The 49,196-nt window shown below is 63.4% G+C and carries 47 protein-coding genes and 1 tRNA gene; 18 read left to right on the top strand and 30 right to left on the bottom strand.

Translation table 11 applies throughout. From position 1 onward, the window contains the following. Nucleotides 1-613, bottom strand: a 613-nt coding sequence (locus IVB47_RS10770; RefSeq protein ID WP_247461489.1) for an ATP-binding cassette domain-containing protein, incomplete at its 3' end; no start/stop codon positions are given. 202 nt (nucleotides 614-815) lie between these two features. Here IVB47_RS10770 and IVB47_RS10765 point away from each other — a divergent pair. From IVB47_RS10765 to IVB47_RS10735, 7 genes are all read left to right on the top strand, one after another. After that, complete coding sequence (locus IVB47_RS10765) at nucleotides 816-1,916, top strand: LacI family DNA-binding transcriptional regulator (protein WP_247461487.1); 1,101 nt, start codon at nucleotides 816-818, stop codon at nucleotides 1,914-1,916. Nucleotides 1,917-2,038: 122 nt separating this feature from the next. Further along, the gene (locus IVB47_RS10760) at nucleotides 2,039-3,868 is read left to right on the top strand and encodes an IlvD/Edd family dehydratase (RefSeq protein WP_247461485.1); all 1,830 of its coding nucleotides are present in this window, start codon (nucleotides 2,039-2,041) and stop codon (nucleotides 3,866-3,868) included. A 159-nt stretch (nucleotides 3,869-4,027) separates the two neighbouring features. Continuing rightward, complete coding sequence (locus tag IVB47_RS10755; RefSeq protein ID WP_247461484.1) at nucleotides 4,028-4,759, top strand: SDR family oxidoreductase; 732 nt, start codon at nucleotides 4,028-4,030, stop codon at nucleotides 4,757-4,759. A gap of 27 nt (nucleotides 4,760-4,786) precedes the next feature. After that, the gene (locus IVB47_RS10750) at nucleotides 4,787-5,533 is read left to right on the top strand and encodes an SDR family NAD(P)-dependent oxidoreductase (RefSeq protein WP_027569533.1); all 747 of its coding nucleotides are present in this window, start codon (nucleotides 4,787-4,789) and stop codon (nucleotides 5,531-5,533) included. A 7-nt stretch (nucleotides 5,534-5,540) separates the two neighbouring features. After that, entirely contained in the window at nucleotides 5,541-5,933 is a 393-nt protein-coding gene (locus IVB47_RS10745; RefSeq protein WP_027569532.1) for a GFA family protein, read from the top strand. Between the two features lie 148 nt (nucleotides 5,934-6,081). Next, nucleotides 6,082-6,762 (top strand): site-2 protease family protein, encoded by a 681-nt coding sequence (locus IVB47_RS10740; protein WP_247463122.1) that lies wholly within the window; start codon nucleotides 6,082-6,084, stop codon nucleotides 6,760-6,762. A 63-nt stretch (nucleotides 6,763-6,825) separates the two neighbouring features. Then, nucleotides 6,826-7,248, top strand: coding sequence for a hypothetical protein (locus IVB47_RS10735; RefSeq protein WP_247463120.1), 423 nt, complete (start codon nucleotides 6,826-6,828; stop codon nucleotides 7,246-7,248). Here IVB47_RS10735 and IVB47_RS10730 read toward each other — a convergent pair. The 6 genes from IVB47_RS10730 to IVB47_RS10705 all read right to left on the bottom strand — a co-directional run bounded on the left by IVB47_RS10730 (nucleotide 7,236) and on the right by IVB47_RS10705 (nucleotide 12,984). After that, nucleotides 7,236-8,054 (bottom strand): TonB family protein, encoded by an 819-nt coding sequence (locus IVB47_RS10730; protein WP_247461482.1) that lies wholly within the window; start codon nucleotides 8,052-8,054, stop codon nucleotides 7,236-7,238. The genes IVB47_RS10735 and IVB47_RS10730 overlap by 13 nt on opposite strands. Before the next feature lie 9 nt (nucleotides 8,055-8,063). After that, nucleotides 8,064-8,519 (bottom strand): TonB system transport protein ExbD, encoded by a 456-nt coding sequence (exbD, locus tag IVB47_RS10725; protein WP_018459254.1) that lies wholly within the window; start codon nucleotides 8,517-8,519, stop codon nucleotides 8,064-8,066. Between the two features lie 3 nt (nucleotides 8,520-8,522). After that, complete coding sequence (exbB, locus tag IVB47_RS10720) at nucleotides 8,523-9,443, bottom strand: tonB-system energizer ExbB (RefSeq protein WP_247461480.1); 921 nt, start codon at nucleotides 9,441-9,443, stop codon at nucleotides 8,523-8,525. Then, nucleotides 9,440-10,129 carry a Fe2+-dependent dioxygenase gene (locus tag IVB47_RS10715; RefSeq protein ID WP_247461478.1) on the bottom strand — a complete coding sequence of 230 codons (690 nt, stop codon included), beginning with the start codon at nucleotides 10,127-10,129 and terminating at the stop codon, nucleotides 9,440-9,442. The genes exbB and IVB47_RS10715 overlap by 4 nt, the downstream gene beginning before the upstream one ends. A 2-nt stretch (nucleotides 10,130-10,131) precedes the next feature. Continuing rightward, complete coding sequence (locus IVB47_RS10710) at nucleotides 10,132-12,528, bottom strand: TonB-dependent receptor (protein WP_247463118.1); 2,397 nt, start codon at nucleotides 12,526-12,528, stop codon at nucleotides 10,132-10,134. 216 nt (nucleotides 12,529-12,744) lie between these two features. Further along, nucleotides 12,745-12,984, bottom strand: coding sequence for a hypothetical protein (locus tag IVB47_RS10705; protein WP_247360469.1), 240 nt, complete (start codon nucleotides 12,982-12,984; stop codon nucleotides 12,745-12,747). Between the two features lie 364 nt (nucleotides 12,985-13,348). On the opposite strand from IVB47_RS10705, the gene IVB47_RS10700 reads away from it, so the two are divergent. The 3 genes from IVB47_RS10700 (at nucleotide 13,349) to IVB47_RS10690 (ending at nucleotide 18,303) form a co-directional block, all read left to right on the top strand. Continuing rightward, complete coding sequence (locus IVB47_RS10700) at nucleotides 13,349-14,521, top strand: efflux RND transporter periplasmic adaptor subunit (RefSeq protein ID WP_027569524.1); 1,173 nt, start codon at nucleotides 13,349-13,351, stop codon at nucleotides 14,519-14,521. After that, the gene (locus IVB47_RS10695; protein ID WP_027569523.1) at nucleotides 14,518-17,664 is read left to right on the top strand and encodes a multidrug efflux RND transporter permease subunit; all 3,147 of its coding nucleotides are present in this window, start codon (nucleotides 14,518-14,520) and stop codon (nucleotides 17,662-17,664) included. Before IVB47_RS10700 ends, IVB47_RS10695 begins: the two co-directional genes overlap by 4 nt. Nucleotides 17,665-17,730: 66 nt before the next feature. After that, the gene (locus tag IVB47_RS10690) at nucleotides 17,731-18,303 is read left to right on the top strand and encodes an invasion associated locus B family protein (protein WP_247461476.1); all 573 of its coding nucleotides are present in this window, start codon (nucleotides 17,731-17,733) and stop codon (nucleotides 18,301-18,303) included. Nucleotides 18,304-18,316: 13 nt separating this feature from the next. On the opposite strand, the gene IVB47_RS10685 is transcribed toward IVB47_RS10690, so the two are convergent. Beyond that, nucleotides 18,317-18,637 carry a hypothetical protein gene (locus IVB47_RS10685; RefSeq protein WP_247461474.1) on the bottom strand — a complete coding sequence of 107 codons (321 nt, stop codon included), beginning with the start codon at nucleotides 18,635-18,637 and terminating at the stop codon, nucleotides 18,317-18,319. Nucleotides 18,638-18,794: 157 nt separating this feature from the next. Continuing rightward, nucleotides 18,795-19,157 (bottom strand): DUF1428 family protein, encoded by a 363-nt coding sequence (locus IVB47_RS10680; protein WP_247461472.1) that lies wholly within the window; start codon nucleotides 19,155-19,157, stop codon nucleotides 18,795-18,797. A gap of 203 nt (nucleotides 19,158-19,360) precedes the next feature. On the opposite strand from IVB47_RS10680, the gene IVB47_RS10675 reads away from it, so the two are divergent. Together IVB47_RS10675 and IVB47_RS10670 are read left to right on the top strand one after the other, a co-directional pair. Continuing rightward, a complete protein-coding gene (locus tag IVB47_RS10675) occupies nucleotides 19,361-21,223 on the top strand; it encodes a caspase family protein (RefSeq protein ID WP_247461470.1) in 1,863 nt (620 codons plus the stop codon). 35 nt (nucleotides 21,224-21,258) lie between these two features. Continuing rightward, nucleotides 21,259-22,158: a caspase family protein gene (locus tag IVB47_RS10670; protein ID WP_247461468.1), complete on the top strand. Its 900-nt coding sequence runs from the start codon at nucleotides 21,259-21,261 to the stop codon at nucleotides 22,156-22,158. Between the two features lie 42 nt (nucleotides 22,159-22,200). On the opposite strand, the gene IVB47_RS10665 is transcribed toward IVB47_RS10670, so the two are convergent. Both IVB47_RS10665 and IVB47_RS10660 read right to left on the bottom strand, forming a co-directional pair. After that, nucleotides 22,201-22,274: transfer RNA gene (locus IVB47_RS10665), tRNA-Gln, on the bottom strand. Between the two features lie 170 nt (nucleotides 22,275-22,444). Continuing rightward, nucleotides 22,445-22,882 (bottom strand): tripartite tricarboxylate transporter substrate-binding protein, encoded by a 438-nt coding sequence (locus tag IVB47_RS10660; protein WP_245287856.1) that lies wholly within the window; start codon nucleotides 22,880-22,882, stop codon nucleotides 22,445-22,447. Between IVB47_RS10660 and IVB47_RS10655 the strand changes: the two genes are divergently transcribed. After that, on the top strand, nucleotides 22,871-23,422 hold the full coding sequence (locus tag IVB47_RS10655; RefSeq protein WP_245287855.1) for an IclR family transcriptional regulator C-terminal domain-containing protein: 552 nt from the start codon (nucleotides 22,871-22,873) through the stop codon (nucleotides 23,420-23,422). The genes IVB47_RS10660 and IVB47_RS10655 overlap by 12 nt on opposite strands. Nucleotides 23,423-23,431: 9 nt before the next feature. On the opposite strand, the gene rnz is transcribed toward IVB47_RS10655, so the two are convergent. After that, complete coding sequence (gene rnz / locus IVB47_RS10650; protein WP_247461466.1) at nucleotides 23,432-24,334, bottom strand: ribonuclease Z; 903 nt, start codon at nucleotides 24,332-24,334, stop codon at nucleotides 23,432-23,434. Between the two features lie 383 nt (nucleotides 24,335-24,717). Between rnz and IVB47_RS10645 the strand changes: the two genes are divergently transcribed. Further along, nucleotides 24,718-26,214: an amidase gene (locus IVB47_RS10645; RefSeq protein ID WP_247461464.1), complete on the top strand. Its 1,497-nt coding sequence runs from the start codon at nucleotides 24,718-24,720 to the stop codon at nucleotides 26,212-26,214. Between the two features lie 21 nt (nucleotides 26,215-26,235). On the opposite strand, the gene IVB47_RS10640 is transcribed toward IVB47_RS10645, so the two are convergent. Further along, nucleotides 26,236-26,841 (bottom strand): TetR/AcrR family transcriptional regulator, encoded by a 606-nt coding sequence (locus tag IVB47_RS10640; RefSeq protein ID WP_247461462.1) that lies wholly within the window; start codon nucleotides 26,839-26,841, stop codon nucleotides 26,236-26,238. 201 nt (nucleotides 26,842-27,042) lie between these two features. Here IVB47_RS10640 and IVB47_RS10635 point away from each other — a divergent pair, with 201 nt between their 5' ends. Beyond that, entirely contained in the window at nucleotides 27,043-28,284 is a 1,242-nt protein-coding gene (locus tag IVB47_RS10635) for an efflux RND transporter periplasmic adaptor subunit (protein WP_247461460.1), read from the top strand. A 148-nt stretch (nucleotides 28,285-28,432) separates the two neighbouring features. Then, complete coding sequence (locus tag IVB47_RS10630; RefSeq protein ID WP_247461458.1) at nucleotides 28,433-31,621, top strand: multidrug efflux RND transporter permease subunit; 3,189 nt, start codon at nucleotides 28,433-28,435, stop codon at nucleotides 31,619-31,621. Here IVB47_RS10630 and IVB47_RS10625 read toward each other — a convergent pair. The 14 genes from IVB47_RS10625 to IVB47_RS10560 form a co-directional block, all read right to left on the bottom strand. Next, a complete protein-coding gene (locus tag IVB47_RS10625; RefSeq protein WP_247461456.1) occupies nucleotides 31,618-32,346 on the bottom strand; it encodes a sulfite exporter TauE/SafE family protein in 729 nt (242 codons plus the stop codon). The two genes, IVB47_RS10630 and IVB47_RS10625, sit on opposite strands and share 4 nt — an antisense overlap. A gap of 14 nt (nucleotides 32,347-32,360) precedes the next feature. After that, nucleotides 32,361-32,540 (bottom strand): hypothetical protein, encoded by a 180-nt coding sequence (locus IVB47_RS10620; protein WP_247461454.1) that lies wholly within the window; start codon nucleotides 32,538-32,540, stop codon nucleotides 32,361-32,363. Next, the gene (locus IVB47_RS10615; protein WP_247461452.1) at nucleotides 32,533-32,790 is read right to left on the bottom strand and encodes a hypothetical protein; all 258 of its coding nucleotides are present in this window, start codon (nucleotides 32,788-32,790) and stop codon (nucleotides 32,533-32,535) included. Before IVB47_RS10615 ends, IVB47_RS10620 begins: the two co-directional genes overlap by 8 nt. Before the next feature lie 230 nt (nucleotides 32,791-33,020). Further along, nucleotides 33,021-34,139, bottom strand: coding sequence for a helix-turn-helix transcriptional regulator (locus tag IVB47_RS10610; RefSeq protein WP_247461450.1), 1,119 nt, complete (start codon nucleotides 34,137-34,139; stop codon nucleotides 33,021-33,023). A 112-nt stretch (nucleotides 34,140-34,251) separates the two neighbouring features. Next, entirely contained in the window at nucleotides 34,252-35,370 is a 1,119-nt protein-coding gene (locus tag IVB47_RS10605) for a helix-turn-helix transcriptional regulator (RefSeq protein WP_247461448.1), read from the bottom strand. Nucleotides 35,371-35,537: 167 nt separating this feature from the next. Further along, on the bottom strand, nucleotides 35,538-35,786 hold the full coding sequence (locus IVB47_RS10600) for a hypothetical protein (RefSeq protein ID WP_027569497.1): 249 nt from the start codon (nucleotides 35,784-35,786) through the stop codon (nucleotides 35,538-35,540). A gap of 82 nt (nucleotides 35,787-35,868) precedes the next feature. Further along, the gene (locus tag IVB47_RS10595) at nucleotides 35,869-36,840 is read right to left on the bottom strand and encodes an AraC family transcriptional regulator (protein ID WP_247461447.1); all 972 of its coding nucleotides are present in this window, start codon (nucleotides 36,838-36,840) and stop codon (nucleotides 35,869-35,871) included. A 229-nt stretch (nucleotides 36,841-37,069) separates the two neighbouring features. Beyond that, nucleotides 37,070-38,227 carry a LuxR C-terminal-related transcriptional regulator gene (locus IVB47_RS10590; RefSeq protein ID WP_247461445.1) on the bottom strand — a complete coding sequence of 386 codons (1,158 nt, stop codon included), beginning with the start codon at nucleotides 38,225-38,227 and terminating at the stop codon, nucleotides 37,070-37,072. A gap of 318 nt (nucleotides 38,228-38,545) precedes the next feature. After that, a complete protein-coding gene (locus tag IVB47_RS10585) occupies nucleotides 38,546-39,058 on the bottom strand; it encodes a hypothetical protein (protein WP_247461443.1) in 513 nt (170 codons plus the stop codon). Between the two features lie 93 nt (nucleotides 39,059-39,151). Beyond that, nucleotides 39,152-39,598: a MaoC family dehydratase gene (locus IVB47_RS10580; RefSeq protein ID WP_247461441.1), complete on the bottom strand. Its 447-nt coding sequence runs from the start codon at nucleotides 39,596-39,598 to the stop codon at nucleotides 39,152-39,154. Nucleotides 39,599-39,982: 384 nt separating this feature from the next. Next, nucleotides 39,983-40,405 carry a hypothetical protein gene (locus IVB47_RS10575; protein WP_247286611.1) on the bottom strand — a complete coding sequence of 141 codons (423 nt, stop codon included), beginning with the start codon at nucleotides 40,403-40,405 and terminating at the stop codon, nucleotides 39,983-39,985. A 12-nt stretch (nucleotides 40,406-40,417) separates the two neighbouring features. Continuing rightward, nucleotides 40,418-40,639 (bottom strand): hypothetical protein, encoded by a 222-nt coding sequence (locus IVB47_RS10570; protein WP_247461440.1) that lies wholly within the window; start codon nucleotides 40,637-40,639, stop codon nucleotides 40,418-40,420. A gap of 197 nt (nucleotides 40,640-40,836) precedes the next feature. Then, entirely contained in the window at nucleotides 40,837-41,655 is an 819-nt protein-coding gene (locus IVB47_RS10565) for a lytic murein transglycosylase (protein ID WP_247360439.1), read from the bottom strand. A 39-nt stretch (nucleotides 41,656-41,694) separates the two neighbouring features. Further along, nucleotides 41,695-43,548: an NAD(P)/FAD-dependent oxidoreductase gene (locus tag IVB47_RS10560; protein WP_247461438.1), complete on the bottom strand. Its 1,854-nt coding sequence runs from the start codon at nucleotides 43,546-43,548 to the stop codon at nucleotides 41,695-41,697. Between the two features lie 178 nt (nucleotides 43,549-43,726). Between IVB47_RS10560 and IVB47_RS10555 the strand changes: the two genes are divergently transcribed. Next, nucleotides 43,727-45,352, top strand: coding sequence for a long-chain fatty acid--CoA ligase (locus tag IVB47_RS10555; protein WP_247461436.1), 1,626 nt, complete (start codon nucleotides 43,727-43,729; stop codon nucleotides 45,350-45,352). A 37-nt stretch (nucleotides 45,353-45,389) separates the two neighbouring features. Continuing rightward, nucleotides 45,390-46,601 (top strand): acyl-CoA dehydrogenase family protein, encoded by a 1,212-nt coding sequence (locus tag IVB47_RS10550; protein ID WP_247461434.1) that lies wholly within the window; start codon nucleotides 45,390-45,392, stop codon nucleotides 46,599-46,601. A 21-nt stretch (nucleotides 46,602-46,622) separates the two neighbouring features. On the opposite strand, the gene IVB47_RS10545 is transcribed toward IVB47_RS10550, so the two are convergent. From IVB47_RS10545 to IVB47_RS10535, 3 genes are all read right to left on the bottom strand, one after another. After that, nucleotides 46,623-47,489 carry an HlyD family secretion protein gene (locus IVB47_RS10545; protein WP_027569487.1) on the bottom strand — a complete coding sequence of 289 codons (867 nt, stop codon included), beginning with the start codon at nucleotides 47,487-47,489 and terminating at the stop codon, nucleotides 46,623-46,625. Further along, a complete protein-coding gene (locus tag IVB47_RS10540) occupies nucleotides 47,486-47,692 on the bottom strand; it encodes a DUF1656 domain-containing protein (RefSeq protein ID WP_027569486.1) in 207 nt (68 codons plus the stop codon). The genes IVB47_RS10545 and IVB47_RS10540 overlap by 4 nt, the downstream gene beginning before the upstream one ends. Further along, nucleotides 47,689-49,196: FUSC family protein (locus tag IVB47_RS10535; RefSeq protein WP_247461432.1), on the bottom strand; the 1,508-nt coding region annotated here is incomplete at its 5' end. The genes IVB47_RS10535 and IVB47_RS10540, both read right to left, overlap by 4 nt.

Below are 49,196 nucleotides of genomic sequence, written 5' to 3'. Positions count from 1 at the left end.
CGATCTTGTCGGCCATGGTCATGGCCTCGATCTGATCGTGGGTGACGTAGACCGTCGTGGTCTTCAGCCGCTGGTGCAGCTCCTTGATCTCGGTGCGCATCGCGACGCGCAGCTTGGCGTCGAGGTTCGACAAGGGCTCGTCGAACAGGAACACCTGCGGATCGCGCACGATGGCGCGGCCCATGGCGACGCGCTGGCGCTGCCCGCCGGAGAGCTGGCGGGGATAGCGTTCGAGCAGCGGCGACAGCGCAAGGATCTCGGCGGCGCGCTTGACGCGTTTGTTGATCTCTTCGGTGCTCTCGCCCCGCAGCTTCATCGAGAAGCCCATGTTCTCGCCAACCGTCATATGCGGATAGAGCGCGTAGTTCTGGAACACCATCGCAATGTCCCGCTCCTTGGGCTGGACATTGTTGACGACGCGGTCGCCGATCGAAATCGTGCCTGAGGTGATGTTCTCGAGACCGGCGAGCATGCGCAGAAGCGTCGACTTGCCGCAGCCGGAGGGGCCAACCAGGACCACGAACTGGCCGTCCTCGATCGGAATCGAAACGCCGTGCAGGACTTCAAAATTGCCGAACGATTTCCGCACGTCGCGGATTTGCACAGACGACATCTAGCTCCCTCCTCGAAAGTCCACGACGCATCTCGCGCCGCGACCGTCTTGTTTTTTCAGACTTCACCGAACGAAGCCCAACCTTAGCGGGCGCCATTGTCGGCAGTTTGTGCGGTTTTGGCAATTTGTCTTTGGTTAGTCTGTGCTGGTAGCGCTGTCAACGTTCCTTTGTTTGCGAGAGTGAGTGTGTTAAGAGCAGCAAATGGGTCGAAACCGCACCAAGTCAGGCAAAATCCGGCTGGCGGAAGTCGCCGAGCTCGCCGGCGTTAGCCCGATCACAGCGTCCCGCTTCTTCCGCAATCCCGAGGCGCTGTCGGTCGCCAAGCGGACCCGGGTCGAGAGCGCGGCCAGGGAGCTCGGCTATGTGCCGAACCTGGCGGCGCGTGCGTTGGCCTCGCAACGCACCGAGGTGATCGGTGTCCTGATTCCGTCACTAACCAATAATGTGTTCTCCGACGTGCTGCGCGGCATCTACGACGCCTCCGAAAACAGCCGTTACTCGATCCAGCTGTCCAACACACGCTACAGTATTCTCCAGGAGGAGAAGCTGCTGCGGCTGTTTCTTGCGCAGAAGCCGGCCGGGCTGATCGTCACCGGCATCGACCAGACCACGGAATCGCGCGCGATGCTTGATGCCGCCGACTGCCCGATCGTGCAAATCATGGAGATCGGGCCCAATCCGGTCGACATGATGATCGGCTTTTCGCACTATGACGCAGCCCGTGCGGCGATTGCGCATCTGTTCGCGCAAGGTCACCGCAAGATCGGCTTCGTCGGCGCGCGGATGGATCCGCGGGTGCAGCGGCGGCTCGACGGATATGTCTCGGCCATGAAGGACGCCGGACTGTTCGAGCAACGCCTCGTCGTGACGACGGCGACACCGACGTCGGTGACGCTCGGAGGCGCCCTGTTCACCGATCTGCTGGCGCGGGAGCCCGGCATGGACGCGGTGTTCTGCGCCAACGACGACCTCGCGCTGGGTGTGCTGTTCGAATGCAGGCGCCGCGAGATCGCCATTCCCGAACAGATCGCGATTGTCGGCTTCAACGATCTCGAATTCATGGCCTCCGCCGTCCCGACTTTGACGAGCGTGCGCACCAACCGCTACGAGATGGGCAATACGGCCGCCAGCATGCTGATCGACGCGATCGACGGACGGCGCCCGGACCATCCGGTGCTCGATCTCGGCTTCAAGGTGATCGAGCGGCAAAGCTCGTTGGCCCGGCGGTCGGACAACCGGCCAGCCGCTTCAGGCACGGGCGCTGCGAACAAAATGGTAGCGTTACCAAGTGGCCATGACTAGTATCGGATTTGTGAGGAAACGACCCGCCAGCGGGCAGGCAAATCGTCGCTCGCGCCGTTGGGCATCGCACAAGCCGATACCATAGAACGGACGCCGGTGCGTTTGCATTGCAGGAGAAACCAATGACAAAAAAACCAACCAATGGGCATGCCCCCGCCGGCAACGGCGCTCGTCGCCACCTCCGCTCGCAGGAATGGTTCAACAATCCGCATAATCCGGGCATGACCGCGCTCTATATGGAGCGCTATCTGAACTACGGTCTCACCCGCGCCGAGCTCCAGTCCGGCAAGCCGATCATCGGCATCGCACAGACCGGCAACGACCTCTCCCCCTGCAACCGCCACCATATCGAGCTTGCCCATCGCGTCCGCGAAGGCATCCGCGAGGCCGGCGGCATTGCGATGGAATTCCCGACCCATCCGATCCAAGAGACCGGCAAGCGCCCGACCGCGGCGCTCGACCGCAACCTCGCTTATCTCGGCCTCGTCGAGATCCTCTACGGCTACCCGCTCGACGGCGTGGTGCTGACCACCGGCTGTGACAAGACTACGCCTGCCTGCATGATGGCGGCGGCGACCGTCAACCTGCCCGCGATCGTGCTGTCAGGCGGGCCGATGCTGAACGGCTGGCACAATGGCGAGCGCACAGGCTCCGGCACCATCGTCTGGAAATCGCGCGAGCGGCTCGCCGCCGGCGAGATCGACTATGAAGAGTTCATGGAGATCGTGGCGTCCTCGGCGCCTTCGGTCGGCCATTGCAACACCATGGGCACCGCCTCGACCATGAACGGGCTTGCAGAAGCGCTCGGTTTCTCGCTGCCGGGCTGTGCGGCGATCCCCGCACCCTATCGCGAGCGCGGCCAGATCGCCTACGAAACGGGAAAGCGTATCGTCGACATGGTCTGGGAGGACCTCAAGCCTTCGGACATCCTGACCCGCGAGGCGTTCGAGAACTGCATCGTGATCAACTCGGCAATCGGCGGCTCGACCAACGCGCCGATCCACATCAACGCGCTGGCGCGCCACATCGGCGTCGAGCTCTCGATCGACGACTGGCAGAAGGTCGGCCACGACGTGCCGCTGCTGGTCAACATGCAGCCGGCCGGCTTCTATCTCGGCGAGGAATTCCACCGCGCCGGCGGCGTGCCGGCCGTGGTGCGCGAATTGATGAAGCACAAGCGGATCCACGAGAACGCTGTCACGGTCAACGGCCGCGGCATCGGCGAGAACTGCGCCAATGCGCCAAAGCCGGACAACGACGTGATCTGGGCTTACGACAAGCCGCTGGTGAAGGACGCCGGCTTCCTGGTGCTGAAGGGCAATCTGTTCGATTCCGCGATCATGAAGACCAGCGTGATCTCCAAGGAATTCCGCGATCGCTACCTTAGCAATCCGACCGATCTCAATGCCTTCGAGGGCCGCGCCGTCGTGTTCGAGGGGCCTGAGGACTATCACGAGCGAATCGACGATCCCTCGCTCGAGATCGACGAGCGCTGCGTGCTGTTCATCCGCGGCACCGGCCCGATCGGCTATCCCGGCGGCGCCGAGGTCGTGAACATGCAGCCGCCTGCGGCGCTCATCAAACGCGGCATCATGTCCCTGCCCTGCATCGGCGACGGCCGGCAGTCGGGCACCTCGGGCTCGCCTTCGATCCTCAATGCTTCGCCGGAAGCCGCCGCCAATGGCGGGCTCGCGATCCTCAGGAACGGCGACAAGGTGCGCGTCGATCTGAACAAGGGCAGCGCCAACATTCTCATCTCCGACGACGAGGTGAAGAAGCGCCATGCCGAGCTCAAGGCCAATGGCGGCTTCAAGCATCCGCCGAACCAGACGCCGTGGCAGGAGCTTTATCGCAACACCGTTGGACAGCAGTCGACCGGTGCCTGCATGGAGCTCGCCACGCGCTACCAGAACGTCGCCGGCACATTTGGCGTGGCGCGGGATAATCACTGATAGCCAGCTCGCATTGCGAGCGAAGCGAAGCAATCCAGGCATTGCGAGCGCAGCGAAGCAATCCAGAGCTATGTCCGCGGAGACAGTCTGGATTGCTTCGTCGCAAGTGCTTCTCGCAATGACGATCCGATAGAACTTTCAGGCAAGGGAGAAGAAAAAATGGCAGACCGCCTCAAGGGAAAGCGCGCCGTCATCACGGCTGCAGCAGCAGGCATCGGACGCGCATGCGCCATCGCATTCGCGCGTGAAGGCGCAACCGTCATCGCCACCGACATCAACGAGAGCGGCATCGCGGGCCTGACCAAGGAAGGCATCGCCGAGACCGCGAAGCTCGACGTTCGCAACACCGCCGACGTCAACGCCTTCGCCAAGCGCGTCGGCAAGGTCGACATCCTGCTCAACGCAGCGGGCTTCGTGCATCACGGCACCATTCTCGAGTGTTCGGAAGAGGATTTTGATTTCTCGTTCGACCTCAACGTCAAGTCGATGCACCGGACCATCAGGGCCTTCCTGCCGGACATGCTCGCGGGCGGCGGCGGCAGTATCGTCAACATCTCCTCCTGCGCGGCGCTGCGGCCGCCGGCCAACCGCTACGTCTACAGCTCCTCGAAGGCCGCGGTGTCGCTGCTGACGCGCGCGGTCGCGCTCGACTTCATCACCAAGGGCATCCGCTGCAACAGCATCTGCCCCGGCACCGTCGAGACGCCTTCGATGCTCGACCGCGCCGCAGCGCAAGGGCCGCAGGGCAAGGAGATGTTCGTCTCCCGCCAGAAGATGGGCCGGCTCGGAACCGCCGACGAGATCGCGTCCATGGCGGTCTATCTCGGCAGTGACGAGAGCGCCTTCACCACCGGCGTCGACCTCGTCGTCGACGGCGGCTACATGCTCTGACGCCAAGGCATCCAGAAGGCATCCAGCATGAACAAGATCGATCTCAACGACCGTGTCGCCATCGTCACCGGCGGCGCGCAGGGCTTCGGCCGCGCCATCGTTCAGCGCTTCGTCGCCTCCGGCGCTAAAGTCGCGATCTGGGATTTTGATGCAGCCCTCGCCGAGAAGACGGCAAAGGAAATCGGCGACAATGCCCGCGTCTTCAAGGTCGACGTCACCGATGCCGCGGCCGTCGAGCAGGCCCGCGACGCCACGCTTGCCGCCTTCGGCAAGATCGACATCCTCGTCAACAACGCCGGCATTGCCGGGGTCAACAAGCCGGTCTGGGAGACCGATCTCGAGGAATGGCGGAAAGTTCTGCGCATCAACCTCGACGGCCCCTTCATTGTCTGCAAGGCGATCGTGCCCGCGATGCTCAAGCAAAAATACGGGCGCATCATCAACATCGCCTCGATCGCCGGCAAGGAAGGTAATCCGAACGCCTCGCACTATTCGGCTTCCAAGGCCGGCCTGATCGCGCTGACGAAGTCGCTCGGCAAGGAACTGGCGGCACATGACATCCTCGTCAATGCGGTGACGCCCGCGGCTGCGAAGACCGCGATCTTCGACCAGATGACGCAGCAGCATATCGACTTCATGCTGTCGAAGATTCCGAAAGGCCGCTTCGTGCTGGTGGAAGAGTTGGCCGCGATGGTGAGCTGGCTCGCATCCGAGGACTGCGGGTTTTCGACCGGCGCCGTGTTCGACATCTCCGGCGGGCGCGCAACTTACTGAGGGCGTCATGGTCAGAGAAGGCGGATGCCTGTGCGGCGCGGTGCGATTCAAGGCGGAAGGCGAGCCGCTCAACGTTCGCATCTGCCATTGCCGCATATGCCAAAAGGCAATGGGCTCGCCCTACTTCGTCCGCGCGCAGTTCGACCAGCGCGCACTGACCGTCGAGGGCGACACCGCCCGCTATGCGTCGTCCGAGAACATCGACCGCGTGTTCTGCAAACGCTGCGGCACGCGGCTGTTCTCCTGGCGGCGCAACGGCACGCTGGCGGGCGTCGCACTGACGACGTTCGACGATCGCAACGCCTTCGCGCCGACCGAGCACATCTGGGTCTCCGAGAAGCTCGCCTGGCTGAAGCTCGACGACGGGCTGACGCAATATCCGGGGACCATTCCTGCATGAATTGCACGACTGCACGGCAGGTTCGGGGCGCCGATCATTTGCGGCGTGGCATTTCGGAACCGGCCACCCTATGTTGAGGTGAAGCGTTGCTGCACCGCCGGTTGGCTGGGTCGGCTGCATGACCGCAGGCAACCGGGACGGACGAGCCGTGAACATTTCTTTGTATGACCTCTCGGTGTGGGTGCTGCCGCTGCTGCTCGCCATCACCTTCCACGAGGCTGCGCACGCCTTCGTCGCATATCGTCTCGGTGACGACACCGCATGGCAGCTCGGCCGTGTCAGCTTCAACCCGCTCCGCCACATCGACCCGTTCGGCACGCTGATATTGCCGACGATGCTGCTGTTCGCGCATTCGCCGTTCCTGTTCGGCTATGCCAAGCCTGTGCCGGTGAATTTCCGCAAACTCAACAATCCCAGGCTTGGCATGGTGTGGGTGGCGCTGGCCGGGCCCGCCACCAACATCCTGCTGGCGTTGGCCGCAGCTCTTGCCCTGCACGCCCTGCGCTGGGCTCCGGCCAACTCGGCGCAATGGATCTTCGACAATCTCAAGAACGCACTGCTGATCAACGCGGTGCTGGCGGTGTTCAACATGATGCCGATCCCGCCGCTCGACGGCGGCCGCGTCGCGGTCGGGCTGTTGCCTCGCGCGCTCGCCTTGCCGCTGGCCCGACTCGAGCCGTTCGGGATGCTGATCCTGATCGGTCTGCTGATCCTGCTACCGCTGGCGGGCTCCCAGTTCGGTCTAAATCTTGATGTTATTTCAGCAATACTGCGAACGTTGACCGGTTATGTGATTCAGGCTGTTCTCTTCCTGACCGGCAATGCTTAGTTGAATAGCGACACCCGAACACAAGCCGAAGGGCCAGAGGCCGACTTGGTCAAAGCTGCCGATATGCTGATCGCGCGACGCGCCGATACCCGCGCCCGCGCCGATTTCGCCACCTGGAAGATGATGGCCAAGCTCAACGGGTCGTCCGCGCTGCCTCCGGGGGCGCAGGAATTCCTCGTGAGCTACAAGAACATGCAGGCGCAGATGAACGAGGGTGAGGCTACCGAGGCCACCATCGGCGCCATCTACAGGGCCTACTATGCCGAGATGGGCGGCGCGGGAACCCCGCCTGATGTCCGCCCCCGGGCGTCCGAACCGGCGGCGGACAATGTTACCGCTTTCCGCCGCCCGGAACCGAAGCCAAAGAAGGCCAAGTTCTTCGGGGCAGCGACCGCGGGCGCAACCCAGAAGCGACCGCTCCCGGTGGCGCTGATCTTCGCCTGCCTGGTCGTGGTCTATGTCGGGATCAGGCTCTACTGGCGCTGAGCCGACTTTTTGTTTGTCTTCGTTGCCTTCTCTGGGGCGAAGCTGATTTCGATGATGCGATCGAATCGTTCTTCGGTCAGCTTGGCGGGAGGCGGCTCGAACGGATCGGCCTTGCGAACCATCGCGATCGCAGCCGCATCGTACGCGGCATCCCCAGACGATTGCACCACATCAACTGACAGCACATTCCCTTTTCGGTTCAGCGCAAAATTCACTTTTACCTTCTGATTGCTGTTCTCTCTGCCTTCCGGAGTGATCTGGTGCAGCTTAATGCGGGCGCTGATCTTGCGGTTCCAGTCGGCGGTGATCTTCAAGATGTCCTTCCCGATGCCAAGCACGGGCGCCAGCGCCTTCTCGGCCTCGCGCGCGTCCTCGTCGAGCGTCTGCCGCGCCGTCGCAACGGACTTCGGCGAGGCCTCCGCAGCGGGCGTTTCGACCGCCGCAATCTTCGGATCCTCGTCCTGCGGCTTCTTCGAGATGTTCTCGGTGACGACCCGATCGGGATCGTCGACCTGTTGCGACTGAACCTTTGGAAGCTCGGTTTCCTTGGTCTCGGCCTTTTGCTCGGGAAGCGCCTGCTGCTCCTGCATCGCTTCGCTATCCGGCCCCGGGGGAAGGTCGGTGTCCGGCGCCTTCGGCGAAGCCATCTCGACCGCGAACTCCGCGCCGGCCGCGCCCAGGCCGTCGTCGCCGTCATCGGCCCGCAGGTGCGCCAGCGCGAGCGCGGCACCGCCCAGATGGAGCGCGAGCGCCGCCACCGCTGCCAAAATCCAAAGCGTCCGGGCTGGTCTGGACTCGTCCGACATAGCGGGCCTCTAAGGCTGAGCGGCGCCTGCCGCAGGCGCTCCCGGAGCGCCTTCCAGCGCAACCAGTTTCACCCGTGAATAGCCGCCTGAGCGCAACAGCTCCATGACGCCCATCAACTCGCCATACGGCACCGAGCGGTCGGCGCGCAGGAAGACATACTTGTCCTTGCTCATGTCGGACAGGCCGTCGAGGGTGCCGATCAACTCGGCGCGGTGGACCGGGTTCTCTCCGATGGCAAGCGTCAAATCGGGCTTGATGCTGAGATAGGTCGGCTTGTCCGGCTTCTTCTGCGGCGTCGCACTCGACGTCGGCAGATCGATCGGCAGGTCGACGGTCGAGAGCGGCGCTGCGACCATGAAGATGATCAGCAGCACCAGGATGACGTCGATGAACGGCGTGACGTTGATTTCATGCGTTTCGCCGAAATCGTCGTCGTCATCATTGTCTGCGAGCGAGACGCCCATGGTTCACTCCGCCGCGCGCGAATGCACGCTGCCGTGGCTGCGGTCGAGATCGCGCGAGAGCAACCGCCCCGCCGCGCCCGAAGCACGGCTGACGAGCTCGAGATAGCTCTTCGTCACGCGCGAGAAGTAATTGTAGATGATGACGGCGGGAATGGCGGCGACCAGTCCGATCGCGGTGGCGAGCAGCGCCTCGGCGATACCGGGCGCGACGACGGCGAGGTTCGTGGTCTGCGACTTCGAGATGCCGATGAAGCTGTTCATGATGCCCCACACCGTGCCGAACAGGCCGACGAAGGGTGAGGTCGAGCCGATGGTCGCGAGCACACCCATGCCGACGCGGATGCGCCGCGCCTCCGCGCGCATGATCTCGGAGAAGCTCGAAGCCGCCCGCTCCTTGATGCCGGTGTCACTGGACAGGCCGGCCGACATCCGCGCCTCCCGCAGCGCCGCCGCCAGGAAGGACGGCAGGATCCCCGCTTTGGAGTCGAGCGCCATCTGCGCTTCCGCGAGCGAGCGCGCCTCCGCGATCTTCTTCAGCGCCGAGCGAAGCTTGGTCGAGGCGATCGACAATTCGATCGACTTGGCGATCAGCACCGTCCAGGTCACGAGCGACGCAAAGGCGAGCCCGATCATCACCGCCTTCACGATGATATCCGCCGACTGGAACATCACCCAGGGCGACAATTCCTTCATGGCGGGCGCGATGCCGGCTGCCGTATCGGACTTTGCAGCCGCGGACACGACAGCTTGGGGCGCCGCAGGCGGAGCAACAACCGGGGCCGGGCTGACCGCGGACGGCTGAGCCGTCGACTGGACCGGTGCCGCGGGCGCGGCCTGTGTCTGGGCAGAAACAGGGGATGCAAGCCAGGCAGCCGCCAGCACCAGAGCTGCGGCAAGGCTTGCTTGGAAGGACATGATCTTCATACTTCGGCCCAGTAGCGAATGAGATTGTGATAGATACCCGTCAATTTGACCGTTTCGGGATCGTCACGCCCGAGCCGTTCCACCAGCGCCTGTATCGCGGTGTCGAGGTCAAAGATCATGCTCCGGGCTTGATCGTCCCGTATCATGCTCTGAAGCCAGAAGAAAGACGCAACCCGCGTTCCCCTCGTCACCGGGGTGACCAGATGGAGGCTGGTCGAGGGATAGAGCACGCAGTCCCCGGCCTGCAACTTGACTTCGTGCGAACCGTAACTGTCCTCGATCACAAGTTCGCCACCGTCGTACTCCTCCGGCTCGGCCAGGAACAGCGTCACCGACAGATCCGTGCGGATCCGAAGGCCGGTCAGCCGGTCGCCGCGGATGGCATTGTCGACGTGCAGGCCGAAATGGTGGCCGCTGCTGGCCGCATAGCGGTTGAACAGCGGCGGGAAGATCTGGAGCGGGATCGCCGCGGCGATGAAGCGCGGGTTCGAAGTCAGCGCCGAAACGATGCGGTTGCCGAGCTTGCGCGCGACCTCGCTGTCCGGCGGCAATTGCTCGTTGCGCTTGACCATCGCCGACTGCGAGCCCGCGGTGGAGCGCCCGTCTTCCCATTCGCTGGCCTCCATGATGCGGCGGAAATCCGCCACATCATCCTTGCTCAGAACGCCAGGAAGGCAGGTCAACATGATCAGAACTTCGCCGTTGTGATGAGGTAGAACGCCCGCCCCGGCGCGACCGCTACGAAGGGAACCGCGCTGCGATAGAGCGTATCGTAGTAGAGCTTGTTGGTGAGATTCTGGGCGTAGAACTTCATTGTCCAGTTCTTGTCGATCTTCTTCTCGACGAACGCGTCGAAGCGCCAGTAGCTCGGCAGCTCGTTGCCGGTATTGGCCGCGAACGTGCCGCCATACACCTTCGAACGGTACACCGCCTGACCGCCCAGCTCCCAGCCGTCGTCGAACTTGTACTTGGTCAGCATGCTGAACGATTGATGAGCCACATTGGCAAGCTGCAGGCCGAGATTTGAGGCGAGACCGCTCTGCGTGACCTTCGATTGCATCAACACTAGGCCGCCGAAGATGCTCCAGCGATCGGTGATCTTGCCTTCGGCCTCGATATCGATGCCCTGGATCCTGTAGGCAGCGCCCGAAGTCAGCAGGCCGCTGACGGTTTCGCGCGCATTGTCCTTCGTGGTCTGGAACAACGCGGCGCTGACCAGCAAATGGCGATCAGCCAGCTCCCATTTGGTGCCGAGTTCGGCTGCCTTGTTGCGCTCCGGCCCGAGCAAGATAGCCGTGTTGGCAGGAATGCCGCCGTAGTCGGTGGCGGTCGCGTCAAGCTCCGATCCGAACGGATTGGCCGAGGTCGCATAGGCCGCATAGAGGCTGCCGATCGACATCGGCTTGTAGACCAGGCCGACGTTGTAATTGACGAGATCGGCATTCTGTTTGAGATGATCCGCGTTGGTCGACGAACTCTGGCTGTAACCGTCGTAGCGCACGCCACCATTGACGATGATCGTGTCCTGCCAGTTCGCGGTGTCCATGACGTAGACGCTGCTGGTGTTGACGCCATAGCGCGTCGGATTTCCAACCAGCGACGGCGTGTTGCTGAAGGGAATGTAGGTGTACTGCGGCGAGTAGAGGTTGACCCCCGGGACCGCCCCGCTGCTGGTCGAGCCGCCGCCGAACAGTTCGGACGAGAGGCCGGTGTAACGGTCGATCGAGATGTTCTCGTTCGAATATTCGACGCCGAACACCGCGGTGTGCTTGACCCCGCCGGTGTCGAGCTTGAAGGTGGCCTCGTTCTGGTTGGCCCACACGTCCACGTTCTGGTAGCGGCTCTGCGCGCTCGCCGTCGTCGTCCAGAGCAGCGGATTGGGGCTCGTCGTAACCGGGTTCTGCGGCAGCGTGCCGATATAATTCAGCAGCGAGTGCTCGCCGCGCACCTTGCTGCTCAGCGTGATGGCCTCGTTGACCTTGTACTCGATCGTGCCGGTGCCGAAATCCTGCCGCGCGGTCTGGAAGTCGCGGTTGAGGAAGCCGTACCAGTTACCACGCGGAATGCCCGCCGACGTCACCGGGACGTTGCCCTGCTTGTAGTAGGGCACGCCGAAATCAGGATAGCCGCTGAGGTCGGTGTGGACGTAGTTCGTCGTGATCTTGATGTCGTTGGTCGGGGTATACTTGGTCGCGATGAACGAACCCCAGCGATTGTCGGTGACGTAATCGCGGCCGGCGACGTTGGCGTCCTGGAACAGGCCGCCGGCGCGCACCGAGAAAGTGGGATCGATGACCTGGTTGACGTCGAGCGTGACCCGCTTGGTCCGGTCGGTGCCGAACTCGGTGTCCATTCGCTTGAAATTGACGTCGCCAGCCTGCTTGGTGACGATGTTGATGGCACCGCCGGCGGTGCCGCGGCCTGCGTAGGACGAGGCCGGCCCGCGCAGAATCTCGATCTGCTCGGTGAAGAAGTTCTCCCGGATCGAGACCGCGGGATCGCGGATACCGTCGATGAAGACGTCGTTGCGCGCATCGAAGCCGCGGATGAAGAAGCGGTCGCCGAACGCGTTGCCGCCCTCGCCCGAGCCCAGCGTCACGCCGGCTGTGGAGCGTCCGATCTCCTTCAGCGTCGTGGCGTTCTTGTCCTCGAGCACTTCCTTGCTGAGCACGGTGATGGTCTTCGGCGTGTTCAGCATCTTTTCGGGAAACTTGCCGGAAGCCTGGACGTGGTCGACCTTGTAGGGTGCCGCCGGATCGGAATAGGGATTGCGATCGGCTTCGCCGGCCGAAACGGTAAGAGCGGTCTGCTGCGCCGCCTGCTGCCGCTGCGCGGCGCGGCGAAGCGCATTGCGCGCGCGGACGTGATCCGCCGTCGGCTTCGAAGCCACCGGACGTGGACGCGCGACCGGCGCATCGACCGTTACCGGCGGCAGGTTCGACTGCTGCGCCTCCGCGCCGCTCGACACCGATGCTGCCGCGATCAGGCCCGCGACAGCCGAAACCTTCTTGCCGGAAACGCCCGTGAACTTTTCATCGAATGCTGCGACCGAACGCAACGACTTCGGTGCGACCACCTGCCCCATTACCAACACGCCCCATATTCCTGTTCGCCCATTCACTTCGATGAGCGATTGGAGTGTTGGTATCGGCCGCAAAATAGCGGGTCAATGCGAGCAAGCCGCGAGAACCCTTGAATAAGTCCAGATCAAAACGATTCTAAACTGCAGCTTGAAATCGTTCTAAATCGAGATTGGATTTGTTCTAAAGAGAGCGCGAGTTCGGCGGTCGCGCGCGCATCGTCAATCACGGCTCGGCGGCTTCATCAGCGAGAACAATTCATCGACGGTCTTCTGCGCCACCGCGCGCACGCGATCGCTGTTGTCCATGCCGGCAATGTTGACGCCGCCGACGACGGCTCTGATCTCGTCGCGGAAGTCGGTGAGAAAGCGCAAGGGATCACGCTGCTCGTTGGCGACGCGTGCGATCAGTCCCGTGATCAGGATCTGACACGCGATCAGCTTGCCGTTCAGTTCGTCCATGCTGCGCTCCCGTTGTGGAGCGCCGATATGACCGATGCCGAATTTCCTGACAACCGAAACGGCCTCTGCGCGACTTAGAACCGTTCTTGGGAGCCGCCCCGCGTAGCACATCCCTATCCCGCGCACACCGCTTCCGAGCATTGCACAAGATTTGCTCGCAGATCGTTCGTGGCGGGAGAATGCAGCACTGCACACCGTAGTGACACGGAGCTGCCTAGACAGTGCAAAGCTTTCCAATTGTTTAGGATTCTCAGCCGATAGTGCTGTTTACACTGGAACTTGGCGTGTATTATACAAGCGCGCTGGAACCCTATGATTGCCTCACAATTCGTAGCTTAAGGCACAAGAGCCGACACGAGACGATATGAAAAAGTCCCGGCCGATCCTCTGGATTCTGATCATCGCGGCCGTGGCCTCCGCGGGTTACTATGGTTGGCAGAAATTCGGCTCGCCCGACGCTGGAAAAACCCAGACCGCACAGAAGGGGCCGCAGCGCCCGCCCGCCGTCCCCGTGAGCGTTTCGCCGGTCCAGAAGGTGGACTTTCCGGTTTACCTGACCGGTCTCGGCACGGTTGCGGGCTTCAACACCGTCCAAGTCCGGACCCGGGTGGATGGGCAGATCGACAAGATTGCCTTCACCGAAGGCCAGATCGTCAAGGAGGGCGAGCTCCTCGCCTCGATCGATCCCCGCCCCTATCAGGCCACGCTCGACCAGGCCAAGGCCAAGAAGGCGCAGGACGAGGCAAATCTGGCCAACGCCAATCTCGAGCTCCAGCGCGCCATGAAACTCGGCGAATTCGCCACCGCACAGCGGGTCGACACCCAGCGCTCCACGGTCGCCCAGCTCACCGCGCAGATCGCCGCCGACGAAGCTTCGATCTCCAACGCGCAGACCCAGCTCGACTACACCCAGGTCAAGGCGCCGATCACCGGCGTCGCGGGCCTGCGCCAGGTCGACGTCGGCAACATCGTCAATTCCTCGACGCAGACCGGCATCGTCACGATCTCGCAGGTCGAGCCGATCTCGGTGATCTTCACCGCACCAGAAGACCAGCTGCCCTATATCAGCGAGGGCCAGAAGGCCGGCGCGCTCAGGGTGATCGCCTTCACCACCGACGGCAAGAAGACTCTGGCCGAGGGCAAGCTCGCCGTCATCAACAACCAGGTCGACACCAGCAGCGGCACGATCCGGCTCAAGGCGGTGTTCGACAACAAGGACCACGCGCTGTGGCCCGGGCAGTCGGTGTCGACGCGCCTGCTGGTGCGCACTCTGAAGGATGCGACCGTTGTCCCGGATGACGCGGTCCAGCACTCCACCAACGGCCTCTACGCCTATACCGTCAATCAGGACAACAAGGCCGAGGTGCACAAGATCAAGGTCAGCTACGCGATTGACGGACGCTCGGTCGTCGACGAAGGGCTGACGCCCGGGCAGCAGGTGATCACCGGGGGCCAATTCAAGGTCCAGCCCGGAAGCCTCGTCTCCACGGCCGTGGCGAGTACGGATCCGGCGCAGAACAAGGTTCGACAGGAATGAACGCGGGCGGGATTTCGGCACCTTTCATCCGTTATCCCATCGGCACCTCGCTGCTGATGGCCGGCATTCTCTTCGTCGGTCTCGTCGCCTATCCTCTGCTGCCCGTCGCGCCCCTGCCGCAGGTGGACTTCCCGACCATCCAGATAACCGCCAATCTGCCGGGCGGCAGTCCCGAGACCATGGCCTCGTCGGTGGCCCAACCGCTCGAACGGCAATTCGCCCAGATCCCGGGCATCGCCCAGATGACCTCGACGAGTTATCTGGGCACCGCGTCGATCACCATCCAGTTCGACCTCAACCGCAGCATCGACGGCGCCGCCAACGACGTGCAGGGCGCCATCAACGCCGCGAGCGGTCAGCTGCCGAAGAATCTGCCCTCGCCGCCGACCTACCGCAAGGTCAACCCGGCCGACGCCCCGATCCTGTTGTTGTCGGCAACCTCCGAGACAATGCCGCTGACCAGCGTCAGCGACGCGGTCGATGCCCAGCTCGCCCAGCAGATCAGCCAGCTCTCGGGCGTCGCGCAGGTCTTCATCGGCGGCCAGCAGAAGCCCTCGATCCGCATTCAGATCGACCCGGCGAAGCTCGTCGCCAAGGGCCTGTCGATGGAGGACGTGCGCAGCCAGATCGCGATCACCACGGTCGACAGCCCCAAGGGCAACATCGACGGCCCGAAGCGCGCCTACACGATCTACGCCAACGACCAGCTCACCCAGGCCAAGGACTGGAACGACGTCATCATCGCCTATCGCAACGGCGGTCCCTTGCGAATCCGCGACATCGGCCAGGCGGTCAGCGGCCCCGAGGACGCCAAGCAGGCGGCCTGGGCCAACGGCAAGCGCGGCGTGTTCCTGGTGGTGTTCAAGCAACCCGGCGCCAACGTCATCGAGACCGTCGACCGGATCAAGGCGACGTTGCCTCGCCTTGTCGCAGCGATCCCGCCCGCGATCAAGATCGAGGTCATCAGCGACCGCACCACGACAATTCGCGCCGCGGTCGAAGACGTCCAGTTCACGCTGCTGCTGACCATTGCGCTGGTCGTCATGGTCATCTTCATCTTCCTGCGCAGCTTCTGGGCAACGGTCATTCCCACTATCACGGTGCCACTGGCGCTGCTGGGCGCGTGCGCGCTGATGTGGGTGTTCGGCTACTCGCTCGACAATCTGTCGCTGATGGCACTCACCATCGCGGTCGGATTTGTCGTCGACGACGCCATTGTGATGCTGGAGAACATCACGCGCTACATCGAGGAAGGCGAATCGCCGATGGCGGCGGCCTTCAAGGGCTCGAAGGAAATCGGCTTCACCATCGTCTCGATCAGCATCTCGCTGGTCGCGGTGCTGATTCCGCTGCTGCTGATGGGCGGCATCATCGGGCGCCTGTTCCGCGAATTCGCCGTCGTGCTGGCGATGACGATCTTCGTCTCGATGTTCGTGTCGCTGACCCTGACGCCGATGATGGCCTCGCGCTTCCTGCGCGCCCATGGCGAGGTCACCCACGGCAAGTTCTACCAGTGGAGCGAGCGCGGCTTCGACCGGATGTTGCGCGGTTACGAATGGATGCTCGACCATGCCCTGGCCTGGCGCCGCACCACGCTCACGATCTTCTTCGCGACCCTTGCCCTGTCCGTCTATCTGTTCGTGCTGATCCCGAAAGGGTTCTTCCCGCAACAGGACGTCGGCCTGATCACTGCGACCTCGGAAGCCTCCCAGGACATCTCGTTCGCGGAGATGCAGCGCCGCCAAGTCGAGCTCGGCAAGATCGTGATGGACGATCCCGACATCGCATCCATCGCGATGAACATCGGCGGCAGCGGCCGCGCCGGCAACAACGGCAACATGTTCATCACGCTGAAGCCGCGCAACGAGCGCGAAGCCTCCGCGCAGCAGATCATCGCGCGGCTGCGTCCCAAGCTCGAGAAGGTGTCCGGCGCCCGCCTCTACATGCAGGCGGCCCAGGACGTCCGGCTCGGCGGCCGGCCGACGCGCACCCAGTTCGAGTTCACCCTGCAGGACGCCGATCTCGCCGAGCTCAACGACTGGGCGCCGAAGATCCTCGCCAAGATGCAGACCTTGCCGCAACTGCGCGACGTTGCAACCGACCAGCAGACCCAGGGCACCACGGTTCAGCTCAAGATCAACCGCGATACTGCAGCGCGTTACGGAATCCAGCCGCAGCTGATCGACGACACGCTCTACGACGCCTTCGGACAGCGCCAGGTCACGCAGTATTTCACCCAGCTCAACACCTACAAGGTGATCCTCGAGATCCTGCCGGAGATGCAGGGCAGCCTCGAGAGCCTGAACAAGCTCTACCTGAAATCTCCGCTGACCGGCGACCAGGTGCCGCTGTCGACCTTCGCGACCTGGAGCACCGATCCTGTGCGCCCGCTTTCGATCAGCCACCAGGGTCAGTTCCCGGCAATCACGATCAGCTTCAACCTCGCCCAGGGCGTCGCGCTCGGCCAGGCCACCGAGGCCGTGCAGAAGGCGATGGCCGACCTCGGCGCGCCGCCGACGCTCAATTCGAGCTTCCAGGGCACGGCACAGGCGTTCCAGCAATCGCTCGGCACCGTGCCGCTCCTCATCCTCGCAGCGCTGGTCGTGGTCTATCTGATCCTCGGCATCCTCTACGAGAGCTACATCCATCCGATCACGATTCTGTCGACCCTGCCCTCGGCCGGCGTCGGCGCGCTCGCGATCCTGATGGCGGCCGGCTTCGAGTTCAGCCTCATTGCTTTGATCGGAGTCATTCTGCTGATCGGCATCGTGAAGAAGAACGGCATCATGATGGTGGACTTCGCCATCGCCGCGGAGCGCGACGAGCACAAGACGCCGGCGGAATCGATCCGGCAGGCGGCGCTGTTGCGCTTCCGTCCGATCATGATGACGACGATGGCTGCCCTGCTCGGCGGCGTGCCGCTGATGCTCGGCCACGGCACCGGCGCCGAGATTCGCCAGCCGCTCGGCTACGCCATGGTCGGCGGTCTGATCGTCAGCCAGGCGCTGACGCTGTTCACCACCCCGGTCGTCTATCTCTATCTCGACGAGCTCAACAACTGGTTTTCGGGCTGGGGCCGTAAGGGTGATGGTGAAGGCGACGAGACGGTCGAGCACGGCACCGTTAAGGAAGCTGCCGAGTAGCAGCTTGCACCGCACGCCTCACGACGTTACAGCGAGGCCCTCGGTTCACGTCAACGCGGTCTTGCCATGCCCATGCAATCCGGACTTGTCGCCCTTGCCGCCGCTGTCCTGGTGTCTGCGGGTGGCGCGCATGCCCAGCAAGGCGCCAAGAAGAGCGCGGCTCCCTCTGCCCCGGCGGCACAGCCCGCGCCGGCTCCGACGCAGCCGCAGGCTGACGGCGCTGCGGCGCAGCAGCCCGGCTGGGTCGTGCGCTGCACCAGCGTCAGCCGCGACGCACCGCTCGAATGCGCGATGGAGCAGAACGCGGTGCTCACCAAGACCGGCCAGACCATCGTCCTGATCAACATCCGCATCGCACCCGACACCCGCACACCCGTGGCGCTGCTGCAATTGCCGCTTGGCCTCAACCTTCCCATCGGCGCCAAGCTCCAGGTCGACGACGGCAAGACGGTCGATCTCCAGATCCAGACCTGCGAGAACCGCGGCTGCTACGCCTCGACGCCGATCGCACCGGACCTGTTGGCCACTTTAAGGTCAGGCAAGCAGCTGAAGGTCTCCTTCCAGAACATGGCCAAGGAAACGATCGCGATCCCGATGCCGCTGGGCGATTTCGCGGCGGCCTACGACAAGATCAAATAGCTCTTTCGCGCGTTCACCGCCGCGCCATCTGCGCGTTGCCGACGGCGTCGCCGTCGAGCTTCTGGTCGTCGTGCATGACGACAGTGACGCGCGAGAGCCGTCCTTCGAATTCGAACGGCGCATCGTAATGCGACACCGAGCTGTCGCGGCCGATGTCGAGGCCGGACCACGAGATCAGCATGTGGAATCCGAGCTGGGTCTGCAGCGCTCCCGCCGGCTCGCCGTCGATCAGCCGCGTGTAGCCGGTGACGCCGGTACGCGAGCCCTTGGCCGGCGGCTGCTTGCGCACGAGACGTTCGACATGCACGCCGAACCGCCGCGCGCCCGACGGCACCTAGCGCTCCGAGCGGACGATCTGGTGACTGCCGCCGATGCTGAGGTCATGCACGAGATCGCCGTCCTTGACGTAAAGGCTGTAGCCGGCAAGTGAAACGGCTAGCCACGATGCTGCTGCATGGGCAAGCACCGATGTGTGGGACTGGTCAGCGCCCTCACTTCACGGGGTCGCTCGCCCTCAGCAGCGTCGTGAAGCCGCCATAGATCATGCGCTTGCCGTCGAACGGCATGCCCTCCAACTTCAGCCGCGGGTCCGCCATCACCTTCTTGTTGACGGCGTCGCGAGTCTTCCGGTCGCGATAGACGATCCATGAGAACACCACGATCTCGTCCTCCTTCGCCATCACCGCGCGCGGAAACGAGGTCAGCTCGCCATAGGGCACGTCGTCGCCAATGCATTCGACGTAATCGAGCGCACCGTGCTCCATCCAGATCGCGCAGGCTGTTGTCGCCAGTGCCTTGTACGCCTCGATGTTGTCCTTCGGCACGGCCAGCACGAAACCATCGACATAGGGCATCACGGATCTCCTTGGGTTGTGTGTCCGGAGGACGATCCAGCGCGCGGCGGCCCGACTCGTCGTGGCACCCGCAAGGTGAGGCAAACTGTCGCGAGCAATTCGTGCGCTACTTCACATTCGCCCGTCGCGGCTCCGTGACATCATCCCTGACGTTTGCATCCGCACAGCCGCTATTTCAGATTGCATTTGAGGAGGCCGCTTTCATGAGCACCCGCCTGTCGTTGCTTTGCGTCCACGGCGTCGGTCACGCGGAGATCGATGCCGGGTTTCAGCAGTCCTGGTCCGAAGTCATCACGCGTGCCGTCGAGCAGGTCGACCAGGGAGTCCAGCTCGAGATTGATTTCGTTCGCTACGACGATCTGTTCGAGAAGGCCCCGCTCAATTCCCTCACCTACGCCGCGGCCGCGGCCAAGCTGCTGGCGAGCGCGGTCGTTCACGGCATCGGCGACCTCCTGACTGGCGCACGCGGCATCGGCGACATCCCCGCCGTCATCAAATGGACCGCAGGCATGATCGCCCAGTGGTCAACCGACGAACAGCTCCGCAAGGACCTCCGCCGGCTCATTCTCGACAAGATCGACGGCAAGACCTACGACATGGTCCTGGCGCACAGCCTCGGCTCGCTGATCTGCTACGACACCTTCCTGCACGACGGCGACGCGATCAAGGATGCGATCTTCGTCAGCTTCGGCTCGCAAATCGGCAACCCCGCGGTGCGCGACGTCTTTGCCGGCCGCATTCAGCCCCTAACCTGCCGAAAATGGTACCACCTCTATAATCCCGGCGATCACGTGCTGACCTATCCGCTCGACATTCGTGCGGATAATTATCAGCAGGTCATCGTGTCCTTCGACGTTCCCAACGACGCGCTCAATCACGATGCGACATGGTACCTGTCGCACACCAGCACAGTTGCGACGGTCTGGCATGAGGGCGCTCCGGCGCCTGCCTCGCGCGCGATCGTGAGCGCTGCGCGCGAGATGGCGAGCCTTGCTGTCAAACCCGGCCGCCGCGCGCTGCTGATCGGCATCAACGACTATCCTGACCCGGCCAGCAGGCTCGAAGGCTGCGTCAACGATGTGTTCCTGATGAGCTCGGTGCTCCAGGAGAGCGGTTTCGAGCCGGAAGATATCCGCATCGTTCTCAACGATCGCGCGACGACGCAAGGGATCATGGACCGGTTGCATTGGTTGCTCGACGGCGTTCGTGGCGGTGACGAGCGCATGCTGTTCTATTCGGGGCACGGCGCCCAAATTCCCCGCTACAACATCCAGGGCGAGCCTGATCACGTCGACGAATGTCTCGTTCCCTATGATTTCGACTGGTCCCCGGCCCACGCCATTCTGGACCGCCAGTTCGCCGAGCTGTATTCGCAGCTGCCCTATGACAGCTATTTCGTGGCGATGTTCGATTGCTGCCATTCGGGCGGGATGACGCGCGATGGCGGTCCTCGTGTCCGGGGTTTGAGCCCGCCGGACGACATCCGCCACCGTGCGCTGAAATGGGATGCCGCCGAGCGGATGTGGGTGCCGCGCGACTTCACGCCGCTGAACAGGAGCTTGAAGGACAGAAAGAATGGAGCCGACTTCCTCGGGCAGAACGGGGCAACACAACGGCTGGGGCGCGCGATGATGCTGCGAACCAAGCCGGACAAGGATTACGACAAGACGCGCAAGGAGCTCGACCATCTCGGGCCGTACATGCCGATCCTGCTCGAGGCCTGTCAGGAGCAGCAGCTCTCCTACGAATACCGGGATGGCGTGACGTCTTATGGCATCTACACCTACTCCATGGCCGGCACTCTGCGCGAGCTGAGGGCCAAGGGCGAAAATCCCTCGTTCAAGACGCTCAACGAGCTGGTCACGGAGAAACTGAGGCGGATGCGATACAGCCAGACGCCGAATCTGGTCGGCGCCAAGGTTCGCTGTGCGGCTCCTGTGCCGTGGGGCAATTCGCAAGGCGCGGCGTCCGCCAGACCTGCTGCGAAAACACCGTCCAGGCGGCCGCGTAAGACGGGGCGCAAGCAGGCGCCGGCGACAAAGAAGGCGACGAGAAAGAAGAGATAGCAAAGCACGCGCGATCAGGCTTTGGAGAAGTAATCATGGCAACAGGCATGTCCCTGCACATCGGATTGAACGCGGTCGATCCGCAGCATTACGAAGGCTGGAGCGGTCCTCTCAACGCCTGCGAAGCAGACGCCAACGACATGGCGGATCTCGCCCACACAAGCGGCTTCGCGCCGACCAGGCTCGTCACCCGCAAGGCGACACGCGCGGCCGTCCTGGGCGGCATCGCGCACGCGGCCAAGTCCCTCAAATCCGGCGACATGTTCTTCCTGACCTATTCGGGCCACGGCGGTCAGTTGCCGGACCTCAACGGCGACGAGCCTGACGGCAAGGACGAGACTTGGTGCCTCTACGACGGCGAGTTGGTCGATGACGAGCTGTATTCCTCATGGGGCGCATTTGCAGCCGGCGTGCGCATTCTGCTGCTCTCGGATAGCTGTCATAGCGGCAGCGTGAGCAAGGCCCTGCACTATCAAGCCAGGGCACGCACCGTCCTCGGTACCGTCTATCGCGCGATGCCGGACGAGATGGCGCTGCGCGTCTACCAGGCCAACAGGAAGACCTATGATCCGATCCTGAAGCGACGCGATCTTTCCGAGGCCTTCTCCAACGTCAAGGCGTCGGTGCTGCTGATCTCCGGCTGCCAGGACAACCAGTTCTCGCAGGACGGCACATTCAACGGCCTGTTCACGGGAACGCTGAAGGCGGTCTGGAACGGCGGGACATTCAAGGGATCTTACCGGCGCTTCCACACCGCCATCGGCGCCAAGATGCCGCCGGATCAGTCACCCAAACTGTCGCTGGTGGGCGCCAGCAATCCGGCCTTCATGGCCGCTCGCCCCTTCACCCTGGCCAAGACGAAGAAGGCCGTAACGAAGAAAAAGAAATCAGCAGCGAAAAAAGGAAAGAATCCGGCGCGCAGAAATTCGAGGTAACGCCGACACGGCGCAGCGGGCGAAACAGAAAGGCGCCGGAATTGGCTGGGGAACTAGGATTCGAACCTAGACAAACAGAGTCAGAGTCTGTTGTGCTACCGTTACACCATTCCCCAACGGAATAGCCGAACAAATTCAATGGCTTATTGAATAGCCCGGCTGGGGCCGGAAGCGCATTCAGCGCAAATCACGGCTCAGGCGTGGCAGCGTTCTACCCGCTCGGCCGTGGGCTGGCAAGCGCTGCAGTGGATGGGCTGCGTGCCTCCCCCGGAGATCCCGCCGACAGCTACTCCAGCTTGATGTTCGCGGCTTCGATCACCTTCTTCCAGCGCGCCGTTTCCGCGGCGATGTAGGCCGCGAACGGTTCGGAATCCACCGCAGCCGCGGTTGCGCCGAGCTCGGCCATCTTCTGCACCGTCTCCGGCTGCTGCATGAAGGCGCGGATCTCGGCCGAGAGCTTTTCGACGATCGGCTTCGGCGTCGCGGCGGGAACGAAGAAGCCATGCCAGGCGACGGCCTCGAAGCCGGGCAGGAATTCGGCGACCGCGGGCGTTTCCGGATCGAAGGCGGCGCGCTTGGGCGTTGCGGTCGCAAGCATCGCGAGCTGGCCGGTCTTCACCTGCGGCAGCAGCAGCGGCACGTTGTCGAAGGCCAGATCGATCTGGCCACTGAGCAGATCCTCGGGGTTGCCTGTCTCGACCTTGGCTACACCGTGCTGTCGCACGGATCGTTGCGGCCGATCGTCGAACCGCTGCTGCGCGATCTCGTGCCTGATGTCGGCGATGCGGCCTCGCTCGGGATCCTCGACGGCGGCGACGTGGTTTATCTCGCGCGCATCGGCGCGGGCCTCGACCGCCACAAGATGGATCGCCGGCCGGGCACGCGCATTCCCGCCTACAGCGCCGCGCTCGGTCATGCCATGCTGGCGCATCTGGCGCGGGACGAGCAGATCGAGCGACTGGAAGCGCGCCCTCGCGTCAAATTGTCGGAGCGAACGCTGACCGATCTCGATGCCCTGCTCGCCCGGCTCGATCAGGTGAAAAAGAAGGGCCATGCCGTCTCCGACGGCGAGAACGCCTATGGCCTGCGCACGCTGGCAACGCCGATCTTCGATGCCCGGGGTCTCGTGATCGGGGGATTGAGCGTCACTGTCGATGCGATGCGCATGGACATGCAGACGTTCCGCGACCAGGCACTGCCAAGGCTGATGCAGGCGACGCGCGAGGTGCAGGACCTCGCGATCAAGTCGGGATTGACGAGCTGAGGGCGGCGTTCAAATCACGATGTGATCGAAGTCGGCAGCGATCCGGGTACTTGGAAAAATCCTTGTCGCTTCGGCCAGAATTTCTTCGTCCCGATAACGCCCCGACATGTGATTCAGCACGAGTTGCCCGACGCTGTTCGCGGCGGCAAATGAAGCCGCCTCGCGGGCGGTGAGGTGGCCATAGTCCCGTGCGGTCGCAGCGTCGCGATCGAGGAAGGTCGCCTCGACCACCAGCAGATCGGCGTCGACGACATGTTTGGATAGCCCGTCGGTGGTTTCGGTGTCGCCGATTACCACGAGCTTCCTGCCGCCGCTCGGCGGCCCCAGAACGTCTTCCGGATTGATCGTACGGCCGGCGATCACGACCGGTCGTCCCGCCGCCAGTTCTCCGCGCATCGGCCCATCGGGAACACCGAGCTCAGCGAGTCGCTCCCGCTCCAGATGGCGACGTGCGGGGCTCCGGAAGGAAAAACCAAAGCTGTCGGTGTCCCGGTGGCGGACCGGAAAGCAGTCGATGGTGAAGTCACCGGCGTCGATAACCTGTCCTTCAATCAGCGGCGCGAACTCCACAGGGATCGGCGCCCTGCCTGTGCCCCACAGGCCGGCAAGCATGCGGATGACGATGTCGAGTGTCCCCTGCCCTCCATGGACGGTCATCACGTCCGATTGCTGGCGCAACCCCAGCGTCGAGAAGAGACCGGGGATGCCGAGCACGTGATCGAGATGGGCATGCGTCAGCAGAATGCGGTCAAGCCGCCGAAACCCCGCACCGCTGCGCAGCAACTGGCGCTGCGTACCCTCGCCGCAATCGATGAGGACCCGCTTGCCCGCAGCCTCCACGAGGAGAGCCGGATGGTTGCGCTCCGTCGACGGAACGCTTGCCGAGGTCCCAAGGAATGTCAGGGCGAACATGCTCGTCAGTATCCAGACTTCACCGCCCCCAATGCCACGCGAGCAGCAGCGCGTACAGAGCCCATCGATCCGCATCAAGCGCCGGTCCCCGCAGGACGCTCGAAAAAAAACGCGAAAACAACCCCATGCACAGTACAAATCATTGAAGAATTCGCACCGCGTGGCGGGTATCCTGCCCGCAAAGACGGTTTGACTCGTCGGGCAAAACAGGCGCAGAATTGCATGATCCCAGATTTTGAATCCGCAAGTCGCGCCGACGCCGTGAGCGGTTCGGATGGCATGGCCGACCGCACCTTTTCCCGCCGCATGTTCGATACATGAATCGACTCGCGGCTTGCAGCCGAACGACCTCGACACGGCGAGGCGAGACAATGGAGATCGTGATGCAACGGGGACTGCCGCAGATGCCCACTGACTGGGACTACGGTTCGATCAGCACACTGCTGAGCGCCCTGCACGCGCGCAAGGTTTCTGCGTCGGAGTTGATCGAGCATACGATCGCGCGCATCGAGGCGCTGGACGGGCGGATCAATGCCGTCGTCGTTCGCGATTTCGATCGCGCAAGAGACGCCGCACGCGCCGCCGATGCCGCGCTTGGCCGCGGCGAGCAGCAGCCATTGCTCGGCATCCCCGTGACGTTGAAAGAACCGTTCAACGTCGCCGGCCTGCCGACGACATGGGGCTTTCCGCATTTCAGGGATTTCCAGCCGGCGGAGGACGCCCTTGTCGTCTCGCGGTTGAAGGCGGCGGGCGCTGTCATCATCGGCAAGACCAACATCCCGATCGGTCTGCGGGATTTTCAGAGCTACAATGAGATCTACGGGACGACGAACAATCCATGGGATCTCGGCCGATCGCCCGGCGGCTCCTCAGGCGGATCGGGCGCGGCGCTGGCCGCGGGGTTCGGACCGCTCTCGATCGGCTCGGACATCGGCGGCTCGATCCGGGTACCTGCGCATTTCTGCGGTGTGTTCGGACACAAGCCGAGCCTCGGCCTGGTCCCGCTGCGCGGATACAGCCTGCCGCCGGCGCCGCCCGTGCCTGGCCAGGGCGATCTGGCCGTCGTCGGGCCGATGACGCGCACCGCCTCGGATCTTGCGCTCGCCCTCGACGTGATCGCCGGCCCCGACGAGACGCGCGACGGGATCGGCTATCGTCTTGCGTTGCCGGCCCCCCGACACGACCAGCTCAGGGATTTCAGGATCCTCGTGATCGATGCGCATCCGCTGATGCCGACAGGCGATGCCGTGCGTTCCGCCATCGGACGGTTGTCGGAACGGCTCGAACGATCAGGCGCACGGGTTTCGCGGTCGAGCGCATCGCTGCCCGATCTCGCCGAGTCCGCGCGGCTTTACATGAAGCTGCTCAACGCCGCGCGCAGCCCGCGCCTGACACCGGCCGCCCTCGCGGAGGCGCAAGGAGTTGCCGCGGCACTCTCGCCCGAGGACCGCAGCCTGCAGGCCGAGCGCGCGCGGGGCTGGGCGATGGTCCATCGTGAATGGCTGGCGACCGATGCGGCGCGCCTGCGGCTGCAACAACGATGGCAGGAGCTGTTCCGAGATTTCGACGCAGTGATCTATCCGGCCGCGGCCATGCCGGCGTTTCCACAGGACCAGTCCGAGCCGTTCGACGCGCGGCAACTCGATATCGACGGACAGCTCTACAACTATGCCGATGCGTGCTTCATCTGGGCAGACCCCGCTTCGACCTGCGGACTGCCTGCGACCACCGTTCCGATCGAGCGCACGCCATCGGGCCTGCCGATCGGCGTCCAGATCATCGGGCCTTATCTCGAGGACCGCACCACGATTGCGCTCGCCGGACTGATGGAACGCGAGTTCGGCGGCTTCGTCCCGCCGCCGTTGCTGTCTGCCAAGTAATGACGAGCTGATCGAGGGCGATTAAGTTCTGTTGGCCGACTGCGCTTCGACCGCCTGCACGGCGACACTCGCGACCTGCTGCAACGCTTCGCGGTCCGAGCCCGAAGACGCCATCACGCCCATACCGACGGATACCGCTGAGACATAGCGCGCGAGCGCGGCGGGATCTGAAGTCGGCTTGAGATCGCCTTCGGCCTTTGCGCGAATGAAGCGATCGCGAAGCTGGTCCTCGTTCTCGGCGCGGCGGGCGGCGAGTTCAAAAGGGACGCTCTCTGATCCGGTGCCGCATGCAATGCCGCCCTGCACGAGCAGGCAGCCCGGCGGGTTGGCCGGATCAGTTTGCTTGTCCGCGATGCCCATCAGCATCCGCTCGGCGACGTCGCGGGCGGTGGGTGCCGCCACCACCTCGTCCATCCAGACGTTGCGCAGTTTGGTATAGCGGTCGAGTGCGGCCTTCAGCAGCCCTTCCTTGTTGCCGAAACAGGCATAGAGGCTGGGCGGATTTATCCCCATGGCCTCGGTCAATTGAGCGATCGTGGCACCCTCGTAGCCATGGCGCCAAAACACTTCCATCGCCTGGTCCAACGCCGTTTCGGCGTCGAATTCGCGGGGGCGTCCCATGCCCATGTGCCTGTTCTCCTCGAAATCGGCGTCGTCCCTGAGCCTAACGCCCGATCCTATCTCTTTGTTCTCGCTTTATTTTCTCTTCCACTTGCCAACTCTTGCGGTAAGGGGCTACAATTTTCTTAGCGGACGGTACATAAGTATCTTGCGCTGCGGTATCCAGCTCCACATCTGTAGTGAACACTACATATCTGGAGCGCGCAAATGCCCCCCTCCCAAAATACCTCTCGCCCTGGCCGTGTCCGCCGCCTTCTCGGCGGCGTCGCCATCATGGGCGCTCTCGTCGTAGCCGGCTCGATCGCGACCGGCCATTATTTTCGTGCCGCGCAGGCGACCGCGACCGCCGCGGCCGAGCAAGCCGTCCCCGTCACTGTCGCGCTGATCGAACCAAAGCAGACGGTGCTGTGGGACGATTTCTCCGGCCGGCTCGAGGCCATCCAACGCGTCGAGCTTCGCCCGCGCGTGGCCGGCGCGATCCTTTCGACCAACTTCACCGAAGGTGCGCTGGTGAAGGCAGGCGACGTCCTGTTCAAGATCGACCCGGCGCCCTACGCGGCCGAGGTCGACAAGGCCGCGGCCCAGCTCGAAGCTGCGAAAGCGCGCGTCGTGTTCACGCAGAATGAGCTGGAGCGCGGCGCGCAACTGGTGGGCAACGCGGTGGTCACGCGGCGCGACTACGACCAGCGCGACAACGCCAACCGCGAGGCCATCGCCAACGTGAAGGCGGCCGAGGCGACGCTCCAGACCGCAAAACTCAATCTCGATTATACCGAGGTACGTGCGCCCGTGGACGGCCGCGTCGGCAAGATCGAAATCACCGTCGGCAATCTCGTCGCCGCCGGCACCGCCTCTCCGGTGCTGACCTCGCTGGTCTCGGTCAATCCGATCTATGCGTCATTCGATGCGGATGAAGAGCTGGTGGTGCGGGCGTTGAACTCGATTTCCGAGGACTCCGGCAAGCGCGGCAATCTCGACCAGATCCCGGTCGCGATGGCGACCTCCGGCGGTCTCTCGGCGAAGGGGCACATCCAGCTCATCGACAACCAGGTCAACGGCCAAAGCGGCACCATCCGTGTCCGCGCGGTGTTCGACAACGAGGACGGGCGTCTCATCCCCGGTCAGTTCGCCCGCGTGCGCATGGGCCAGCCCAAGCAGCAATCGCTGGTCATGATCGACGAGCGCGCGATCGGTACCGACCAGGACAAGAAGTTCGTAATGGCGGTCGGCGACGATAGCCGCGCGGTCTACCGGTCGATCACGCTCGGCGGCTCGGTGGACGGGTTGCGTATCGTGACGGCCGGGCTGAAGACCGGCGACCGCATCATCGTCAACGGCCTCCAGCGCGTGCGCCCGGGTGCCCTGCTCAAGACGGAGATCGCGGCAATGGGCGCGCGCGGGCCGCAGCAGGCATCCAACCACAGCAATCAGGACGTCGTGCAGCGTTAGCGTCTCCGCCATGCCGGAGCGCGCGGGCAGCGCGAACCGGAATGTCGAAATCGTTGAACTACCTAGACATACTTCTGGATTCCGGGTTCGCGGCTTTGTCCGCGCCCCGGAATGACGGGAGAGTCATCTCTCGCGCCGGGGCAAGGCCATGAATCTCTCGAAATTCTTCATCGATCGTCCGATTTTCGCCGGCGTGCTGTCGGTCCTGATCTTTCTCGCGGGCCTGATCTCGCTGTTCGCGATGCCGATCTCGGAATATCCCGACGTCGTGCCGCCCTCGGTGGTGGTGCGCGCAACCTATCCCGGCGCCAATCCGAAGGTGATCGCGGAAACGGTGGCGACGCCGATCGAGGAGCAGATCAACGGCGTCGAGAACATGCTCTACATGTCGAGCCAGGCGACCACCGACGGCGCGATGACGCTGACGGTGACGTTCCGGCTCGGCACCGATCCTGACAAGGCGACGCAGCTGGTGCAGAACCGCGTGCAGCAGGCCGAGCCGCGCCTGCCCGCCGTGGTGCGGCAGCTCGGCATCATCACCAAGAAGTCCTCGCCCGACCTCACCATGGTCGTGCATCTGCTGTCGCCAAACAATCGCTACGACATGACGTATTTGCGCAACTACGCCGTGCTCAACGTCAAGGACCGGCTGGCGCGGATCGACGGCGTCGGCGACGTTCAACTCTATGGCGCCGGCGACTATTCGATGCGGGTGTGGGTCGATCCGCAGAAGGCAGCCGAGCACGGCCTCACCGCAAGCGACATCGTCAAGTCGATCCAGGCGCAGAACGTCGAGGCCGCCGCCGGCGTGGTCGGCTCGTCCCCGAACGTCAAGGGCATCGACCTGCAACTGTCCGTCAACGCCGAGGGACGGCTTGCGAACGAGGAGCAGTTCGGCGACATCGTGGTCAAGACCGGCACGCGTGGCGAGGTGGTGCGGCTGCGCGACGTCGCACGCATCGAGCTCGGCGCCTCGCAATACGGCCTGCGTTCGCTGCTCGACAACAAGCAGGCGGTTGCGATCCCGATCTTCCAGGCGCCCGGCTCCAATGCGCTCGAGATTTCCGACCACGTTCGGGCCACCATGGCCGAGATCAAGAAGAACATGCCGGAAGGCGTGTCCTACCAGATCGTCTACGACCCGACCCAATTCGTCCGCTCGTCGATCGAGGCCGTGATCCACACGCTGCTGGAGGCGATCGCGCTGGTGGTGCTGGTGGTGATCCTGTTCCTCCAGACCTGGCGCGCCTCGATCATTCCGCTGCTGGCGGTGCCCGTGTCGATCGTCGGCACCTTCGCCGTGATGCACGTCTTCGGCTTCTCCATCAACGCGCTCAGCCTGTTCGGCCTGGTGCTTGCGATCGGCATCGTGGTCGACGACGCCATCGTGGTGGTCGAGAACGTCGAGCGCAACATCGAGGGCGGGCTATCGCCGCGCGATGCGACCTACCAGGCGATGCGCGAGGTGTCGGGGCCGATCATCGCGATCGCCATGGTTCTGATCGCCGTGTTCGTGCCGCTCGCCTTCATCTCCGGCCTCACCGGGCAATTCTACAAGCAGTTCGCGCTGACGATCGCGATCTCGACCGTGATCTCGGCCGTCAACTCGCTGACGCTGTCGCCGGCGTTGTCGGCCCTGCTGCTCAAGGGACACAACGAGCCGAAAGACCGGCTGACCATCATCATGGAAAAGGGCCTCGGCTGGTTCTTCCGCGGCTTCAACAAGGTGTTCACACGCTCGTCGGAGAATTACAGCGGCACCGTCACCAAGGTGATCTCGGGCAAGGCGGCCGTCATGGGCCTCTATGTGCTCCTGGTCGGCCTCACCGCCTTCCTGTTCCAGCAGGTCCCGAGCGGCTTCGTGCCGGGTCAGGACAAGCAGTATCTGGTCGGGTTCTCACGACTGCCTGATGGCGCAACGCTGGACCGCACCGAAGACGTCATCCGCAAGATGAGCGACATCGCGCTGACCCAGCCCGGTGTCGAGAGCTCGGTTGCATTCCCGGGCCTGTCGATCTCGGGCTTCACCAACTCCTCCAACGCCGGCATCGTGTTCTCAACGCTGAAGCCGTTCGACGAGCGCAAGGGCCCCGCGCTGAGCGGCAATGCAATCGCGGCCGACCTCAACAAGAAATACGCGGGGATTCAGGAGGCCTTCATCGCCATGTTCCCACCGCCGCCGGTCAACGGTCTCGGCACCATCGGCGGCTTCAAGCTGCAGATCGAGGATCGCGCCGGCCTCGGCTATGAGGCGCTGAACCAGGCGACGAATGCGTTCATGGCGGCGATGCAGAAGGCACCGGAGATCGCCGGCGTGTTCTCGAGCTTCCAGGTCAACGTGCCCCAGCTCTTTGCCGACATCGACCGCACCAAGGCGCTCCAGCTCGGCGTCCCCGTGACGGAGGTGTTCAACACGCTCCAGATCTATCTCGGTTCCTACTACGTCAACGACTTCAACAAGTTTGGCCGCACCTATTCCGTTTACGTGCAGGCCGACGCGCCGTTCCGCGCGCGTGCCGACGACATCAGGCAGTTGAAGGTGCGCTCGTCCTCCGGCGACATGGTGCCGCTGTCGGCGTTGCTCACGATCCGCCAGAGCGCGGGCCCCGAGCGCGCGATCCGCTACAACGGCTTCCTGTCCTCCGACATCAACGCGGCGGCTGCGCCCGGCTTTTCCTCCGGCCAGGCACAGGAGGTGGCGACGCGGATCGCGGCGGAGACATTGCCGCCCGGCTTCGCCTTCGAATGGACCGACCTGACCTATCAGGAGTTCATCGCCGGCAATTCCGGCCTCTGGGTGTTCCCGCTGGCGATCCTGCTGGTGTTCCTGGTGCTGGCCGCACTCTATGAAAGCCTGACCTTGCCGCTCTCGATCCTCATGATCGTGCCGATGGGCCTGTTGGCTGCGATGTTCGGCGTCTGGATCTCCAAGGGCGACAACAACGTCTTCACCCAGATCGGCTTGATCGTGCTGGTTGGACTCTCGGCCAAGAACGCGATCCTGATCGTCGAATTCGCGCGCGAGCTCGAGTTCGCAGGCCGCACGCCGATCCGGGCCGCGATCGAGGCGAGCCGGCTGCGGTTGCGCCCGATCCTGATGACGTCGATGGCATTCATCATGGGCGTCTTGCCGCTGGTGTTGTCCACCGGCGCAGGCTCGGAGATGCGGCGCGCCATGGGCGTCGCCGTGTTCTCCGGCATGATCGGCGTCACCGTGTTCGGCCTGTTCCTGACGCCGGTGTTTTATGTGCTGCTGCGGACCGTCACCGGCATGAAGCCGCTGACGCATCACGGCAACGATACCAGCGCAGCGCCGGTGCAACCCGTCGGGCACTAGATCAGGGAAATCCCCGACAGCAACAACAGAACGAGCACGGTCTTGCGAAAGACCGTCTCGTTGACCCTGTGGAAGGCGATTACGCCGAGCGCGGAGCCTGCGAACAGCGCCGGCAGGCTGACCGCGAGATCGACGAAGACTTTTGACGACAGATCCTGATGTCCGACCAGCAGCGCGATCGCGAACAGCTGCATCGCGGCGATGAACGGCTGCACCAGGCCGCGCTGCTCGCTCTTGGGCATGCCGCGCATGTCGCACCAGATCGTCGGGATCGCGCCGGGCATCGCGGTCAGCCCGCCGACCAGCCCTCCCCCGAACCCGATCAAGGCAACCCAATGCCGCCCGACCGCCTCGCCGGCCGTCACCAACGTCGGCCGCAGCAACATGTAGGCCGCATAGAGTGCAACGATGATGCCGAAGCCGCGCCGGAGCAGATGCGTATCGGTGCTCTGGAGCAGCGATACCGCAATGGGAACGCCGATCAAGCCACCGACGATCAGCAGCAGGCTGCCTTCCCAGCGGATATTGCGTCGAAGCGCCCACAGATTGGTGGCCTGCACGCCGATGCTGCACGCCATCATCAACGGCACGGCTTCGAGCGGCTGAAACATTCGGAGCAGGATGGCGCCCGCCACCGCCGAGAAGGCAAATCCCGAGAGCCCGGAGACGAAGGCACCGGCGAACACGGCGACGCTGAGCAGCATCAGAGTCGTGACATCAGGCACAATCCGCCCTCCGGTCAATCGTAGGTAATTTGCGAGACAGGGACCTCGGCGCTCTCCGTGCAAGCGGCCGGCTCGAGTGGGGCCGACGGATGCATCGCGTAAGCGTGAGATCGCTCCACCATCGCGAGGCCGACCAGTTGGAGCGTGACGAGCGCCGCGGTCAGCGCGATCGCGACGACGTTGACGTTACGCACGTTCGAATTTGGGGTGTCCGGCGGCGCGCTCGCACCCATCAGATCCGTGGGCATTTTCTGCAATATCCTCTTCGTTGCTGACCGGAATGATTTCATTCAAACGCAATGTTTCGTGCGGCTGCTCCAGCAGATGGCGATAGCGTTGCAACACGCGCTGCGCGTCGATTTCTCGCTGCGCGCGGAGTACCGCGCCTATGCGGGCGACGATATCGCGGAACCTGCCTGTCAGAACCGGTGACGCCGTTCGCATGACAATCTCCTCTCAACCTGCTCGAGAGGTTGACGGGATCCACTTCCGTCTGCAGTGAATTGCTTCACACAAATGCCCGATACGTCGAACAACAGACCGTGTGATGTTCAGTAGAATAGAGCGCGGAAAATCGCGTCATTCGATCGAACGACGCGCGATAACTTTCTAATGATGTTTCTGATTGAACCTATTGCGAGCTGCAGCGACTCGCCTGCGTTTTTGAACGCGTCTCAGTGCACGAGCGGATTGGAGAATCCAGCTGCCAGCTTGACGAGATCGGCTTGACGAGAAACGCCGGTCTTGGCGAACACCCGATGCAAATGCGTCTTCACCGTCGTCTCCGCGATGCCGAGCGCAACCGCGGTCTCCGGCACGCCGCCGACATCGACGATCGACTGCAAGACCCTCAGTTCCGCAGGGGTGAGTTCGAAGGTGCGATCAATGAGACCGGCACACGAGCGGCCGTCGAGTTCCGCTTTCCAGATGAACAAGGCTCCTACGGCCGAACTGCGCTCGGCCGTCCCCTCGCGCAGCAATGATGGCAGCGCGATGATTTGCGCGACGTAGTAGGAACCGTCACGCGACGTCAGCGGAATTTTCCGACCCGAAGATGCCGCCAAAGCGACTTCGCTTGTGTCGCGGAAAATATCGCGCAACGCCGAACTTACGGTGGAGGAGCTTGCCACCAACCGGCCCGAGACAGACCGCAGGACATCATCGACGGCCAGGATTCTCTCCGCGGCCGAATTGCTGTGGACGATATGACAGGTCGAATCGAGCAGGATGACACCCGCATTCAACTGGTCCACGACGTCGGCGAGCGCGATCGCGCGCTGCTGCTTCCGTTCGATCGCCCGGTTGATCAGCAACGCCCGGCTCGCATGCGGAACCAGGAACTGCATCCGCGCCCGTTGCTCGGCGTCGAGCATCCCCCTGCCCGGGATCACCGTCATCAGCATCGGACAGGGCGACTTCGACTGCTCCAGCACCACGTTGGCGACGTCGACGCAGCCCTGGGGGCGCAGCCATTCCTGGTAGAAGCGGCCGCGGCGATATTCGTCGAAATCCACGAGATCGGGAATGTTGCGCACCTCGCCATAGCGCGGAAGCCGAGCGAGCGGGTCGTACCGGGAGTAGGTCTCCGCATAGAGCTGAATGTAGTGCGGATCGACCCCGCAGTAATAATGCGTCGCGCCTGATTTGCTGACCGGGTCCTTCGAAATCAGACCACAGGCCTGGCTGCCGATGAAGGCATTGAGCTTGACAACGACCTCGCTCCACAACTCCGGGTGGAGACCCGCGTCATAGATAGTCTCGATCAACTCGGACGGCTTTGGAGGTCGGGGCATCGGAAGAGCCAATGGTGACACATGGAGATGGCGACATGTTCTTCATGCCTAGCGGCTTCCGTGAGTCTTGCGCGGGAGCGAAAGGTTCAATCGTGATGGCAAAATCAACGGTCTAGTTGACGAGCGGATTGGAGAATCCTGCAGCAAGCTTGACAAGATCAGCCTGACGCGAAACGCCCGTCTTGGCGAACACGCGATGCAGATGCGTCTTCGCCGTCGTTTCCGCGATACCGAGCGCGACCGCCGTCTCCGGGACGCCGCCAACCTCGACGATCGACAGGAACACGCGCAGCTCGGCCGGTGTAAGGTCGAATGTCCGCGCGATCAATTCGCCGTAGGACTGTCCGCCGGGCGATACCTTGCGCAGCAGCAGCGCACCGACGGCATCGATCACCCGCTCGCTGCGGTCCCGCAGGACGGACGACAGCGGCAGGATGTGCGCGACGTAGCGCTCGCCCGAAGGCGAAAGCAGCGAAAACGCATGCCCCTTTGTGGCAGGCAGGGTTATTTCATTGCGGGTCGCGAACGCTTCCCGCAGCGTCTGATTGGCCTCCGCACTGCTGGTCACCAATTGCCCCGCAACGGACCGAACCAGATCGTCGGCCGCAAGCAAATCGTGCCCCGCGGAATTCGCGTGCACCACCCGGCAGAAACCATCGAGCAGGAAGATGCCACAGGCAAGATTGTCCAGGACCTCCGCCAACGCCGTCGCCAGCGACAGTTGCGAGGTCATGGCGCGGTTGATCAGCAACGCGCGGCTGGCGTGCGGGACGACCAGCGAGAGGCGGTGCTTCATCACGGGATCCACCATCCGGCGGCCCGACAGCACCGTCATCATCACCGGGCAGCTCGGATTCGAATTCTCGAGCACGACGTTGGCCGCATCGCTGCAACCCTGCGGCCGCATCCATTCCTGGTAAAAGCGTCCTCGCCGATATTCATCGAAATTGACGAGATCCGGGATGCTGACGATCTGGCCATGCGGCGGCAGGACCGTCAGCGGATCGAACTTCGAATGCGTCTCGGAATAGAGCCGGATGTAGTGCGGGTCCGCCCCGCAATAATAGTGCGTGACGCCAAATTTGCTGATCGAGTCCTTGGAAAACAGCCCGCAGGCCTGGCCGCCGACGAAGTCGCGGATGCCGGTGACGACGTTATTCCACAGCGAGGGATCGAGCCCGGCATCGTAGATGGCCTCGACCAGGTCGGGCAGTTTCCGTGGTCCGTGCATGGCTATAAATGGCCTGGGTGATCGACATCACCAAGCATACCACAACCACAGCATGCGGCATCCTCCGATCGGAGGACGCCGGCCCGGCGGATGGAGCCCGGCCGGAACGAACGGGTATCCGTTTCGGGCGCTACTGATGCGGAGTTGCGATACCCGCACCGGGACGCTCACGCCTCGTCCCAGCCGACCTTCTCCACATTCTCCGACCAGACCGCGGCGCGATAGATCTCGCGCCCGTCGGTGTCTCTGACCCGGATGCAGGCATCGCGGCCGCGCAAATCGTCGCGCCAGACGAACAGGTGGCTTGCCATCTCGTTGGCCACCACGAATGTCGCTTCGGGGCATTCGAACACCATGCCACCCGGATCGATCTTCACGATATTGCCGAGCATAAGATCAAAGAAAAAACGGCGCATGCAACACAAGACTCCAACTGCGGGCGGCGCATGCCCGTGCCGTCTCCAATCGGCATTTGACCTGACATTCAATCGCGCGCGGTCACGACATCTCGCGGCTCCTGACGTCACTGGGCGTGGCGCCATAAGTCCGCCGGAAGCAGCGGTTGAAATAGGAGAGATCGCCGAAACCGACATCGTAGGCGATCGAGCTGACCGTCCGCTCGGCGTATCCGGGTTCGCGCAACATGCGATGCGCACGCTTGACGCGTTGTTCGATCAGGAAGGACGAGAACGTCTTGCCGTCGGCCTCGAACAGACGCTGGAGATAACGCGGCGTCACGCCGAGTTCCTGGGCAACCGTGGCGACGGAGAGATCCTGCCGCCAGCAATTGTTGGCGATGGAGACTTTAGCCTTCTGCAGCCGTGCCGCCTTGACGCCGCGCCGCCCGGCCAGCTCCCGCGGCTCGTTGGTGGCACCGAGGACGATTGCCAGAAGATCGTGCAGATGCCCGACCCCGAGCTTGCGCAAATTGGGCATCGCGAATGCCTTCTCCCGCACCAGCGTTACCGCGTAATCGAGCAGCAATCGAAGTCCCGTCGAGCTCTCCGGCATCACCCGCATCACGGCGTCATCGACATCCACGATCATCGGCGCCAGCACGCGTCTCGGCACACGGAGCGAGAAACAGCTACCCAGGGACAATCGCTCGAACGTCGTTACGTCCTCCGCGCTGGTCAGGACGGCCTCTCCCGCACGAAGGCTCAGATCGTGTCCCCGCTCGGATATCCCAAGCACGCCAGATCGATTCACGATCAGGGCCAGACTGTCGTCGCCGTCGGCAACCAGGTGCTTGGTACGAATGACCCGCGCTCCGCACAATCCTCCCATCAGCAATTGGGCTTCCGGCAAGACGTGGGAGGTGAAGCTCGCCGCGAACGGCTTTCCTTCCCTCACCTCGACCTCCGCCTTCAACACCCCGCGGCAGTAGAAATCGCGAAGCAGCGGGATACGCTCGTTTTCGGGAATTTCGTTCGTTGAAACATTGATAACGGAAAAATCAAATTGGCTCACTGCAATCCTCCAACCGACGAGCAGGTCCGGCCATGCGCTGTCGTTTCCTCACACTCGCGTTTGACGCCGTCGTGGCATCTCTTCGCGGCGCTTGCTGCTCTTCACTTTTCTGGATCGCGATATACGAAAGTATCAAATGACTCGCGTCCTGCATTCGGAGGACACGGGAGCTAGGCTCATCACAATGGATTGAGATTGCGGCACATAACGGCGAACCATGTGAAATGGATCACACGGCCTCGCCACTGCCGTTCGTTCGACGCGCGAATGGAACGGCAAAACCGGTGGCGATCTTGACCAGGTCGGCCTGCCTGCCGGCGCCGGTCTTCTCGAACAGGCGGCCGAGATGCGTCTTCACCGTCGTTTCGGCGATGCCGAGCTTTGCAGCGATGTCGGGAACGCCGCCAATCTCGATAATGGCCATCAATACGCGCAGTTCGGACGGTGTCAGCCTGAAGGCCGCAGCGATCGCATCGGCTGCGAGCCATGTCGCTGCCGAGGCCTTCTGCACGAACAGCACCGTGGCTGCGGCATCTCGCGATGGGATGCGATCGCGCTTCAGGGGAAAAGCGTGGAGCAGATAGTGCTGCCCATCAACCGACGTCGCAAGCTCGATCTGGCGGCGGGCAGCGGAACGAGTTTCGCTGCCTGAATCGATTTCGCACAGGCCGCGGAATATTTTGTCGGTCTGGGTGTTGCGGGCCACGATCCGGTCGCCGACCATTGCGAGCAGGCTGGCATCGGCGAACAGCCCGCGGCATGCTGCGTTGGCATGCACGACCCGGCCATCTGCGTCGAGCAGGCAGATCGCCGTGCTCAGCCCATCCAAGACATCGGCAAGGTCGTCCACGGTATGAGCGCGCGCCCTGATCTGCCGGCCCATGGCTCTGGAGCGTTGGAGGTGCGGAGCAAGCAGCCGCATGCGCTCTCGCATCGGCTCGTCAACGAGTCCGCGCGACCGGTGGCGCAACACCTGCAGGATCGTGGTGCGCGTCTCCGACTTCTCGAGGGCAACGGTTGCAAGGTCTATCGCTCCTTGCGGTTCCACCCACTCGCGATAGAAGCTTGTTGCCAGGAAATCCGCCTGAGACATGATGTCGGCGACGCCAATCGTCTGTTCCGCCGCGAACGTGAGATGACGATCGAGCAGAGGGTCGAGCTCCACATATCGGTCGCGATAAAGCTGGCGGAAGCGGGGTTCGCTGCCAAAATGCTCATGGATCTCGATCGAGAGCCTGGCTCTGTCCCTGGACAGGATGGTCACGGCACATCCGCCGACGAAATGCGAAACCTGTTCCAGCATCCCGCTGCGCAGCGCGGGATCGACCGCCGCGTCGTAGATCTCGCCGACGAGGGACGAGAATCGATTTGCGTGGAGGATTGTCATCGGCCGGACGACGCAATCCGCGTATGGCTCGCACGCGCGAGAGAGATCGCGATCCGGACACTGGCGGAGGAGACGGGCCAGTCAATCGCCCCATTCCAAGCCGAGAAAACGTTGCAACGAAATGCTGGAATATCGAACATCGTCCTTGCGTAACGTCAACCGCAGGATGCGGCTTGGACGTTTTCGCCAAAGACTAGGATTAAAGCGAACAGCGCGCGGACTGTGTGCGATGAGTCACGCGTGCGATGAGTCGGGCGCCGCGCACTGCAACATCCAGTCGCCACCGATCCCGCCGGCCTCGCATCCGGCTCCGGCAATCTACTTGCGATTCTCCTCGCAAAACTTCAGCGCCGCCAGCGCTTCACCGGCACGCGGCACCTGCATCTCGATGCTGTCGTCGTCATCGTCCTCGAAATCGAGCGAGAGACGCTTGGCCCTGGACAGCCGGTCCATCATGGACTGATCGTATTCGAAGATACCGCGAACGGTGGTCTTGTCCATGACCTCCCACTTGGCCTTCTTCATGATATCGGCGTCGTCGGTCCCGACGTCGGCCCGGAGGATCTCGCCGACCTTGTCCCACTCCCAGCCGTCATAGATCATCACGATCACGATAGCCTTCTCGGAATAGGTGATGACGATGACGTAGTCCCGGTTCTCGTCTTCCTTGTCCTTGTAGCCGCGGCTCGCATTGCAATGTGCGTCTTGCGTACGCTTTTCGATGGTCCAGTCGCCGACCTTGGATTGTTGCGCCTGCACCGGTCTTGCGGTCAAAGCGACGGCGCTCAAGGCGCCGGCCAGCAGCCCGGCGGCGAGAAGAGATCGTTTCATGTCAGCCTCCAGCGTGTTCCCCGGACCGAGATGACCACCTCTGCCGGTGACCCGCAAGGGCTTCAGGGGGGTGCGTAGGGCGCCGACCCTGCCCTACTCCCGCCGCGGCACGATCGCGATCGGGGTGAAGGTGTAAACCTCCTCGCCGTTCTGGTTGAACATCGTCCATTTCACCAATGCGATGCCCTGGGGCTTCGACTTCGACGGCGTCAGGCTCATGACCTCCCCGACCAGATGCAGACGGTCATCGGGCCGTACCGGGATGGTCCAGCGCAGCCCATCGACGCCAGCGCCGATCAGCGGATGCGGGCCGAAGGGGCGGGTCTGGATCGCGAGGCTCATGGCAATCGCGGCGGTGTGCCATCCCGAGGCAGCGAGCCCCCTGAACAGGGTCTGCTTGGCGGCTTCGTGGTCCAGATGCATCGGCTGCGGATCAAACTCGGCCGCGAACCGCTTGATGTCGGCCTCGGTGACGTGAACTTCGGGGGATTTGAACTGCATTCCAATGGTGAGATCGTCGAACCACCCGACCTGCGCCATGATTTTGCCTCGCCATGCGATGTGCCGCCTCGCGGCTAATGGGATTGAGCAAGAGCGGGATGTAACGGCTCCGCAGCGCACAAACCAGCCCGGGGTTCCCCAAGAAACCCGTTTCCAGATGCGACGAAACACGCCTGAAACAGATGGTCGGTTATCTGGTTGTCAAAATCATACAGGGACGGCCACCATGCAATTCTTCCTCGACCTGATCTGGGATTATTCCTGCTGTCAGCACCTCGTCGCCCTGCCGCCGCAGGAGGGTGAGCTATGATCGAGCTGATCTCGGCCTTGCTCGCGCTTTGCAGCGTCGGCGTTTTTGCAGCGCACGCGGTGGATGCCTATCGCACCACACATTACTGATAGCCTTGCACTGATAGCCTTGCTCTAGAACGGCCGCCGGTAGAAGTGCTCCGAATGTGTTGCCGGCGGAAACCTGTTGGCGAGCGCGAGAGCTCCCCTCTCGTCGGTTTCGAGCGCGATCTTCTGTGCGAGCATGACGTCGCCGGGGACGAGAAAGCCTGACGGGACGAAGCACCACCCCATCGTCGCATTTCCGGCCGCATCGATCTCATGGACATTGGCGGCGGTGCCATAATGGATGCGATAGGTCTTGCCGGTATCGCAGCCGACGACATCAAAATGCCGGTACTGCTCAAATTGAACGCGCTGCGCCGGCGACAGCCATTCGGCCAGGAGCCGGCGGCCGCGGGCATCCGGCGTGTTCTCGCCGAAGAAGCGCCGATAGAGTTCGCGTAGCGCATGCAGACGCGCACGCGCCGGCGCGCGGAGCCAGACCGCCGCGATCATGAGCAGCTCAGATCAACCGCCGACCAGGCGGGGATAGAACAGCGTTTCCCGCGCGGTCGGGTCGAACGATCGGATCCGGGTGACCTCGCCAGGTCCGGTTCGCAGCGCGGCGGTGAAGCCCGCTCCGGTCAGCTCCCGAAAGCGCCGTTCGGCCCGCGCCAGCGCTTCGGCATTGCCAGGATCAAACTCGTGGCGCGTGTCGCCAGTCTGGTCCATCACGATCTGGGTTGCCATGTTGAGTCTCCTCATGCCCAGCCCTGTTCGATCAAAGCAAACCTCGTGCCGTCGGTTCCTGATGGCAACAACTTTCTCTTGTCGGCGCATCACGCCTTGCTGAGCAGGAGCGTGTTCAAGCGAAGTGGATGCCGGTTCGCACAAAGAAAACGCGCCAAGAACAAGAAGCTAGACCCCCCTTCGAAACGGGCCTCCGGTCAGCGCGAGGCGGCCGTTCCTCCGCCCTCGTCGATCTGCCGTCCCATCAGGGCGATCGCCTTCTGATAAACGCCGGCGGCATTCCAGGCTTCGATGGCGACGAAATTCGGTTCACCCGGCTGGTAACCGGCTCCTGCACGCCAGCCATGGGCCTTGAGGAAATTCGCCGTCGAGTTCAGCGCATTGGCGGCAACCTCGAGATTGCCGGTGCCATAGGCCAGGATGTTCTTGGGCATGAACTGGGTCTGGCCGACCTCGCCGTGCATCGAGCCGCGGGTTGCCCCCGACAGCGTGCCGCGATCGATCAGCTTCAGCGCCGCATAGAGCTGCTCGGTGAAGAATTCGGGACGGCGGCAGTCATAGGCGAGCGTCGCGATCGAGGAGAGCATGTTCTGGTTGCCGCGCTGGCTGCCGAATCCGGTTTCCATGCCCCAGATCGCAATCAACGGGCCCGGCGGAACGCCATAGCGCTGCTGGATCGAGGCGAACAAGGCAGCCTGCGACTGCTTGAGCTGGCGGCCCTTGGCCACAATGGTTGTGGCGCCGCGCTTGGCGAGGAACTGGTCGAGCGTTAGCGAGAAGCTGCGCTGGCCACGGTCGGCCGCGATGGTGGCACTGGCGTAATTGGTCTGCACCAGGGCCGCGAGCGCGGTCTGGCCAACGCCCTTGCCCTGCGCCTCCGCGCTGAACTCGCGCTTCCAGGCCTCGAAGCCGGCCGACGAGCTGCCGCATTGCGCGGCGTGGGCGGCGGGCGCCAGGCAGCTGAGCAGCGTCATCGCCCCAAAAACCGCCGCAGCTACAGTTCTGCCCCTGATCATGTCCGATGTCCTCTCTCTGGCGCAATCCGATGCCCGAGCTTACCCGGACGAAGGCGCCGACTCCATGGCATGATCATACGACAGTTCCAGTCCAACCAAATTGCCCTCGTTGCGCCACTTGTCGAGCAGCCGCAGGAATGCCACCGGCCCACGCCAATACTGGCTGTTTCTCGCCGCGATCGGATCGAACACGCCTTCATTGTTGTAGTAGCCGGGCGTGCATTCGGCGAGATAGGTCTGGCGGCCGAGCGCGGCTTTGACCACCTCCTCGACCCAGGCGTTTTCGGCCGCCAGCGTCGGCTCGAGGGTTCGCGCCTTGCGCTTGCGCGCTTCGGCGATCACGTAGGCGATGTGCTGCGACTGCTCGTCGATGATGTGCGGGAAGTTGGCGCTCTGGCCGGCCTGCACCATGACGATCAGGAAGCAGTTCGGGAAGCCGCGGCTGTAGAAGCCATGCATCGTCTTGACGCCGTCGCGCCAGCGCTCGGACAGGCTGACGCCGTCACGGCCGTAGACCTCAAAGCCCATGCGACGGGCGTAATCGGTACCGACTTCGAAACCGCTGGCATAGATCAGGCAGTCAAGTTCGTAGGCGTGGCCGTCGACCACGACGGCATTCTCGGTGATGCGATCGACGCCCTGTCCCCTGGTGTCGACGAGATGCACGTTGGGGCGATTAAAGGTGTCGAGATATTCGTCGTGGAAACACGGCCGTTTGCAGAAGGCCTTGTACCAGGGCTTTAACGCCGAAGCCGTCGCCTCGTCCTTGACGATTGCATCGACGCGCGCTCGGATCTCCTCCATCTTGCGATAATCGGCCTGCTCGATCACCTTGAGCGCCTCCTCGATCGAGGTCACCGGCTGGGACTGGCGGCGCGGTGCCAGCAGTATCTCGCCGAGCAGGCCGGTCCAGCCGTCCTGCACCAGATCCTGTTCGAATGGTTCGCCCGAGATCACGGCGGTGAAATTGTCCATGCGTTCGCGCTGCCAGCCGGGCCTGAGCCGCTGCGCCCAGCTCTGATCCGTCGGGCGGTCGTCCCGCACGCCGATCGCCGACGGCGTACGTTGGAAAACGTAGAGCTCCTTGGCCGAGCGGCCGAGATGCGGCACGCATTGCACCGCGGTGGCGCCGGTGCCGATGATCCCGACGCGTTTGTCGCCAAGACCACTAAGATCACCTTCGGCCGTGCCCCCGGTGTAGGCGTAATCCCAGCGGCTGGTGTGGAAGCTGTGTCCCTTGAAGCTTTCGATACCGGGAATGCCGGGCAGCTTCGGACGGCTCAGCGGGCCTCCAGCAAGGATGACGAAGCGCGCGCGGATGCAATCACCGCGATCGGTCTCGACAAGCCAAATTGCCTCCTGCTCTTGCCATTCCATGCGCGTGATGACGGTCTGAAACAGCGCGCGCTCATAGAGATCGAAGTGGCGGCCGATGCGGCGCGAATGCTCGTAGATCTCCGGTGCTCGTGCATATTTGCGCACGGGCATGTACCCGGTCTCTTCCAGCAACGGCAGGTAGATGTAGCTCTCGGTATCGCAGGCCGCGCCAGGGTAGCGATTCCAGTACCAGGTACCGCCGAAATCGGCGGCCTTTTCCACGACCCGGAAATCATCGATGCCGGCTTCGCGCAGTCGTGCGCCGCACAGAAGGCCGCCGAAGCCGCCGCCGACGATGAGCACCTCGGTCTGTTCGCTGACAGCCTCGCGCGCGAATCCGGAATTGGCCCAGGGATCGTCGAGATAGCGCCCGAACTCGCCGGTCACCTCGACATATTGCGCCTTGCCCTCGGTGCGCAGGCGCCGATCGCGCTCGTCGCGATAGCGCGCACGGAGTGCGTCAATGTCGAGTGTAGATTCGCCGGCTGCGCCGGTCTTGTGTCTTTGCGCTGACATCCGTTTCCTCCCCGGCGGATACTGCTTCGCCGGCAGCTCGCATCACTTAGCCCTGAAAAAGTGACGCATGCAATCACGTCCCTCGCTTTTTGGCGTGAACGTCGCCTGGCGTTCCGCTAACCTCAAACGCACATCACAAGCGTACGTCATGCAACGACATGGCGGTCCGGAGGAGACGATGCAGGGATTGATGATGGACATGCCGCTCCTGATCAGCGGCCTGATCCAGTATGCCGCCGATTATCACGGCGAGGCCGAGGTCGTCGCCCGCGAGATCGAAGGCGACATCCATCGCTACACCTATGCCGACGCCCATCCGCGCATCAAGCGCATGGCGTTGGCGCTCAAGAGGCTCGGCATGATGCCCGGTGACCGCGTCGGCACGCTGGCCTGGAATACACACCGGCATTTCGAGATGTTCTACGCCGCGCCGGGCATGGGCTATGTGCTGCACACCATCAACCCGCGGCTGTTCCCCGAGCAGCTCGTCTACATCATCAATCACGCCGACGACCGGCTGCTGTTCATCGACCGTGCCACGCTGCCGATCGTGGAGGCGATCGCGCCGCAGCTCACATCGATCGAAGCCTATGTCGTGATGTGCTCGCGCGAGCGGATGCCGCAGACCAAGCTTGCCAACGTGCATTGCTACGAGGAGCTGCTGGAGAACGAGAACGACACCGGCTTCGCCTGGCCGGAGTTCGACGAAAAATCGGCATCCACCATCTGCTACACCTCCGGCACGACGGGCAATCCGAAGGGCGTGATCTATTCGCACCGCGCCGCGATCCTGCAGACCATGGTCTCCTGCAATTTCGACTTCCTGCCCGGGCACCTGGAAGGCGTGCGCGAGGTGATGATGCCGATGGCGCCGCTGTTCCATGGCAACGGCTGGAACATGCCGTTCACGGCGCCCTATACCGGATCGAAGCTGGTGCTGCCCGGCCGCAATTACGAGCCCGACAAGCTCTACGAGCTGCTCGAAGGCGAGAAGGTGACGCTGTCGGCGGGCGTGCCGAGCTTCTGGCTGATCCTGCTCGACTGGCTCGGACGCACCGGCAACAGGTTCTCGACGCTTCGTGCAACCCTGTCGTCAGGCTCGGCGCCGCCGCGCGCGATGGTCGAGAAGCTCAAGCGCGAGTATGACATCGACTACATCCAGGCCTGGGGCATGACCGAGGCGTTGGGATGCTCGATGCCGGGCCTGCGGCCAGGCTCCGAGCATCTCGACGACAAGGAGAAGTTCGACCGCCGCCAGGTGTCCGGCCGCGCCTGTTTCGGCACCGCCTTGCGGATCGTCGACGACGGCGGCAACGAGCTGCCGCGCGACGGCAGGAGCGTCGGCCATCTGCGCGCGCGGGGACCGTGGGTTGCGTCCGGCTACATGAAACTCGACGAAGGCCTTGACCGCGACGGCTGGCTGATCACCGGCGACATGGCCGTGATCGACCCCCAGGGCCACGTCACGCTGACCGACCGCTCCAAGGACGTCATCAAGTCCGGCGGCGAATGGATCTCCTCGATCCAGCTCGAGGACGTCGCTCTGTCTCACCCCGATGTGCTGCAAGCCGCCGTGGTCGCGATCAACCATGAGAAATGGCAGGAGCGGCCCCTGCTCCTCGTCGTCCGCAAGAAGGGCGCGACCGTCGACGGCAAGACGCTGCTCGAGCACATGCGCCCGAAGATCGCGAGCTGGTGGATGCCCGACGCCGTCGAATTTCTGGACGAATTCCCGATGACCGGCACCGGCAAGGTGCTCAAATCGGCGCTGCGCGAGAAGTTCAGAGAGTACCGCGTCGCCTGAGCCGCCGCGGGATGGTCCATCGATCCAGGAGACAAAGATGCTCTACCCGATGTCGCCTAAAGTCGTCGAGCTCAAGCGCAAGCTCGAAAGTTTCATGGACAGGCACATCTATCCGAACGAGGAACGCTTTTATCGCGAGGCGGAGGAGCTGGGTCCCTGGAAAGTCTATCCGGTCGTCGAGGAGCTGAAGCCGCTGGCGCGCGCCGAAGGCCTCTGGAATCTGTTCCTGCCGGACTCCGGCCACGGTGCAGGCCTGACCAATCTTGAGTATGCCCCGCTCTGCGAGGTCATGGGCCGCTCGCATCTCGCACCCGAAGTCTTCAACTGTTCGGCGCCCGACACCGGCAACATGGAGGTGCTGGAGCGCTATGGCACGGAGAAGGACAAGGAGCGCTGGCTGAAGCCGCTGCTCGCGGGCGAAATCCGCTCCTGCTTCGCCATGACCGAGCCTGCCGTCGCCTCGTCCGATGCGACCAACATCGAAAGCTCGATCGTTCGCGAGGGCGACCATTACGTCATCAACGGCCGCAAATGGTACACCACCAACGCGACCGACCCGCGCTGCAAGATCTGCATCTTCATGGGCAAGACCGATCCCGACAATGCGGACCGCCACAAGCAGCAATCCATGATCCTGGTGCCGATGGACACAGCAGGCGTCGAGGTCAAGCGTGCCCTGCCCGTGTTCGGCTTCTACGGTGTGCCCGACCGTGCCTCCGAGGTCGTCTTCACCGATGTGCGCGTGCCCAAGGAGAACATGCTGCTCGGCGAGGGTCGCGGCTTCGAGATCGCGCAGGGACGCCTCGGCCCGGGGCGTATCCACCACTGCATGCGGCTGATCGGGCTCTCCGAACGCACGCTGGAGAAGATGTGCCGGAGGGTGCGCAGCCGCGTCGCCTTCGGCAAGCCGGTCTCCGAGCAGACGGTGACGCAGGAACGCATCGCAGAAGCCCGCATCATGATCGAGCAGGCCCGGCTGCTGACGCTCAACGCCGCCTACGCGATGGATACCGTCGGCAACAAAGTGGCGAAAGCCGAGATCGCGATGATCAAGGTCGCCGTGCCCAACATGGCCTGCCAGATCATCGACTGGGCGATCCAGGCCCATGGCGGCGGCGGCACGTCGAACGATTTCGGATTGACCCAGGCCTATGCGACCGCGCGTTTGCTACGTCTCGCCGACGGCCCGGACGAGGTCCACAGGAACCAGATCGCGCGGTTCGAGCTGAAGAAATATTCGAACGCTTGAATCGGGCGATGGCAATCGCATCTACTTCAACACCTCGACCGTCGCCGAGCGTCCCGCGACCAGCGACATATTCTCAGGCACCGGATCCAGCGCGATGCGCACCGGCACGCGCTGAGCGAGGCGTACCCAGCTGAAGGTCGGGTTGACGTTGGCGAGCAGGCTCGCGCCCTCGGCTCGGTCGCGGTCCTCGATGCCGGCAGCGATGCTCTCGACATGGCCTAAAAGCGTGACCTTCTCGCCCATCAGGCGGACTTGGACTTTGTCACCGATTCGGATCCGCGCGAGTTTCGTCTCTTCGAAATAGCCTTCGACATGCAGCGTGTCGATGTCGACGAGTGCCATCACGCCCTTCCCGGCCGTCACGTAAGCGCCGGGACGCAGATCCATGTTGGTGATCACGCCGTTCACAGAGGCATGCACCTCGCTGCGATCGAGATTGAGCTGGGCGACCGCGCGGTCGGCAACGGCCTGGTCAAAGGCAGCCCTGGCCTGGAGCTGGGTGGCCAGAACCTGCTCCTGCTTCTGCTGTGACACCGCATCCGTCGTCAGCGCGCTGTAGCGCTTCAAATCGGCATTGGCCTGATCGAGCGTGGCCTGATGACCGGCCACCGACGCATCGGCTTGCCGCAGCGCCAGCGCGAAACGCTCGCGATCGATCTTGAACAGGACGTCACCGCGATGGACCTTCTGATTGTCCTTCACCAGCACTTCGGTCACGAAGCCCGACACATCGGGCGCGACCTGCACCACGTCGGCACGCACGCGGCCGTCGCGCGTCCAGGGCTGCTCCATGTAATAGACCCAGAGTTCGCGGCCGACAGCGAGCGCCGCGACGACGACGATCGCAGTCAGCAGGAGGCGACCGAGCCAGGCGAAATTCCCCTTCATGCGAGATACTCCGAGAGATAGACGACGACGCCGAGAAGGCAGACGAAGATCGCGAAATCGAACAGCGCGCGGTGCCAGACCAGCCGATAGAGATCGAATCGCTGCATGAAGCGGCGCAGCAGAGCACTCAGGGCAAAGGCGATGATGATCCACAACAGCAGCGCTGGCACGAGCACACCGTAGATATCGATCACGTATCTCATGCCGCAACACTCTCGCCTGCACGCGGCCGATAGGCCGGCGCATCCGGAAACAGGCCGCGCCTGATGCCGACGAGGCCCACCAGGGCGTCCTCGCGCGCCGTTTCGTTGGGATCCTTCACCGCCCGGGCCAGTGCCCGATCGACGCTCGTCAGAAGCTCGGCGGGCATCCCATCGCCCGCATATTTGCGGCAGGCGATAGCGAGCTGATCGAGCATGTCGTCGATGACGGCAATGGTGGACGCCGCAAGTCCATAGCGGGCACGGCGCAGATCGATCACGTTAATTCCGATACGGAGCTGGACCAGGCTGTCGGTATCGCGCCGGTCGCTCTCCGAGAGAAAGGCGATGCGCTGTACGAGCAATCCGAGCCGGTGCAGCATGAGGCCTGCGAATTCAGCGCGATCGCCCTTGCCGCGCCGCTCGGCGGCAAAAGCCAGCGTCTCCCAGTTCGACAGCACCAGGCGATTTGCGATCCACTCCGCCCCCACCCCACGCGCGATCCGTGTCACAAGCTCGGCGATCGCGACGCCGACGAAGAAGGCAACCGCGGAGTTGGCGTAGGCCGCGAAGTCCGCGCTGTAGGTCGATTGCAGCGCCAGCAGCGTTGCCGTGTTCGCCGCGAGCGCCATGCCGGTACCCGCCGTCGCCGGCCGCGCGATCAGGAAGCCGTAGAGCAAGAAGGTCGGCGCCAGCGCGGCGACCAGAACCTCGAGATGGGAGATCGCGGGCACCAGCGCGAACAGGTAGATCGCGACGACGACAATGGCGACCAGCGACCACAGGCCGAAGCTGCGGATGAAGCGTGCAGGCTCGTCCTGCGCGGCAAAGAACGAGCACGCGACGGCCGCCATCATCGGCGCCGAGGCGCCGTCAGGCCAGCCGGTGCCGATCCAGAAAGCGCAACAGATCAGGATCGCCGACGCCGCGCCGGCGGCCGACCATAGGGCAAGGCCGCGATCCCTGTGGCGCACCGGCGCGGCACCGGCTTCGGAATGGAAGTCCAGATCGAGGGACGAGACGTTCCGGTTCTCCGCAATCGCTTCCGTCAGGGCGCGGCAATCGCGCGAGAGGTCGACCAGCTCGCGCAGCCGCCACAACAGGCTGGTGACGATGATCCGCTCCCAGGAGGCGCTGTCGTCGAGGATCGCCTGCTGCCCTGCGATCATGGCACGAATCCGCTCGGCGGGCTGCCGAGCGTTGACGTCGCTCGTGATCCATCCCGCGAGATCTTCCAAGAGCCGCTTCAGCTCGGGCTGCCGCCGCAATGCCTCCTCCCCCAGCGCGGCCAGCCGGTCCTCGAGCGAAGCGATCACGGGCAAAAGCATCAGCATGCGGAGCCGGATTTCGCCTAACCCGACGACGGTATTGCGGTCGGTCAGCCGGTCATAGGCAAGATGGGCCGAAAGCGTGTCGATCTCGATGATGTCGGTCGCAAGCTTGATGCGCTTGCCGCGGCGCGTTTCGTTGGTCCCGTGACGCAGCAGGACAACTTGACTCAGGCGCT

This window comes from Bradyrhizobium sp. 62, assembly GCF_023073035.1.
Classification (GTDB): domain Bacteria; phylum Pseudomonadota; class Alphaproteobacteria; order Rhizobiales; family Xanthobacteraceae; genus Bradyrhizobium.
The sequence above is the reverse complement of the archived record's forward strand: the minus strand, read 5'-3'. Positions and strand labels throughout refer to the sequence as shown.

Coding starts and splice junctions, on each gene's coding strand:
- IVB47_RS10545 (WP_027569487.1), bottom strand. CDS start 47,489: ATGAAGGGGAATTTCGCCTGGCTCGGTCGCCTCCTGCTGACTGCGATC.
- IVB47_RS10600 (WP_027569497.1), bottom strand. CDS start 35,786: ATGCGCCGTTTTTTCTTTGATCTTATGCTCGGCAATATCGTGAAGATC.
- IVB47_RS10670 (WP_247461468.1), top strand. CDS start 21,259: ATGGCAACAGGCATGTCCCTGCACATCGGATTGAACGCGGTCGATCCG.
- IVB47_RS10755 (WP_247461484.1), top strand. CDS start 4,028: ATGGCAGACCGCCTCAAGGGAAAGCGCGCCGTCATCACGGCTGCAGCA.
- exbB (WP_247461480.1), bottom strand. CDS start 9,443: ATGAAGATCATGTCCTTCCAAGCAAGCCTTGCCGCAGCTCTGGTGCTG.
- IVB47_RS10560 (WP_247461438.1), bottom strand. CDS start 43,548: ATGTCAGCGCAAAGACACAAGACCGGCGCAGCCGGCGAATCTACACTC.
- IVB47_RS10695 (WP_027569523.1), top strand. CDS start 14,518: ATGAACGCGGGCGGGATTTCGGCACCTTTCATCCGTTATCCCATCGGC.
- IVB47_RS10565 (WP_247360439.1), bottom strand. CDS start 41,655: ATGATCAGGGGCAGAACTGTAGCTGCGGCGGTTTTTGGGGCGATGACG.
- IVB47_RS10540 (WP_027569486.1), bottom strand. CDS start 47,692: ATGAGATACGTGATCGATATCTACGGTGTGCTCGTGCCAGCGCTGCTG.
- IVB47_RS10630 (WP_247461458.1), top strand. CDS start 28,433: ATGAATCTCTCGAAATTCTTCATCGATCGTCCGATTTTCGCCGGCGTG.
- IVB47_RS10580 (WP_247461441.1), bottom strand. CDS start 39,598: ATGGCGCAGGTCGGGTGGTTCGACGATCTCACCATTGGAATGCAGTTC.
- IVB47_RS10615 (WP_247461452.1), bottom strand. CDS start 32,790: ATGCGAACGGCGTCACCGGTTCTGACAGGCAGGTTCCGCGATATCGTC.
- IVB47_RS10765 (WP_247461487.1), top strand. CDS start 816: ATGGGTCGAAACCGCACCAAGTCAGGCAAAATCCGGCTGGCGGAAGTC.
- IVB47_RS10640 (WP_247461462.1), bottom strand. CDS start 26,841: ATGGGCATGGGACGCCCCCGCGAATTCGACGCCGAAACGGCGTTGGAC.
- rnz (WP_247461466.1), bottom strand. CDS start 24,334: ATGTTCGCCCTGACATTCCTTGGGACCTCGGCAAGCGTTCCGTCGACG.
- IVB47_RS10680 (WP_247461472.1), bottom strand. CDS start 19,157: ATGCCCTATGTCGATGGTTTCGTGCTGGCCGTGCCGAAGGACAACATC.
- IVB47_RS10635 (WP_247461460.1), top strand. CDS start 27,043: ATGCCCCCCTCCCAAAATACCTCTCGCCCTGGCCGTGTCCGCCGCCTT.
- IVB47_RS10700 (WP_027569524.1), top strand. CDS start 13,349: ATGAAAAAGTCCCGGCCGATCCTCTGGATTCTGATCATCGCGGCCGTG.
- IVB47_RS10690 (WP_247461476.1), top strand. CDS start 17,731: ATGCCCATGCAATCCGGACTTGTCGCCCTTGCCGCCGCTGTCCTGGTG.
- IVB47_RS10590 (WP_247461445.1), bottom strand. CDS start 38,227: ATGACAATCCTCCACGCAAATCGATTCTCGTCCCTCGTCGGCGAGATC.
- IVB47_RS10760 (WP_247461485.1), top strand. CDS start 2,039: ATGACAAAAAAACCAACCAATGGGCATGCCCCCGCCGGCAACGGCGCT.
- IVB47_RS10645 (WP_247461464.1), top strand. CDS start 24,718: ATGCAACGGGGACTGCCGCAGATGCCCACTGACTGGGACTACGGTTCG.
- IVB47_RS10550 (WP_247461434.1), top strand. CDS start 45,390: ATGCTCTACCCGATGTCGCCTAAAGTCGTCGAGCTCAAGCGCAAGCTC.
- IVB47_RS10730 (WP_247461482.1), bottom strand. CDS start 8,054: ATGTCGGACGAGTCCAGACCAGCCCGGACGCTTTGGATTTTGGCAGCG.
- IVB47_RS10750 (WP_027569533.1), top strand. CDS start 4,787: ATGAACAAGATCGATCTCAACGACCGTGTCGCCATCGTCACCGGCGGC.
- IVB47_RS10555 (WP_247461436.1), top strand. CDS start 43,727: ATGCAGGGATTGATGATGGACATGCCGCTCCTGATCAGCGGCCTGATC.
- exbD (WP_018459254.1), bottom strand. CDS start 8,519: ATGGGCGTCTCGCTCGCAGACAATGATGACGACGACGATTTCGGCGAA.
- IVB47_RS10675 (WP_247461470.1), top strand. CDS start 19,361: ATGAGCACCCGCCTGTCGTTGCTTTGCGTCCACGGCGTCGGTCACGCG.
- IVB47_RS10715 (WP_247461478.1), bottom strand. CDS start 10,129: ATGTTGACCTGCCTTCCTGGCGTTCTGAGCAAGGATGATGTGGCGGAT.
- IVB47_RS10605 (WP_247461448.1), bottom strand. CDS start 35,370: ATGCACGGACCACGGAAACTGCCCGACCTGGTCGAGGCCATCTACGAT.
- IVB47_RS10710 (WP_247463118.1), bottom strand. CDS start 12,528: ATGGGGCAGGTGGTCGCACCGAAGTCGTTGCGTTCGGTCGCAGCATTC.
- IVB47_RS10570 (WP_247461440.1), bottom strand. CDS start 40,639: ATGGCAACCCAGATCGTGATGGACCAGACTGGCGACACGCGCCACGAG.
- IVB47_RS10705 (WP_247360469.1), bottom strand. CDS start 12,984: ATGGACGAACTGAACGGCAAGCTGATCGCGTGTCAGATCCTGATCACG.
- IVB47_RS10610 (WP_247461450.1), bottom strand. CDS start 34,139: ATGCCCCGACCTCCAAAGCCGTCCGAGTTGATCGAGACTATCTATGAC.
- IVB47_RS10745 (WP_027569532.1), top strand. CDS start 5,541: ATGGTCAGAGAAGGCGGATGCCTGTGCGGCGCGGTGCGATTCAAGGCG.
- IVB47_RS10575 (WP_247286611.1), bottom strand. CDS start 40,405: ATGATCGCGGCGGTCTGGCTCCGCGCGCCGGCGCGTGCGCGTCTGCAT.
- IVB47_RS10735 (WP_247463120.1), top strand. CDS start 6,826: ATGCTGATCGCGCGACGCGCCGATACCCGCGCCCGCGCCGATTTCGCC.
- IVB47_RS10585 (WP_247461443.1), bottom strand. CDS start 39,058: ATGAAACGATCTCTTCTCGCCGCCGGGCTGCTGGCCGGCGCCTTGAGC.